This is a genomic window from Pseudonocardia sp. (assembly GCF_029263155.1).
Classification (GTDB): Bacteria; Actinomycetota; Actinomycetes; order Mycobacteriales; family Pseudonocardiaceae; genus Pseudonocardia.
In genome coordinates this window covers 1-56,357 of the sequence record NZ_JAJCYB010000130.1, presented here as the reverse complement: position 1 = coordinate 56,357, position 56,357 = coordinate 1, and the positions used below count along the sequence as shown (strand labels likewise).

At 73.5% G+C, this 56,357-nt stretch carries 52 protein-coding genes and 2 pseudogenes (1 of these 54 running past the window's edge); 20 read left to right on the top strand and 34 right to left on the bottom strand.

Annotated elements, in window-relative coordinates:
- Both Q1K26_RS27530 and Q1K26_RS27525 read left to right on the top strand, forming a co-directional pair.
- On the top strand, positions 1-591 hold the 3' portion of the coding sequence (locus tag Q1K26_RS27530) for a hypothetical protein (RefSeq protein ID WP_300019312.1). The gene continues 207 nt to the left of window position 1, outside the view; 591 of the gene's 798 nt are visible here — the last part of the coding sequence; its start codon lies beyond the left edge, outside the window; it ends in the stop codon at positions 589-591.
- Positions 592-803: 212 nt separating this feature from the next.
- Positions 804-1,826 (top strand): hypothetical protein, encoded by a 1,023-nt coding sequence (locus Q1K26_RS27525; protein ID WP_300019310.1) that lies wholly within the window; start codon positions 804-806, stop codon positions 1,824-1,826.
- 22 nt (positions 1,827-1,848) lie between these two features.
- Here the strand turns inward: Q1K26_RS27525 and Q1K26_RS27520 are convergent, their stop codons facing one another.
- Complete coding sequence (locus Q1K26_RS27520; protein ID WP_300019308.1) at positions 1,849-2,283, bottom strand: hypothetical protein; 435 nt, start codon at positions 2,281-2,283, stop codon at positions 1,849-1,851.
- A 112-nt stretch (positions 2,284-2,395) separates the two neighbouring features.
- Here Q1K26_RS27520 and Q1K26_RS27515 point away from each other — a divergent pair, with 112 nt between their 5' ends.
- A complete protein-coding gene (locus Q1K26_RS27515; RefSeq protein ID WP_300019329.1) occupies positions 2,396-3,421 on the top strand; it encodes a 6-phosphofructokinase in 1,026 nt (341 codons plus the stop codon).
- 3 nt (positions 3,422-3,424) lie between these two features.
- Here Q1K26_RS27515 and Q1K26_RS27510 read toward each other — a convergent pair whose 3' ends face one another.
- Positions 3,425-4,018: a DUF4126 domain-containing protein gene (locus tag Q1K26_RS27510; protein ID WP_300019306.1), complete on the bottom strand. Its 594-nt coding sequence runs from the start codon at positions 4,016-4,018 to the stop codon at positions 3,425-3,427.
- Positions 4,019-4,110: 92 nt separating this feature from the next.
- On the bottom strand, positions 4,111-4,875 hold the full coding sequence (locus tag Q1K26_RS27505) for a response regulator transcription factor (protein ID WP_300019304.1): 765 nt from the start codon (positions 4,873-4,875) through the stop codon (positions 4,111-4,113).
- Between the two features lie 227 nt (positions 4,876-5,102).
- Here Q1K26_RS27505 and Q1K26_RS27500 point away from each other — a divergent pair, with 227 nt between their 5' ends.
- On the top strand, positions 5,103-6,569 hold the full coding sequence (locus Q1K26_RS27500; RefSeq protein ID WP_363320557.1) for a GAF domain-containing protein: 1,467 nt from the start codon (positions 5,103-5,105) through the stop codon (positions 6,567-6,569).
- Here Q1K26_RS27500 and Q1K26_RS27495 read toward each other — a convergent pair.
- The 6 genes from Q1K26_RS27495 to Q1K26_RS27470 form a co-directional block, all read right to left on the bottom strand.
- Entirely contained in the window at positions 6,566-7,879 is a 1,314-nt protein-coding gene (locus Q1K26_RS27495) for a serine hydrolase domain-containing protein (protein WP_300019302.1), read from the bottom strand. The genes Q1K26_RS27500 and Q1K26_RS27495 overlap by 4 nt on opposite strands.
- Before the next feature lie 15 nt (positions 7,880-7,894).
- On the bottom strand, positions 7,895-9,721 hold the full coding sequence (gene glmS, locus Q1K26_RS27490; protein WP_300019300.1) for a glutamine--fructose-6-phosphate transaminase (isomerizing): 1,827 nt from the start codon (positions 9,719-9,721) through the stop codon (positions 7,895-7,897).
- 26 nt (positions 9,722-9,747) lie between these two features.
- Positions 9,748-10,008, bottom strand: coding sequence for a hypothetical protein (locus tag Q1K26_RS27485; protein ID WP_300019298.1), 261 nt, complete (start codon positions 10,006-10,008; stop codon positions 9,748-9,750).
- An 82-nt stretch (positions 10,009-10,090) separates the two neighbouring features.
- Positions 10,091-10,495: a PIN domain-containing protein gene (locus Q1K26_RS27480; RefSeq protein ID WP_300019296.1), complete on the bottom strand. Its 405-nt coding sequence runs from the start codon at positions 10,493-10,495 to the stop codon at positions 10,091-10,093.
- Positions 10,480-10,707 (bottom strand): type II toxin-antitoxin system prevent-host-death family antitoxin, encoded by a 228-nt coding sequence (locus tag Q1K26_RS27475; RefSeq protein ID WP_300019294.1) that lies wholly within the window; start codon positions 10,705-10,707, stop codon positions 10,480-10,482. The genes Q1K26_RS27480 and Q1K26_RS27475 overlap by 16 nt, the downstream gene beginning before the upstream one ends.
- A gap of 19 nt (positions 10,708-10,726) precedes the next feature.
- Positions 10,727-14,389 (bottom strand): ABC transporter ATP-binding protein, encoded by a 3,663-nt coding sequence (locus Q1K26_RS27470; RefSeq protein ID WP_300019325.1) that lies wholly within the window; start codon positions 14,387-14,389, stop codon positions 10,727-10,729.
- 115 nt (positions 14,390-14,504) lie between these two features.
- On the opposite strand from Q1K26_RS27470, the gene Q1K26_RS27465 reads away from it, so the two are divergent.
- Positions 14,505-15,335 carry an aldo/keto reductase gene (locus Q1K26_RS27465; protein ID WP_300019292.1) on the top strand — a complete coding sequence of 277 codons (831 nt, stop codon included), beginning with the start codon at positions 14,505-14,507 and terminating at the stop codon, positions 15,333-15,335.
- 111 nt (positions 15,336-15,446) lie between these two features.
- Here Q1K26_RS27465 and Q1K26_RS27460 read toward each other — a convergent pair whose 3' ends face one another.
- Together Q1K26_RS27460 and Q1K26_RS27455 are read right to left on the bottom strand one after the other, a co-directional pair.
- Positions 15,447-16,277 carry a hypothetical protein gene (locus tag Q1K26_RS27460; RefSeq protein WP_300019290.1) on the bottom strand — a complete coding sequence of 277 codons (831 nt, stop codon included), beginning with the start codon at positions 16,275-16,277 and terminating at the stop codon, positions 15,447-15,449.
- Positions 16,274-17,188, bottom strand: coding sequence for an ATP-binding cassette domain-containing protein (locus tag Q1K26_RS27455; protein WP_300019288.1), 915 nt, complete (start codon positions 17,186-17,188; stop codon positions 16,274-16,276). Before Q1K26_RS27455 ends, Q1K26_RS27460 begins: the two co-directional genes overlap by 4 nt.
- Before the next feature lie 245 nt (positions 17,189-17,433).
- Here Q1K26_RS27455 and Q1K26_RS27450 point away from each other — a divergent pair, with 245 nt between their 5' ends.
- A complete protein-coding gene (locus tag Q1K26_RS27450; RefSeq protein WP_300019286.1) occupies positions 17,434-18,999 on the top strand; it encodes a long-chain-fatty-acid--CoA ligase in 1,566 nt (521 codons plus the stop codon).
- Between the two features lie 12 nt (positions 19,000-19,011).
- On the opposite strand, the gene Q1K26_RS27445 is transcribed toward Q1K26_RS27450, so the two are convergent.
- From Q1K26_RS27445 to Q1K26_RS27425, 5 genes are all read right to left on the bottom strand, one after another.
- Positions 19,012-20,064, bottom strand: coding sequence for a hemolysin family protein (locus Q1K26_RS27445; RefSeq protein WP_300019284.1), 1,053 nt, complete (start codon positions 20,062-20,064; stop codon positions 19,012-19,014).
- Positions 20,057-21,385, bottom strand: coding sequence for a hemolysin family protein (locus Q1K26_RS27440; RefSeq protein ID WP_300019282.1), 1,329 nt, complete (start codon positions 21,383-21,385; stop codon positions 20,057-20,059). Before Q1K26_RS27440 ends, Q1K26_RS27445 begins: the two co-directional genes overlap by 8 nt.
- Positions 21,386-21,472: 87 nt before the next feature.
- Complete coding sequence (locus Q1K26_RS27435; RefSeq protein ID WP_300019281.1) at positions 21,473-21,925, bottom strand: NUDIX domain-containing protein; 453 nt, start codon at positions 21,923-21,925, stop codon at positions 21,473-21,475.
- Between the two features lie 160 nt (positions 21,926-22,085).
- Entirely contained in the window at positions 22,086-22,265 is a 180-nt protein-coding gene (locus Q1K26_RS27430) for a hypothetical protein (RefSeq protein ID WP_300019279.1), read from the bottom strand.
- 13 nt (positions 22,266-22,278) lie between these two features.
- Entirely contained in the window at positions 22,279-22,848 is a 570-nt protein-coding gene (locus tag Q1K26_RS27425; RefSeq protein ID WP_300019277.1) for a winged helix-turn-helix domain-containing protein, read from the bottom strand.
- 112 nt (positions 22,849-22,960) lie between these two features.
- Between Q1K26_RS27425 and Q1K26_RS27420 the strand changes: the two genes are divergently transcribed.
- Both Q1K26_RS27420 and Q1K26_RS27415 read left to right on the top strand, forming a co-directional pair.
- Positions 22,961-23,992: an LLM class F420-dependent oxidoreductase gene (locus Q1K26_RS27420; RefSeq protein ID WP_300019275.1), complete on the top strand. Its 1,032-nt coding sequence runs from the start codon at positions 22,961-22,963 to the stop codon at positions 23,990-23,992.
- 88 nt (positions 23,993-24,080) lie between these two features.
- Positions 24,081-24,872, top strand: a complete 792-nt coding sequence (locus Q1K26_RS27415; protein WP_300019274.1) for a hypothetical protein — start codon at positions 24,081-24,083, stop codon at positions 24,870-24,872.
- An 84-nt stretch (positions 24,873-24,956) separates the two neighbouring features.
- Here Q1K26_RS27415 and Q1K26_RS27410 read toward each other — a convergent pair whose 3' ends face one another.
- Complete coding sequence (locus tag Q1K26_RS27410) at positions 24,957-25,418, bottom strand: nuclear transport factor 2 family protein (RefSeq protein WP_300019272.1); 462 nt, start codon at positions 25,416-25,418, stop codon at positions 24,957-24,959.
- Positions 25,419-25,506: 88 nt separating this feature from the next.
- On the opposite strand from Q1K26_RS27410, the gene Q1K26_RS27405 reads away from it, so the two are divergent.
- The 4 genes and pseudogenes from Q1K26_RS27405 to Q1K26_RS27390 form a co-directional block, all read left to right on the top strand.
- The gene (locus Q1K26_RS27405) at positions 25,507-26,067 is read left to right on the top strand and encodes a TetR/AcrR family transcriptional regulator (protein WP_300019270.1); all 561 of its coding nucleotides are present in this window, start codon (positions 25,507-25,509) and stop codon (positions 26,065-26,067) included.
- A 121-nt stretch (positions 26,068-26,188) separates the two neighbouring features.
- The gene (locus tag Q1K26_RS27400; RefSeq protein ID WP_300019268.1) at positions 26,189-29,980 is read left to right on the top strand and encodes a multifunctional oxoglutarate decarboxylase/oxoglutarate dehydrogenase thiamine pyrophosphate-binding subunit/dihydrolipoyllysine-residue succinyltransferase subunit; all 3,792 of its coding nucleotides are present in this window, start codon (positions 26,189-26,191) and stop codon (positions 29,978-29,980) included.
- A 3-nt stretch (positions 29,981-29,983) separates the two neighbouring features.
- Positions 29,984-30,172, top strand: a complete 189-nt coding sequence (locus Q1K26_RS27395) for a DUF6104 family protein (protein WP_300019266.1) — start codon at positions 29,984-29,986, stop codon at positions 30,170-30,172.
- Positions 30,173-30,642: 470 nt separating this feature from the next.
- Positions 30,643-30,972 (top strand): annotated as a pseudogene (locus tag Q1K26_RS27390) (C40 family peptidase); the annotation flags it as partial.
- Between the two features lie 46 nt (positions 30,973-31,018).
- On the opposite strand, the gene istB reads toward Q1K26_RS27390, so the two are convergent.
- Positions 31,019-31,807 carry an IS21-like element helper ATPase IstB gene (istB, locus tag Q1K26_RS27385; protein ID WP_300019264.1) on the bottom strand — a complete coding sequence of 263 codons (789 nt, stop codon included), beginning with the start codon at positions 31,805-31,807 and terminating at the stop codon, positions 31,019-31,021.
- On the bottom strand, positions 31,808-33,100 hold the full coding sequence (istA, locus tag Q1K26_RS27380) for an IS21 family transposase (RefSeq protein WP_300019262.1): 1,293 nt from the start codon (positions 33,098-33,100) through the stop codon (positions 31,808-31,810).
- A gap of 91 nt (positions 33,101-33,191) precedes the next feature.
- Here istA and Q1K26_RS27375 point away from each other — a divergent pair, with 91 nt between their 5' ends.
- Positions 33,192-34,130, top strand: a complete 939-nt coding sequence (locus Q1K26_RS27375) for a hypothetical protein (RefSeq protein ID WP_300019260.1) — start codon at positions 33,192-33,194, stop codon at positions 34,128-34,130.
- A gap of 177 nt (positions 34,131-34,307) precedes the next feature.
- On the opposite strand, the gene Q1K26_RS27370 is transcribed toward Q1K26_RS27375, so the two are convergent.
- From Q1K26_RS27370 to Q1K26_RS27360, 3 genes are read right to left on the bottom strand one after another with little or no spacing between them, the layout of a single operon-like run.
- On the bottom strand, positions 34,308-34,685 hold the full coding sequence (locus Q1K26_RS27370; RefSeq protein WP_300019258.1) for a hypothetical protein: 378 nt from the start codon (positions 34,683-34,685) through the stop codon (positions 34,308-34,310).
- Complete coding sequence (locus Q1K26_RS27365; protein WP_300019256.1) at positions 34,682-37,450, bottom strand: FtsK/SpoIIIE domain-containing protein; 2,769 nt, start codon at positions 37,448-37,450, stop codon at positions 34,682-34,684. The genes Q1K26_RS27370 and Q1K26_RS27365 overlap by 4 nt, the downstream gene beginning before the upstream one ends.
- A gap of 26 nt (positions 37,451-37,476) precedes the next feature.
- Positions 37,477-37,758, bottom strand: coding sequence for a hypothetical protein (locus Q1K26_RS27360; protein ID WP_300019254.1), 282 nt, complete (start codon positions 37,756-37,758; stop codon positions 37,477-37,479).
- 131 nt (positions 37,759-37,889) lie between these two features.
- Between Q1K26_RS27360 and Q1K26_RS27355 the strand changes: the two genes are divergently transcribed.
- The gene (locus Q1K26_RS27355; protein ID WP_300019252.1) at positions 37,890-39,182 is read left to right on the top strand and encodes an Nramp family divalent metal transporter; all 1,293 of its coding nucleotides are present in this window, start codon (positions 37,890-37,892) and stop codon (positions 39,180-39,182) included.
- Positions 39,183-39,194: 12 nt separating this feature from the next.
- Here the strand turns inward: Q1K26_RS27355 and Q1K26_RS27350 are convergent, their stop codons facing one another.
- Entirely contained in the window at positions 39,195-39,581 is a 387-nt protein-coding gene (locus Q1K26_RS27350; RefSeq protein ID WP_300019250.1) for a hypothetical protein, read from the bottom strand.
- 178 nt (positions 39,582-39,759) lie between these two features.
- Between Q1K26_RS27350 and Q1K26_RS27345 the strand changes: the two are divergent.
- Positions 39,760-40,373: pseudogene (locus tag Q1K26_RS27345) on the top strand (SDR family NAD(P)-dependent oxidoreductase).
- Here the strand turns inward: Q1K26_RS27345 and Q1K26_RS27340 are convergent.
- The 7 genes from Q1K26_RS27340 to Q1K26_RS27310 form a co-directional block, all read right to left on the bottom strand.
- Positions 40,374-41,168, bottom strand: a complete 795-nt coding sequence (locus Q1K26_RS27340) for an MOSC N-terminal beta barrel domain-containing protein (RefSeq protein ID WP_300019323.1) — start codon at positions 41,166-41,168, stop codon at positions 40,374-40,376.
- Between the two features lie 64 nt (positions 41,169-41,232).
- The gene (locus Q1K26_RS27335; protein ID WP_300019248.1) at positions 41,233-42,156 is read right to left on the bottom strand and encodes an ABC transporter substrate-binding protein; all 924 of its coding nucleotides are present in this window, start codon (positions 42,154-42,156) and stop codon (positions 41,233-41,235) included.
- 22 nt (positions 42,157-42,178) lie between these two features.
- Positions 42,179-42,871 (bottom strand): ABC transporter permease, encoded by a 693-nt coding sequence (locus Q1K26_RS27330; RefSeq protein ID WP_300019246.1) that lies wholly within the window; start codon positions 42,869-42,871, stop codon positions 42,179-42,181.
- Positions 42,868-43,524, bottom strand: coding sequence for an ABC transporter permease subunit (locus tag Q1K26_RS27325; protein ID WP_300019244.1), 657 nt, complete (start codon positions 43,522-43,524; stop codon positions 42,868-42,870). The genes Q1K26_RS27330 and Q1K26_RS27325 overlap by 4 nt, the downstream gene beginning before the upstream one ends.
- A complete protein-coding gene (locus Q1K26_RS27320; protein WP_300019242.1) occupies positions 43,521-44,603 on the bottom strand; it encodes an ATP-binding cassette domain-containing protein in 1,083 nt (360 codons plus the stop codon). Before Q1K26_RS27320 ends, Q1K26_RS27325 begins: the two co-directional genes overlap by 4 nt.
- 120 nt (positions 44,604-44,723) lie before the next feature.
- Entirely contained in the window at positions 44,724-47,657 is a 2,934-nt protein-coding gene (locus Q1K26_RS27315; protein WP_300019240.1) for a GGDEF domain-containing phosphodiesterase, read from the bottom strand.
- Positions 47,658-47,862: 205 nt separating this feature from the next.
- Positions 47,863-49,032, bottom strand: a complete 1,170-nt coding sequence (locus Q1K26_RS27310; protein ID WP_300019238.1) for an NADP-dependent malic enzyme — start codon at positions 49,030-49,032, stop codon at positions 47,863-47,865.
- A 212-nt stretch (positions 49,033-49,244) separates the two neighbouring features.
- Between Q1K26_RS27310 and Q1K26_RS27305 the strand changes: the two genes are divergently transcribed.
- Both Q1K26_RS27305 and Q1K26_RS27300 read left to right on the top strand, forming a co-directional pair.
- On the top strand, positions 49,245-49,838 hold the full coding sequence (locus Q1K26_RS27305; RefSeq protein ID WP_300019236.1) for an acid phosphatase: 594 nt from the start codon (positions 49,245-49,247) through the stop codon (positions 49,836-49,838).
- Positions 49,839-50,318: a GNAT family N-acetyltransferase gene (locus Q1K26_RS27300; protein WP_300019234.1), complete on the top strand. Its 480-nt coding sequence runs from the start codon at positions 49,839-49,841 to the stop codon at positions 50,316-50,318.
- A 221-nt stretch (positions 50,319-50,539) separates the two neighbouring features.
- Here Q1K26_RS27300 and Q1K26_RS27295 read toward each other — a convergent pair whose 3' ends face one another.
- Complete coding sequence (locus Q1K26_RS27295; protein WP_300019232.1) at positions 50,540-50,944, bottom strand: hypothetical protein; 405 nt, start codon at positions 50,942-50,944, stop codon at positions 50,540-50,542.
- A 35-nt stretch (positions 50,945-50,979) separates the two neighbouring features.
- Between Q1K26_RS27295 and Q1K26_RS27290 the strand changes: the two genes are divergently transcribed.
- Both Q1K26_RS27290 and Q1K26_RS27285 read left to right on the top strand, forming a co-directional pair.
- On the top strand, positions 50,980-51,930 hold the full coding sequence (locus tag Q1K26_RS27290) for a diacylglycerol kinase family protein (RefSeq protein WP_300019230.1): 951 nt from the start codon (positions 50,980-50,982) through the stop codon (positions 51,928-51,930).
- A gap of 410 nt (positions 51,931-52,340) precedes the next feature.
- Positions 52,341-52,592 carry a WhiB family transcriptional regulator gene (locus Q1K26_RS27285; protein ID WP_075950692.1) on the top strand — a complete coding sequence of 84 codons (252 nt, stop codon included), beginning with the start codon at positions 52,341-52,343 and terminating at the stop codon, positions 52,590-52,592.
- Positions 52,593-52,762: 170 nt separating this feature from the next.
- Here Q1K26_RS27285 and Q1K26_RS27280 read toward each other — a convergent pair whose 3' ends face one another.
- The 3 genes from Q1K26_RS27280 to Q1K26_RS27270 all read right to left on the bottom strand — a co-directional run bounded on the left by Q1K26_RS27280 (position 52,763) and on the right by Q1K26_RS27270 (position 55,469).
- Positions 52,763-54,232 carry a PAS domain-containing sensor histidine kinase gene (locus Q1K26_RS27280; RefSeq protein WP_300019228.1) on the bottom strand — a complete coding sequence of 490 codons (1,470 nt, stop codon included), beginning with the start codon at positions 54,230-54,232 and terminating at the stop codon, positions 52,763-52,765.
- 233 nt (positions 54,233-54,465) lie between these two features.
- The gene (gene rsrA / locus Q1K26_RS27275) at positions 54,466-54,807 is read right to left on the bottom strand and encodes a mycothiol system anti-sigma-R factor (RefSeq protein WP_300019226.1); all 342 of its coding nucleotides are present in this window, start codon (positions 54,805-54,807) and stop codon (positions 54,466-54,468) included.
- Complete coding sequence (locus Q1K26_RS27270; protein ID WP_300019224.1) at positions 54,804-55,469, bottom strand: sigma-70 family RNA polymerase sigma factor; 666 nt, start codon at positions 55,467-55,469, stop codon at positions 54,804-54,806. The genes rsrA and Q1K26_RS27270 overlap by 4 nt, the downstream gene beginning before the upstream one ends.
- Before the next feature lie 197 nt (positions 55,470-55,666).
- On the opposite strand from Q1K26_RS27270, the gene ybaK reads away from it, so the two are divergent.
- Positions 55,667-56,140 carry a Cys-tRNA(Pro) deacylase gene (ybaK, locus tag Q1K26_RS27265; protein WP_300019222.1) on the top strand — a complete coding sequence of 158 codons (474 nt, stop codon included), beginning with the start codon at positions 55,667-55,669 and terminating at the stop codon, positions 56,138-56,140.
- Positions 56,141-56,357 lie beyond the last annotated feature (217 nt).

Below are 56,357 nucleotides of genomic sequence, written 5' to 3'. Positions count from 1 at the left end.
CAGCTGCTGCCCGCGGTCAGCCCCGTCCCGCCCGACCCGGACGTCCTCGACGACCCGGCGGAGCTGGTCAAGGCCGTGCAGCTGGTCGAACAGCAGCTCGCGCAGGCCGAGGCCGACCGCGTGGCCGCCGAGGAGCGGGCCCGCGAGGAGGCCGCCCGCGCCGAGCGGGAGGCCGCCGCGGCGGCGGAGGAGGCCGAACGGCGCGCATCGGTCAGCGGCGGTGACTGCGGGATCAGCACCTCGCAGCTGGGCGCGGTCAAGGGATTCGTGCGCGAGGCGGCCCAGTTCCTGGGCTGCACGTTCGGCGAGCCGACCATGCTCGGCGTCGCCGGTCGTGCGGGCACCTCCGACCACCCGTCGGGCCGCGCCGTCGACTTCATGGTCGACCGCTCCACCGGCGACGCGCTGGCCGCCTGCGCGCTGGAGAACCAGGACGCCATGGGCATCTCCTACGTCATCTGGGAGCAGCGCATCAACCACGGCAGCGGCTGGGAACCGATGGAGGACCGCGGCGGCGTCACGGCCAACCACTTCGACCACGTGCACGTCTCGTTCGACTCGGCCGGAAGCGGCGATCTGAGCGGATGCTGACGGGAGTGGGGCTCCTCGCCATCGACGTCGCCGTTCGGCGCGCACAGCGACACGCCCATCTCACCTGGAGTGACAGTCGACTCCGAAACGTGACCGATTCGCTATGGTCGGCCCCGAACCCGAGAAGGAACCGGAGTCCCCGCTCCGCCGGCACCCCCCGAACCCGACATCCCGCCGGACCCCCCGACCGGGCGAGACCGAAGAGGTAGTACGTGTCCCGGCACCGCTCCCCAGCTCGCCGGCGCGCGCATCCGTGGCCTGCTCCACCGGCCACGATCCCCGATGCGCCGCCGCGCCGCCGCGCCACCGCGCCGCCCAGCAGCGGCGCGGCCGTCGCTCTGCTCGAACGCCCGGACACCGCCATCGCGTGGGACTGCCCACCCACGTCACCCACCGCGCAGACCGGCACGACGGCTCCCGCCGTCGCACCGACACGCCCGGTCCCGCCCCTTCCCCCGCCACCCCGGCCGGGCGCGCGACACACCGCGCCCGCCACACGCAACGGGCTGGTCGCGGCCGTCGCCACCGCGGGCGTGCTGTCCTCGGTCGGCCCGGTGGCCGCGCTGCTGCCCGCCGCGCCGGTGACGCCCGACGCCACCGCGTCGCTGACGCTGGCCGCCGAGGCCGCCCCGGTCGAGCCCGCCGCCGCGGCGCAGACCCCGGCGGGGCAGACCCCGACGGGGCAGACCCCGACGGGGCTCACCCCCCGGCTCGCGGGGGCGCTCCGGCCGGTGGCGACCCCGGCCGCCACGCTTCCCCCGGAGATGGACGCGGCCGGGCTGCTCAAGGCCGTCGGCCTGGAGGACGTCGCCCGGAAGGCCGAGGAGGCCCGGCTCGCCCGCGAGGCCGCGGCCCGCTGCGACGCCGATCTCGACGGCCTCGGCCGGGTGAAGCCGTGGGTGCGCGACGCCGCGCAGTTCCTGTCCTGCCTCTACGAGCGCCCCGATGTGCTCGGTGTCGGCCAGCGGGCCCGCGCGTCGGACCATCCCCGTGGCCTGGCGGTCGATCTCATGGTGCGCGGTGAGCGCGGCGACCGGATCGCCGAGTGCGCGCTCGCCAACCAGGAGGCGTTCGGCGTCTCGTACGTGATCTGGGAGCAGCGCGTCAACTACGGCGACGGCTGGGAACGCATGTCCGACCGCGGTGGGGACACCGCCAACCACATGGACCACGTGCACGTCTCGTTCGAGCGCGACGGCGGCTCGGGCGACGCGGTCGCCGCCCGCTGCACGTAGGCCGTCCCGGTCGCGCCCGGGGTCACCCGGCGGGCGTCGCCTCGTGGCCCGCGCGACCCGTCGACCGCCGCCGCTGCTTGAGCTCCGCCTCGAACACGTGGCGCCGCCCGCCCATCGTCTCGTCGCGCACGACCCGCTCCAGCTCCCGGAACGTCGCGTAGTAGCCGTCGTCGAACTCCTCGACGATCTGGAACGTCCAGCGTCCCTCGATCGCGTTCAGACCGACCAGCTCCTCGCGCACGCGGTCGGCGAGGGCGCCGTGCCCGGTGGCCCGCAGCCCGTCGACCACCTCGTCGAGCATCGCGTCCGCTCCGCCGGTGAGCTGGTGGAACTCGTAGAGCGCCCCGCGGGCACGCTCAATGCGTTCGAGGGCCTCCGAGAGCTTTCCGGTGGCGGCGACGAGTTCGTCGGACGCGCCGTGGGGGCGGGCGTGGGCGGCGTCGAGTGGCGCTGGCACGGGACCGGTTGCCCCGCGCGGCCGGGCGACAAACGTCGGAGCCGCCGTCGCCCCGCGACGGGCGCGCCGATACCGTGAGACCTTCCCAGCTTCTGCATCGATGGAGAACTCCATGCGCGTCGGCGTGCTCACCGGTGGCGGCGACTGCCCCGGCCTCAACGCGGTCATCCGGGCGATCGTCCGCAAGGGCGTCCCCGAGTACGGCTACCAGTTCCTCGGCTTCCGGGACGGCTGGCGCGGCCCGCTGGAGGCGCTCACCAAGCCCCTCGACATCCCCGCCGTGCGCGGCCTGCTGCCCCGCGGCGGTACGATCCTCGGCTCGTCGCGGACCAATCCGTTCGGGATCGAGGACGGGGTCCAGAAGATCCGTACCAACCTGCAGAACCTCGGTGTCGACGCGCTCATCGCGATCGGCGGCGAGGACACCCTCGGGGTCGCGACGAAGCTGCACGAGATCGGCGTCAACGTGGTCGGGGTGCCCAAGACGATCGACAACGACCTGTCGGGCACCGACTACACCTTCGGCTTCGACACCGCGGTGAACATCGCGATGGAGGCCATCGACCGGCTGCACACCACCGCGGAGAGCCACCAGCGCGCGCTGATCGTCGAGGTCATGGGCCGGCACGCGGGCTGGATCGCGCTGCACGCGGGTCTCGCGGGCGGGGCGAACATCATCCTCATCCCCGAGGTGCGGTTCGACATCGACCAGGTGTGCAAGTGGGTGGAGGCCCGGTTCCAGCTGGACTACGCACCGATCATCGTGGTGTCCGAGGGCGCCAAGCCCAAGGACCGCGACGAGACCCTGCTCACCGGGGAGAAGGATGCGTTCGGGCACGTACGGCTGGGCGGGATCGGCGACTGGCTGGCCGGCGAGATCGAGAACCGCACGGGCAAGGAGGCCCGCACCACGGTGCTCGGGCACGTGCAGCGCGGAGGCACGCCGACGGCACGCGACCGCTGGCTCGCCACCCGCTTCGGCCTGCACGCCATCGACGCGGTCCACGCCGGCAACTGGGGGCAGATGACCGCGCTGCGCGGCACCGACATCACGATGATCCCGCTGTCCGAGGCCACCAGGGAGCTCAAGGTGGTGGACCCGTCGCTGTACTCGGAGGCGGAGGTCTTCTTCGGGTAGGGCTCAGGTCGCGACGGTGCGGCGCTCGCGCCAGGCCCGGAAGCGGCGGTAGCCACGGCGTACCCGGGTCCACAGCAGCACCAGCGCGATGATCCCCAGCACCAGCAGCACCGCGGCGATCGCGAACGCCACCTGCGGGGCGAGGACGGTCAACGTGGCCACGCCGGCGACCGCGACGTCCTCGCCCAGGCTCACGCCGACGTTGGTGACCGGCTCGGGCGAGGTGTTGACCACCAGCCGCAGACCGCCCTTGACCAGATGGCTGACCAGCGCCGCCGCGCCGCCGCTCGCCGCGAGCACCGCCTGCTCCAGCGACGACGCGTCCCCCGCGATGAGCAGGCCGAGCACCACCCCCACCGTCGGCCGGACGGCCGTGGAGATCGCGTCCCACGCGGAGTCGACGTAGGGGATCTTGTCGGCCACGAACTCCACCACGCACAGGATCCCGGCGACCACCAGCACGTCGGTCCTGGTCAGGGCCTCGGGAACCTCCTCGACCCCGCCGAAGCGGCCCAGCACGCCGAGCACCACCACGCAGAGGTAGGCGTTGACGCCGCTCGCCCACCCGCTCGCCAGCACCGCCGGCACCAGCTCCATCACGCCAGGCTACGACCGTGCCGGTGTCGGCCGAGCCACGGCCGGGCAACGATCCGGCGCGGTGGCGAGCACCCGGGAGTCCCGGAGTCGGGTCAGACGATGCCCTGCCGTGTGGCCGTGTAGACGATCTCCGTGCGGCGCCGCACCTCCAGCTTGTCGCGCAGGTTGCGCACGTGGAACTTGACCGTCGCCTCGCTGATCAGCAGCCGGCTCCCGATCTCCCGGTTGGACATGCCGACGGCGAGCAGCCGCAGCACCTGGTTCTCGCGATCGGTGAGCATCGCGCCGCCCAGCTGGCGGACCGCGGGCCGGTCCTCCTCGCGCAGCACGTCGGTGACGACGCCGGCGCTGCGGGTGTCGAACACGCTCTCCCCGCGCAGCAGGGCGTGCACCGCCCGGGCGATGTCGGCGGTCTCGGCACCCTTGCGCAGGTACCCGTGCACGCCCAGGCGCACCGTCCGCATCATGACCTCGCGGTCCCGGGAGCCGGTGAGCACGAGCACGCGCACGCCCCGGTGGCGCTCCAGCAGCATGCGGGCGAGCTCGACCCCGGCCGAGTCGCCGCGACCCAGTTCCACGTCGAGGATCACCAGGTCCGGGGGGCACCGGTCGGCGATCACCAGCGCGTCACGGGGGGACGCCGCCTCGCCGATGACCGCGACGTCCGGATCGGGGGTGAACAGCTGCCGCAGCCCGAAACGCACGATCGCCTCGCCGTCGACGATCAGCAGGCGCGCCGTGCGACGCGCGGTGGGGCACTCGGTGGTGGTGGACCGCGCGGTCCCGGTTGTGGCCGCCCGGGTCAACGCACGGTCGAGCACGGCCACGTCGGGATCGAGCACTGCATCGGTCGTCATGGGAAACCTCCCTGGGGCCGTTCCGTCCGTCGTCGATGACGGAGTGCCACGCGTCACTGCGGCGTGTGGCGGAACGTTAGGTCCACCGACGTTGCCTCCACGTTGCACCGGCAACGACGGCGAACTTGCCCCGGTCGGAGGCCTGGGCGATGATGTCTCGTGGGGCTTGTCCTGGGGCGATGACGCTCGGAGTACAGATGGCGACGCGTGAGACGCACGGTGAGCCCGTGCGGGACCCGGTGGAGCACGCCCGGATGCTGCACGGGGTCTTCGAGGCCGTCCTGAGCGACGACAGGAACGCGGCGGCCTCCCCCCGCTCACTGGTGTCGGCGAGCTGGCAGCGCAGCCTGGCAGCACACGTGGACCCGGACAAGCGCACGCCGCCCGTCGTCGTCCACGACGCCGAGTTGCCCGACCTGCGCGCGCAGCACCCGCTCAACGAGGTGATGCCGCTGCTGCGCAGCACGCTCGTCAGCATCGCCGACGAGGCCATGCACGTCATGCTCGTCACCGACGCCGACGGCACCATCCTGTGGCGCGACGGCGCCTCCAAACTGCTGGGCGCCGCCGACCACGTGGGGCTGCAGCCGGGCACCCGCTTCAGCGAGGACGCGATCGGTACCAACGCGATGGGCACCACCCTCGCCCTCGACGCCCCGGTGCAGATCCACTCCGCCGAGCACCTCGTGCGCGCCTTCCACGCGTGGACCTGCGCGGCGGCACCCGTGCACGACCCCGACACCGGCGCCATCCTCGGGGCCATCGACATCTCCGGCCCCCTGCACACGGTGCACCCCGCGATGATGCAGCTCGTGTCGGCCACCGCGCAGCTCGCCGAGAACCAGCTGCGGGTGCGGCTGGCCATCGCCGACGAGCGGTTGCGCGTGCGCAACATGCCGCACCTGCAGAGCCTGCGCGGCAAGGCGGGCGCACTGGTCACCGCGAGCGGCCGCATCATCGCGGGCGAGCCCTACGGCAGCTGGCCCGCCCGGGTCGCGCTCCCGGCCGGTACCGACCGCCTGCGCCTCGACGACGGCCGCGAGATGGTCGTCGAGCCCCTCGCCGAGGGCTACCTGCTGCACACCCCGCGCAGCTCGCGCGCGTCCACCCGGCGCAGCGCGCTGTCGCTGCGGTTCATGGGCGACGCGGGTCCGAAGGTGGTGCTCAACGGCAAGGCGCTGCACGTCACGCTGCGGCCCGCGGAGATCCTCACCGCGCTCGCGCTGCATCCCGGAGGGCTCACGGCCGAGCGGCTCGCCCTGCTGCTCTACGGCGACGACGGCAACCCCACCACCGTCCGCGGCGAGATCCTGCGGCTGCGCGGGCTGATCGGCGCCGACGTGCTGCGCACCCGCCCGTACCGCCTCGACGCCGCCGTGGACACCGACTTCGACGCCGTCCGTACCGCCCTGCGGGCCGGGCAGGCCGCCGAGGCGCTGCGGGTGTGCTCGGGCCCGCTGCTGCCCCGCTCCGACGCCCCGGAGATCCGCGACCTGCGCGCGCAGCTCGAGGCCGGGCTGCGCCGGGCCGTCCTGGACTCCGGCGACATCGAACTGCTGGCCACGTTCGCCGCCCACCCGCTCGGGCGCGACGATCTCGAGGTCCACGACCGCCTGACCGAGCGCATGCCCGCCGGGGACCGCCGGCTGCCCGAGATCGTGGCCCGTCGCGAACAGCTGCTGGCCGAGGGCTAGGGGCACCACCCCGACCCGTCCACCCCGCCCGGCACGGGGGCGGCCGGGTCGTAGGGGGTCCGGGTGAACACGAACGTGGCCAGGTTCAGCGCGAGTGGGTCCAGGCGCAGCGTCTCCCCGGCGAAGTAGCCGTCGAGGCCGATCCAGGTGCCGTCGGGGCCGGGACGGAACCGGCTGGAGCGACCGGGCCTGCCCAGCCCGCCCAGGTGCAGCAACCCGCCCGGCACCGCGCGCAGCACGTACGGGGACGGGCCCCAGTACCAGGGGCCGAGCAGCTCCAGCGGCACCGGCGACGGCGCGGGCGTCCAGGGGGCGACGATCCGCGGCTCGGCGGCACGCAGGTCCGCCAGCAGGCCCGCCGGGAGCGCGCCGTCCAGACCGGAGGTGACGTTGGCCAGCGCGAGCGCGCCGGTGCCCTCGTCCCGGTCCACCCAGAGCCCGGCCAGGAAGCCGGGCATCGATCCGCCGTGCCCGACCAGCACGGTCGCGTCCTGGCGCTGGACCTGGACACCGAGGCCGTAGGCCGACCACCCCGGCACCGACGGGTCGACGCCGGCGGGCATCGCCATCTCCTCGACCGTGTCGGGCGAGAGGACGTCACCGGTGTCGCCCAACAGGAACACCGCGAGCCGGGCGAGATCGGTGGCGGTGGCCCACAGCTGCCCGGCGGGCGCCATCGCGACCGCGTCGTGCTCCGGCTCGACCTGCACGACGTCGGCCCACGGGTGCACCGCGTAGCCCTGCGCCGCCCGGCCGTCCGGGCGCGGGGTCGTGCGGGTCATGCCCAGCGGCAGGAGCACCTCGTCGCGCGCGACCTCCACCCAGGGCCGCCCGCGGATCCCGGCGACGACTTCGCCGAGCAGCCCGAAGCCGAGGTTCGAGTAGTGGAATCGGCGCGCCGCGGGCGCCACCACGTCGGCGTCGGACAGGCCGAGGCCCTCCAGCGTGGTGCCGGGCGCGCGCTCCCACCAGGTGCCCGGGCTCTCCGAGCCCGCTCCGGCCAGGTGCGACAGCAGCTGACCGACCGTCCGGTCCCCGAGCGGCGTGCCGGGCAGGTGCTGCTCCAACGCGTCGTCGAGGTCGAGCAGACCCTCGTCGCGCAGCCGCAGCACGGTGATCGCCGTGACCGTCTTGCTGATCGACCCCAGCCGGTACTGCACGTCCCGGTGGGGCTCGTCGACGGCACCGCGCGCGGCCGACCACACCAGCCCGCCGTCCCGCACCACCCCGGCGACCAGCGACGGCACGCGGCCGTCGCGCTGCGCGCGGGCGGTCCGGGCGAGCAGGGTGGCGGCGGTACCGGGGAGCATGCCGGAGATCCTCGCCTACTCGACCGTGACGCTCTTCGCGAGGTTGCGGGGCTTGTCGACGTCGCGTTCCAGCGCCACCGCGGCGTGGTAGGCGAGCAGCTGCAGCGGGACCGAGAGCAGGATCGGGTCCAGCTCCGGCTCGTTGCGGGGGATCACCAGGGTGCGGTCGGCGAGCTCGGCGGGCAGCTGCCGGTGGGCCAGGGCGACCACCCGCCCGCTGCGCGCCTTGATCTCCGAGAGCGTGGAGGTGTTCTTCTCCAGCAGCTCGTCGTCGGGCACGACGGCGACGGTGGGCATCTCCGGGCTGATCAGTGCCAGCGGTCCGTGCTTGAGCTCGGCCGACGGGTAGGCCTCGGCGTGGATGTAGGAGATCTCCTTGAGCTTCTGCGCGCCTTCCCGCGCCACCGGCCAGCCGCGGCGGCGCCCCACGAACATCATGCTGGGGCTGGGCGCGAGCTCGCGGGCCACCTCGGCGATCTCGTCGGAGAGCGTGAGGATCTCCTCGACCTGCTCGGGCAGCCGCTGCAGCCCGGCGATGATCCGGGCGCCGTCGGTGGGCGAGAGGTCGCGGATCCGGCCCAGGTGCAGGGCGAGCAGCGCGAACGCGGTGACCGTGGACGTGAACGACTTCGTGGCCGCCACCGACATCTCCGCGCCGGCGTGCAGGTAGATGCCGCCGTCGACCTGCCGCGCGATCGTCGACCCCACGACGTTGATGATGCCGATCACGCGCCCGCCCTTGCGCTGCAGCTCCTGCACGGCGGCGAGGGTGTCGACGGTCTCGCCGGACTGGCTCACCGCGACGTAGAGGGTGTCCGGCTCGACGACGGGATTGCGGTAGCGGAACTCGCTGGCCGGCTCGCTGGAGGCGGGCAGCCGGGCGAGGTCCTCGATGAGCTGCGCGCCGAGGTCGCCCGCGTAGCAGGCGCTGCCGCAGCCGAGGATCTTCACGCGGCGGAACTCCCGCGCCTCGCGCACCGACAGGTTGAGCCCGCCCAGGTGCGCGGTGGAGAAGCGCTCGTCCAGTCGCCCGGCCAGTGCGCGGGTCAGTGTCAGCGGCTGCTCGCCGATCTCCTTGATGAGGAAGTGGGCGTGGTCGCCGATCTCCGCGCCGACGACGTCCCAGTCGATCGTGGACGGGCTCTTGGCCGTGGACGTGTCGTCGAGGGTGAACGTGCGGTACCCGGTGGCGGTGAGCGTGGCCAGCTCGCCGTCGTCGAGGTAGACGACCTGGCGGGTGTAGCCCACGAGCGCCGCGACGTCGGAGGCGACGAACATCTCCTTCTCGCCGACGCCGAGCAGCACCGGGCTGCCGTTGCGGGCCACGACGATGCGGTCGGGGTGCTCGGCGTCGATCACCGCGAGACCGTAGGCGCCGACCACCTGCCGCAGTGCCCAGCGCACGGCCTGCTCAAGGTCGTCGGCCCCCGCCGCGAACGCCGACGCGATCAGGTGCGCCACGCACTCGGTGTCGGTCTGGCTGGCGAACTCGACTCCGTCGGCGGTGAGCTTGGCGCGCAGCTCCTCGGCGTTCTCGATGATGCCGTTGTGGACCACGGCGATGCGGCCGGCGGTGTCGGTGTGCGGGTGCGCGTTCTCCGGGGTCGGGCCGCCGTGGGTGGCCCAGCGCGTGTGCCCGATACCCGGGGCACCCTTGAACCGCGCGGGCAGGTCCGCGGCCAGCGCCGCCACCCTCCCGCTGACCTTGCGCACCTTGAGCCCGGACTTCGTGGTGACCGCCAGGCCGGCGGAGTCGTAGCCGCGGTACTCCAGCCGGCCCAGACCCTCGACGAGGATCGGGGCGGCGTCCTGCGGGCCGACGTAGCCGACGATTCCGCACATGGTGGGGTTCTCCTAGGGGGGCGGGTCTATCCGTAGACGATGCGACGCAGCTGCCGGGCCGAGAGCGCGGGCGGGGCCACCCGTCGCGTCGCCAGCTCGGCCGCGAGCACGGCGAAGATCTGGTCGTTGTGCTGCCCACGCGTCTGCAGCTCGCGATGCCGGCGGCGGACGAACTCCTCCACCGGCTCGGCGAAGTAGCCCAGCACCTCGGCCACGACCCGCGCCGCCTCGCTCGCGCTCAGTGGGGTGCTGCGCACGAGATGCGCGACGAGATCGCCGTGGGGCACGGGCAAGATACTGCAGCCTGACACCTCGGAATGCCAACTTCCTGCCCGAAATCGGGCAGGGAAGCGCATCATCTGCCGGACATCACCAGTAGGCGACCTGTCTGGGCGACTGATGAGCTCGCAGTCGACGGTCCTTCGTCACCAGCGGCCAGCCGTGCTCGACCGCCGTGGCGTAGATGATGCGGTCGGCGGGGTCGCCGGGGAAGCCGGACGGCAGCGTCGCCGCACCGTGTGCGATCGCCGGGGTGAGACCGACCGTCCGGATCTCCGCGGAGAGCCGGCGCAGCCACGAGCCGATCGGGATCGTCACGAGAATCCGCTCGTTGTGGGCGAGCCACGCCAGCTCGTACCAGGTGATGCCGGCGACGGCGAGTTCGCCTGCGGATCGGATCAGCTCGGTGGCGCCGTGACTGAGTCGCTCCGGCTCGGCCGACCACCACTGCAGGACATGGGTGTCGAGCTGGACCGTGCTCAGGAGTGCTCCCACGACTCGCCGGTCGAGAACAGCTCGTCGTCCTCGGCCACCGTGCGGGCCACGCCGACCAGACTTCCGGCCGAGGCGGCCGGCCCACCCGCCGGCACCAGGCGGGCGACCACCCGACCGTGTTTGGTGATCTCCACCTCGGCCCCCTCGGCGACCTCGTCCAGCACGGCGAGGATCCGGGCCTTGACGTCCGAGGCGGTCATGGTTCTGGTCATGTGGTCATATTAGCAGTCATCAGGCCGCCGGTTCCAGCTCACCGGCGCGCCACAGCCGGGCGTAGGCGCCCCCGGCGGCGAGCAGCGCGGCGTGCGGGCCCTGCTCGACGATCCGGCCGCCGTCGAGCACGACGATGCGGTCGGCGCGGGCGGCGGTGGCGAGGCGGTGCGCCACGACGAACGCGGTACGCCGCGAGGTGAGCCGGTCGCCCGCCGCGAGCACCGCAGCCTCGGTGGCGGGGTCCAGGGCGGCGGTGGCCTCGTCGAACAGCAACAGGTCCGGGTCCACCAGCTCGGCCCTGGCGAGCGCGACGAGCTGGCGCTGCCCCGCGGACAGGCCCTGGCCGCGCTCGCCGACGGGATGGCGGAACCCCAGCGGGAGGCCGCGGACCAGCTCGATCGCGCCGACGGCCCGGGCCGCCGCCTCGATCTGCTCCGGGGTGGCGTCGGGCCGCCCGTAGGCGATGTTCGCCGCGATGTCGCCGCTGAACAGGTGCGGCTCCTGCGGCACCACCCCCAACCGCCTGCGGTACGCCTCGAGCGGGTAGCGGCGCACGTCGACCCCGTCGACGAGCACCGCACCCGTGCCGGCCTCGTAGAACCGGGCGAGCAGCTTGACCAGCGTGGACTTGCCCGCGCCGGTGGCCCCGACCAGCGCCACCGTCTCCCCGGGGGCCACGCGCAGCGACACCGCGTCCAGCGCGGGGGTCGCCGCCCCTGCGTAGGAGAAGCCGAGGTCGCGCAGCTCGATCTCCCCGCGCAGCCGGTCGGGCACCGCGACGGGGTCGACGGCCGGGGCCGCCGACGTGGGCGTGCGCAGCAGCTCCGAGATCCGGGTCAGCCCGATGCGGGCCTGCTGGTAGGCGTCGAACACCTGGGAGAGCTGCTGGACCGGTGCGAAGAACAGCCCGAGGTAGAGCAGGAACGCCGTCAGCACGCCGGGGGTGAGGTCGCCCGCCGCCACCCGGGCGGCGCCGACGCCGAGCACCGCGACCTGGGCGACGTCGGAGAGCAATGCCACGAACGGGAAGTAGGTGGCGATGTAGCGCTGGGCCCGCAGGCGGCTGCGGCGGTAGGCGTCGCTGCGGCCGGCGAACGCGGCGGCGCTGCGCTCCTCGCGGACGTAGGCCTGGGCGATCCGCACGCCGGAGACGTTCTCCTGCATGTCGGCGTTGACGGCGCTGACCTTCTCCCGGGCCTCGGCGTAGGCCCGAGACGACAGGCGCCGGAAGACCACGGTGGCCGCGATCAGCACCGGCAGCACCGCGAGCGCCACCGCGGCCAGCTCGGGGTCGGTGAGCAGCAGCGCCACCGCCACCCCGACCACGGTGAGCAGGCTGACCACGGCCTGGGCCAGCCCGGTCTGCAGGAACGCCGAGAGCGCGTCGACGTCGGTGGTCATCCGCGTCATGATCCGCCCCGACAGCTCGCGCTCGTAGAAGTCCAGCCCGAGGCGCTGCAGGTGGGCGTAGCTGCGCACGCGCAGCAGGTAGAGCAGGCTCTCCCCGGCCCGCGCCGTGGTGACGGTCTGCAGCGCCACCACCAGCCAGCTCACCGCGACCACCCCGAGCCCCAGCAGCGTGGCCGTGAGCAGCACCGACGTCGAGCCGGCGGTGATGCCGCCGTCGACGGCCAGGCGCGCCACGGTGGGGAAGGCGAGCGTGCTCAGGGCGTCCAGCGACACGAGCACGACGGTGAGCGCGATCAGGCCGCGCACCGGGCGCAGCAGCGTCGCCAGGTGGAAACCGGGGTCGGGCGCGGTGGGATCCTCGCCGCCCAGGCGGGGTGTCTCGCGAGCGGGCGGCAGGGCGTCGACGGCGGCGAGCAGGGTCTCGCTGACGGGTATCGCGCCCACCATCGCCGAGGGGCCACCGCCGCCCGACCCCCGGCCGGTACCCGCCGAGGCCGCCGCGGTCCGCAGCGCGCCGGAGCCGGTGGCCACGGGTTCCGGCGCGGGCCAGAGCTCCGGTGTGACCCCGCCGGGCCCCGCGTCCGTGGCGGGGACGGGCTCGTCCACGGCCAGCAGCTCGCGGAACAGCGCGCAGCGCGCCGTCAGCTCGGCCTCGGTGCCGACGTCGACGACGTGCCCGCCGTCGAGCACGGCGACCCGGTCGGCCAGCGCGAGCGTGGAGCGGCGGTGGGCCACGAGCAGCGTGGTCCGCCCGCTGGTCAGCGTGCGCAGGGTGTCGTGGATGGCGGCCTCGGTGGCGCTGTCGACGGCCGAGGTGGCGTCGTCGAGCACGAGCACGCGGGGGTCGGTGAGCACCGCGCGGGCCAGCGCGATGCGCTGGCGCTGCCCGCCCGACAGCGTCAGGCCGCGCTCGCCGACCAGCGTGTCGTAGCCGTCGGGGAGGCGGTCGACGAACTCGTGCACCTGCGCGGCCCGCGCGGCCGCGAGCACCTCGGCCTCCGAGGCGTCGGGGCAGCCGTAGGCGATGTTGGCGCGGATGGTGTCGGAGAACAGGAACGCCTCCTCGAACACCACCCCCAGCTCGCGGCGCAGGTCGGCCAGGCGCAGGTCGGGCAGCGGCACCCCGCCGAGGCGCAGCTCGCCGGCCTGCGGGTCGTAGAAGCGCGGCAGCAGCAGCGCCACCGTCGACTTGCCCGATCCCGCCGTGCCGACCAGGGCCAGCGTCTCGCCCGGCTCGACGCGCAGCGAGACCCCGTCGAGGACGGGCTCGCGGCGCGAGTAGCCGAAGCGCACGCCGTCCAGCTCGACCGACAGCGGGCCCTCCGGCAGCTGCGAGGGCACCTCCGGGTCGACGACGTCGGGCTGGGAGTCCACCAGGTCGTACACCCGCTCGACGCCCGCCCGCGCGAGCTGCGCGCTCACGACCAGCGACCCCAGCAGCCGCGCGGGCCCGACCAGACCGGCCACGTAGGTGGTGAAGGCGAGGAACGTGCCCAGCGTGATCGAGCCGGTCAGCGCGAGGTACCCGCCCAAGCCGATGACCCCCACCTGCCCGAGCGTGGGCAGCGCCAGCAGCGTGGGGTTGAGCCGGGCGGTGAGCCGCGCGGCGCGCATCCGCTCCGCGAACAGCGTGGCGGCGCGCCGCTCCAGCGTCCCGACCTCGCGGGCCTCCTGCCCGAACCCCTTGACGACGCGCACGCCGGTGACCGTCTCCTCCACCTGCTGCGCGACGTCGGCGGCCCGCTGCTGCGCCGACCAGGTGGCGGGGAACAGCGACGCCCGCGCCCGGGCCGTGACGTAGGCGGCGAGCGGCAGCAGGACCAGCGCGACGAGCGTGAGCAGCGGGGAGAGCCACAGCATCGCCCCGACCGAGGCCACGACCAGCACCACCGACCCCAGCGCCAGCGGCACCATCGACAGCAGCGACTGCACGAGCTGCAGATCGGTGATCGAGCGCGACACCACCTGGCCGGTGCGCAGCGCGTCCTGGCGCTGACCGTCGAGGCGCTGGACCGATGCGAACACCTGCCGGCGCAGGTCGTGCTGGACGTCCAGGGCCAGGCGCCCGGCCAGGAAGCGACGCAGGAACGAGGCCGCGAAGCGGACCAGCGCCAGCGCGGCGATCGCCACGACGACCGTGCCGAGGGAGGCGGTGGAACCCGCGACGGCCTCGTCGACGGCCACGCGGGTGAGCAGCGGCCCGACCGCCTCCAGGCTGACGCCCAGCGCGGACGCCACCAGCGCGGCGATCGCCACGCGGCGGTGGCGCATGCAGGCACCGGTCAGCCGGCGGATCCAGCCGGTGGCCGGGGTCCCGGTGGGATGAATCACCGATCAACCCTACGTCGCGGGGAAGGACCCCGACCGGTGGCTCGTTGCCATGGCTATGAGTTCCGTACCGACCATCGACCTGAACAACGGAGTCTCCGTCCCGCAGCTCGGCTTCGGGGTCTTCCTGGTGCCCCCCGGCGAGACCGAGCCCGCCGTCACGTCGGCGCTGGCGGCCGGCTACCGGCACATCGACACGGCGCGGATCTACGACAACGAGCGCGAGGTCGGCGCCGCGATCGCGACCTCCGGCATCCCGCGCGACGAGCTGTTCGTCACCACGAAGCTCTGGAACGCCGACCAGGGCCGCGACGCGACCCTCGCGGCGATCGACGGGAGCCTCGAGCGCCTGGGCCTCGACCACGTCGACCTGTACCTGATCCACTGGCCGGTGCCGAGCGCCGACCGCTACGTCCAGACCTGGCGGGCGCTCGAGGAGATCGCCGCGGACGGTCGCGCCCGCGCCATCGGCGTCTCCAACTTCCAGGTACCGCACCTGCGGCGCCTGCTCGACGAGACCGGCACGGTGCCCGCGGTCAACCAGGTGGAGCTGCACCCCAACCTGGTCCAGCGCGAGCTGCGCGCCTTCCACGCCGAGCACGGCATCGCCACCGAGGCCTGGAGCCCGCTCGCTCGCGGCGGGCTGCTCGACGACCCGGCCGTCGGCAAGATCGCGGCCGCGCACGGCCGCACTCCCGCCCAGGTGATCCTGCGCTGGCACCTGCAGCTCGGGAACGTCGTCATCCCCAAGTCGGTGACACCGGCCCGCATCGCGGAGAACCTCGACGTCCTCGGCTTCGAGCTCGCGGCCGACGACATGGCGGCGATCGAGGCGCTGGACTCGGGCACCCGCATCGGCCCGGACCCGGACGACTTCACCGGCTCCTGACCCCGCCCCGCGTTGCAGCAAGGCCACCTTCATGCAGTGAGATTGCGTGAAGGTGGCCTTCCTGCAATCCGGGGCCGCGATCCCTGGGGGGCCGCGATCCCGGAGGCGGCGTCAGGTGATGTCGCGGCGGGCGGTGGCCCACCAGGCCACCGCCGCCGCGGCGACGGCCCACGCCGCGAGGACCAGCAGCGAGATCCACCACGGGAGCGGGCCGGTCACGCCGGCCACCGCCCCGGCCACGTCGCGGCCGACCGGCGGACCGGCGATGGCGATGGCCGGGAGCTCGTAGAGCGCCACCTCCCCGGCGTTCACCGGCAGGTAGGCGGTGATCTGCTGCACGGGCCCGGACTCGCTCGCGCCCAGCAGCAGCGACAGCAGCAGCTCGCCGAGCAGCACGTAGACCAGCAGCGTGACGAGCACGCCGACCTGGTTGGCCAGCGCCGACGCCAGCGCCACCCCGATCGCCGACCACAGCGCGCACACCGCCACCCCGATCCCGACCACGGAGAGCAGCGACCCGATCGCGGGGAACGGGCTGTCGCCCTGCCCCACCAGCCCGCCGATCAAGCCGAACGCCGTGGCGCCCAGCGCGTACACCACGCCCACGGCACCGGCCGTCAGCATCTTCGCCACGAGCACGGGGCCCCGGCCCGGCGCCGTGAGGTAGGTGGTGGTGATCGTGCCGTGCCGGAACTCCCCCGCCGCGCCGACGGCGCCGCTCACGGCCGCGAACGACGCCGTCAGCGCGAGCGTGTAGGCCAGCGACGCCAGCAGCAGCGGCAGCGCCACCTCCCCGCCGGAGGCGGCGTCGGCGAAGCTCCCGATCAGCCCGCCGAACGCGTTGATCAGCAGCGACAGCAGGACGACCGGGATCAGCAGGCCCCACCACCCCCGCGTCGAGACGATCTTGCGGTACTCCGACCGGACCAGCGCGGCGATCATCGGTACCCCCCGGTGAGCTGCAGGAACATCTGCTCCAGATCGACCTTCTCGACCTCCAGGCCGTGCACCGCGATCCCGGCCTCGAACGCGGTGTCCCCCACCCGTCCCGGGTCGGCGCCGGTGACCGCCAGCCGCCCGTCCGGCAGCCGCTGCACGTCGACCATCCCGGCCCGGACGAGCGCGTCGGCCAGCCGCGCGGGATCGGGGCAGGCCACCAGCACCCGGGGCCGCCCGCGCAGGTGCGCGAGCGGGCCCTGGTGCACGCACCGTCCGCGGTTGATCACCACGACGTGGTCGACGGTCTGCTCGACCTCGGCGAGCAGGTGGCTCGACACCAGCACCGTGCGCCCCTGCGCGGCGAACCCCCGCAGGAACGCCCGCAACCACGCGATGCCCTCCGGGTCGAGGCCGTTGGCCGGCTCGTCGAGCAGCAGCACCTGCGGGTCGCCGAGCAGCGCGGTGGCCAGCGCGAGGCGCTGCTTCATCCCCAGCGAGTAGCCGCCGACGCCCCGGTCGGCCACGCCCTCCATGCCGACCGCGGCCAGCACGTGCTCGACCGCGACGTCGGGCACCCGCACCGCCGCCGCGACCGCCAGCAGGTGCCGGCGGGCCGAGCGCGCGGGGTGGAACCCCTGCGCCTCCAGCACCGCCCCCACCACCCGCGCAGGGTAGGGCAGGTCGGTGTAGCGCACCCCGTTGATCCGCGCGTCGCCCGCGGTCGGCGTGACCAGGCCGAGCAGCATCCGCAGCGTGGTGGTCTTGCCCGACCCGTTGGGACCGAGGAACCCCGTGACGGTGCCGCGCTCCACGGAGAAGGTCAGGTCCTCCACCGCGCTCACCGGCCCGAACCGTTTCGTCAGCGCCGAGGCGGTGACCCGCCCGCTCCCGTCGTCCCCGCCACCGGTCGTCACGACGACGATCCTGCCGCACCGCGCGGGGCGGCTCGACGCCGCCGATCCCCGATCGCGCGCCGGATGGTGTCTCGCGCGCCCTGCCGGCAGCGCGCGAGGCGCTGGTCAGCGCGCGAAGACCCCGCTGGGCCACCCGCCCGATGCCGCGCCACGAGCAACCGCGTCGTGCACGGCCTTTTCGGTGGGCGGGCGGCTGGCTACGATCCGCTGCGCCGCGGGTGTGCCGCGGGCCACAGGAGGAACGCATGACCGGATCGGCCACCGCGACGGACTTCACCGCGATCATCGCCGGGTGGGAGGCGAGCCGCCCCGACGCGCCGGCCATCAGCTTCGGGGGCACCACCCGCACCTGGAGCGAGTTCGCGCGCCGGATCCGGCGCAACGCCGCGGCCCAGCGGGCGGCCGGGCTCGTCCCCGGCGACCGGGTGGCCGTGCTCGACCTCAACCACCCCTCGTGCCTGGAGCTGACGCTGGCGTGCGCGCAGGTCGGCACCGCGAACGCGGTGGTCAACTTCCGGCTCGCGCCGCCGGAGATCGTCTACGTCATCAACGACGCGCAGGCCCGGGTGCTGTTCGTCGGCCCGGAGTTCGCGGGCGCCGTGGCGCAGATGCGCGACAAGCTGCCCACCGTCGAGCAGGTGATCCACGTCGGCGGCGACGGCGACGAGTACGAGGCGTGGATCGCCGCGCACGAGCCGGACGACGAGGTCCACCCGGCGGCCCCCGGGGACTGCTTCGTGCAGCTCTACACCTCGGGCACCACCGGATTCCCGAAGGGCGCGATGCTCACCCACAGCGGGATGCTCGCCCACTCCGCGAACGTGATGGCCGACTTCGACGTGGACGCGGACTCCCGCGTGCAGGTCGCGATGCCGCTGTTCCACGTCGGCGGCACCAGCTACGCGCTGCTGGCGATCACCGCGGGCGCGCACATCCACATGATGCGGCTGCCCGACCCCGCGGCCGCGCTGGAGATGGTGGAGCGCGAGCGGATCACGCACACCTTCTACGTGCCGGCGCTGATGGCGGCGATGCTGCAGGTGCCCGGCGCGGCCGAGCGCGACTACTCGTCGATCAGGGCGCTGTCCTACGGCGCGTCGCCGATGCCGCTGCCCGTCATGCGCGGCTGCCTGGCGCTGTTCCCCGGCGTCATGCACCAGGTGTACGGCATGACCGAGCAGTGCGGCGTGGTCAGCTCGCTGGGCCCGGAGGACCACGCCGACCCGGCACGGGAGCACCTGCTGATCTCGGCGGGCACGCCGATCCACGGCGTCGAGATCGAGATCCGCGACCCCGCCACCGGCGAGGCCGTGCCCACCGGTGAGCCCGGCGAGATCTGGGTGCGCTCCCAGCAGCTGATGGGCGGGTACTGGGGCAAGCCCGAGGCCACCGCGGCCGCTGTCACCGCCGACGGCTGGCTGCGGTCGGGCGACGGCGGGCACATCGACGCCGAGGGCTACGTCTACGTCACCGACCGCATCAAGGACATGATCATCTCGGGCGGCGAGAACATCTACCCGGCGGAGATCGAGCGCGTGCTGGCCGAGCACCCCTCCGTCGGTGACGTCGCGGTGATCGGGGTGCCCGACGAGCGCTGGGGAGAGGTGCCCAAGGCGGTGGTCGTCGCCGCGCCGGGCGCGTCGGTCGACGAGGCCGAGCTGCTCACCTTCTGCCGCGAGCAGCTCGCGGCGTTCAAGTGCCCGAAGTCGGTCGACGTGCTCGAGGAGCTGCCCCGCAACCCCACCGGCAAGGTCCTCAAGAAGGACCTGCGCAAGCCGTACTGGGAGGGCAAGGACCGCCAGGTGGTCTGAACGGGCCCTGCACTATCCCGCGCCCCGGCCTGCCGGCCGCGCGGCACCGTCGCTGATGTGCCCGACCAGCCGCTCCAGCACGTCCTCCAGTGCGACCACGCCGCTGAGGCGACCGTCGGTGCCGCGCACCGCCGCGAGGTGCGCACCGGCGTCGCGCATGACGCCGAGCGCGTCGCGCAGCGCGTCGTCGACGGCCAGGGTGGGCAGCGCACGGGCCAGTTCGCCCGCGGTGCGGGAGTCGCCGTTCCGGCGCCCCAGTGCGTCCTTGACGTGCAGGTAGCCCACCGGGTCGCCGGTGTCGTCGACCACCGGGAAGCGGGAGAACCCGCTGCGGGCCGTGGCCTGCTGCACCTGCTCGACGGTGGCGTCGGCCTCCAGCACCACCAGCCGGTCACGCGGCAGCACCACGTCGGCGACGGTCAGCTCCTCGAACTGCAGCGCCCCGGTGAGCAGCTCCTCCTCCTCCTCGTCGAGCAGGCCCTCCTGCCGGGACTCGGCGATCAGGCCCCCCACCTCGTCGAGGGTGAAGGTGGTGGCCACCTCGTCGCGCGGGGTGACCCTCATCAGGTGCAGCACCCCGTTGGAGACGGCGTTGAGCGCGAGGACGACCGGCTTGAGGACGACCACGATCGCCGCCAGCGGCGGCCCCAGCGCCAGCGCGGAGCGCTCCGGCCCGGCGATGGCGATGTTCTTGGGCACCATCTCACCGAGCACCATGTGCAGGAACACCACGACCGACAGCGCGATCGCGAACGAGACCGGGTAGACCAGCGGCTCCGGCAGCCCGATCGCCGCGAACGGCACCTCCAGCAGGTGCGCCACCGCGGGCTCGGCGACGGCGCCCAGACCCAACGAGCACGCGGTGATGCCGAGCTGGGCGCACGCCATGTGCTGCGACACGTTCTCCATCGCGCGCAGGGTGATCCGCGCCGCGCGTGAGCCCTGCTCGGCGCGCGGCTCGATCTGGGTGCGCCGTGCGGAGATCAACGCGAACTCCGCCCCGACGAAGAACGCGTTGCCGGCCAGCAGGACCAGCCCGAGCAGGACCCCGCCCCAGTCACCCATCGACGTGCTCCGGCTGCTCGACCCGCATCCCGACCCGGTCCACCCGCCACCCGTCCATCCGGTCCACCCGCAGGTGGACCGGGTGGCCGTCCACGTCCTCGGTCACCGCGTCGCCCTCCCGCGGCACCCGGCCCAGCCGGTCGACGACCAGACCGGCGAGGCTGTCGAAGTCCTCGCCCTCGGGCAGCGCCACGCCGGTGAGCTCGGCGACCTCGTCGGGGCGCAACAGCCCCGACAGCGTCCAGCTGCCGTCCTGCTCGTGTCGCGCGCGGTCGCCGTGCGGGTCGTGCTCGTCGGCGATGTCGCCCACGATCTCCTCGATCAGGTCCTCCAGGGTCACCACGCCCGCCGTGCCGCCGTACTCGTCGACGACCACCGCCAGCTGCAGCCCCTGCTCGCGCAGCAGCGGCAGCAGCGGGTCGAGCTCCTGGCTCCCGGGCACCGGAAGCGGGTCGACCATCAGCTCGCCGACGGTGCGCCCGGACCGCTCGTCCTCCGGCACCGCCAGCGCGTGCTTGACGTGCACGATCCCGACCACGCTGTCCACCCCGCCGCGCAGCACCGGGAACCGCGAGTACCCGGTGCGGTCAACGGCGTCGAGCACGGCGTCGGCGGAGTCGGTGGTGGCCAGGAACGTCACCTGGAACCGCGGGGTCATCACGTCCGCCGCGGTGCGGTCGCCGAAGGCCAGGGAGCGGGTGACCAGCTCCGCGGTGGGCTCGGCGAGCACACCTTCCTCCGCGGAGCGCCGGACCAGCGAGCCCAGCTCCTGCGGCGAGCGGGCCGACCGGAGCTCCTCCTGCGGCTCGATGCCCAGCAGCAGCAGGATGCGGTTGGCGGTGCCGTTGAGGAACCGCAGCAGCGGGCCGGAGATCCGGGTGAAGGTGCGCTGGGCCCCGGCGACGGCCTTCGCGACCGGGAACGGCCTCGCGATGGCCAGGTTCTTGGGCACCAGCTCGCCGAACACCATCTGCACGAACGTCGCCAGCAGCAGCGCCAGCGTGATCGCGACGGCGACCGAGGTGCCCTCGGGCAGCCCGAGGCCCGACAGCACCGGTCCCAGCAGCGCGGCCAGCGACGGCTCGGCGAGGAACCCGACGACCAGGCTGGTCACGGTGATGCCCAGTTGCGCACCGGAGAGCTGGGTGGACAGCGAGCGCAGCGCGCTCAGCACGCTCGCGGCCCCGGTGTCCCCGGCCTCGGCCGCGCGCTCCACGGTGGACCGGTCGACGGTCACCAGGCTGAACTCCGCCGCCACGAACAGCGCGTTGCCCAGCACGAGCAGCAGCGCCACGGCCAGCAGCACCCACTCGATCAGCACGCGGGTCTGCCGGGAGGACGCGGCACGGTCGGGGTCATGGCGCCATCCAAGCCGACCGCCGGGGATTCCGCCCGGGCAGGTGGTCGGTCAGAACCCGAAGCTGACGATCCCCGCCAGCGTGCCCGCGCGCATCCCGTCGAGCACGTGCCGCTCGTGCGGGACCACCGGGTACGGGAGGTCGTCGAGCGCGCACCAGCGCAGCGCGGCACTCTTCTCGGGCTCCCGGCGCTCCGCCTCGCCCGACCACCGCGTGCAGGCGAAGAAGAAGTCGACCCGCTCGTCGATCTCCCGGCCGTTGCCGTGGGTGCGGTGCATGGTGGTGAGCGGGACGAGGTCGGCGAGGTCGATCGTGATCCCCAGCTCCTCCGCGGCCTCGCGGCACGCCGCGGCCTGGACCGGCTCGCCCGCCTCGACGTGCCCGGCCGCGGCGGCCGCCCAGTGCCCGTCCCGGTAGCCGGTGTTCTGCCGCAGCTGCAGCAGCACCCGCCCCTCGGCGTCGGTCAGCAGCACGTACGCGGCGGGGACCACCCGGAAGCTCACCACCCCATGATCCACGGTCGGGGAACCCGCGGACCCGCCCGGTCGCGTACAGGCTGCGGCTCGCGCACAGGTTGCGGGCTCGCGCACGGGCTGCGACGTGTGCGCGAGTCCGTCAGGTGTGCGCCACCGCCCGCGGGTCGACTCGGCGCGGCCCGCGAGGTCAGGTGTCGAGCAGCATGCGCGGCCAGGTCCCGACCCGGGGTCGGCTCGCCCACCAGAGCCGGACGTAGAGACGCACGAGCAGCGGGGCACGGGGCCGGCGGCAGGTCCGGGCCAGCCGGTGCTCGGCGGCCGCCGCGAGCAGTTCCTCGTGTCGCAGGTGTCCGTGGTGCGGGTCCATGGTCTCCTCGCCGTCAGGTGCGCAGCAGGCGGCCGCTGATCAGCAACCGGACCAGCCGGGCGCCGTCGGGGCGGGCGGCCGGATCGTCGTCACGGTCGCGGAAGGGGGCCAGCAGTTCGTCGAGACCCGCCTGCAGCGCCACCAGCTCGTCGGGGGTGCAGTAGAGGGCGCGCCCGGAGATCCCGGCCGCCTTCTGCCACTCGACGGGCTCCCGGGATGCGCGGCGCACCCAGTCCTTGATCTGGCCGACCTCGTGGTCGAGGAACACCTCGCTGAGCGTCTCCGCCGCCAACGCCGCGTCGGGCCCCAGGTCCGAGGCATGCCAGCTCTGGTCGTCGCTGGTGAGCCGCCATGGCTTCTCCCGGCCGGACGCGTCCGGGGCGTGCTCGACGAACCCGTACTTGGCCAGCATCCCCAGGTGGTAGGAGCAGCTCGCGACGCTCTCGCCGGAGTACTCCGCGCACCGCGTGGCGGTGGCCGTCCGCTCCGCCCCGAGCAGCTCGATGATCGTCCAGCGGGTCGGGTGCGACAGCGCCCGCAGTGTCTTGGGGTCCGTGATGTAGCTGCGCGCGTCCTCGGTCACAGTTGCGCTGCATATCTTGCGCAAGACTCCTTGCGCAAGACTCCTTGATAGTTGCGCTGGATGCGGCCCGCGTCACCGTCGTCGCCGGTTGACCCGCCGGTAACCTCCTCCCATGCTGCTGTCGACTCAACTCCAGTACGGCGACGACCCCATCAACAACGCCGAGGCGGTGGTCGGCCTGGAGAAGGCCGGCCTCGACGTCGTGTGGGTCGCCGAGGCCTACAGCTACGACGCCGTGTCGCTGATGGGCTACCTCGCCGCCCGCACCGAGCGGGTCCAGATCGGCTCCGGCATCCTGCCGATCTACAGCCGCACCCCCACGCTGACGGCGATGACGGCGGCGGGCCTCGACGCCCTGTCCGACGGACGCATGATCCTCGGCCTCGGGGCGTCGGGCCCGCAGGTGATCGAGGGCTTCCACGGTGTCGTCTACGACAAGCCGATCGCCCGCACCCGCGAGATCATCGAGATCTGCCGGAAGGTGTGGCGCCGCGAACGGCTCACCAACGACGGCCTCTACCCGATCCCGCTCCCGGAGGGGCAGGGCACCGGGCTCGGCAAGCCGCTCAAGCTCATCAACCACCCGAAGCGGGCCGACATCCCGATCTGGATCGCCGCGCTCGGCGACAGGAACGTCGAGCTGACCGCCGAGCTGGCCCAGGGCTGGCTGCCGCACGTGCTGCTGCCCGAGAAGCTGCGCGAGGTGTTCGGCCCCGCGATCGACGCCGGACTCGCCAAGCGCGCCCCCGAGCTCGGCCCGCTGCAGATCACCGGCGGGGGCATCCTCGCCATCGAGGACGACATGATCGAGCCGGCCCGGCAGCTCGCCCGCGGCATGAACGCCCTCTACATCGGCGGCATGGGCGCGCGCGGCAAGAACTTCTACAACACCGTGTTCGAGCGCCAGGGCTACGCCGACGAGGCGCGGACCGTGCAGGACCTCTACCTGGACGGCAGGAAGGACGCCGCCGCCGCGGCCCTGCCCGACGAGTTCATCGCCAACACCTCGCTGATCGGCCCGCCGTCGTTCGTCAAAGAGCGGATCGCCGCGCTGCGTGCAGCCGGGGTCACGCACCTGCACGTCAACCCGATCAGCGCGGACCCGCAGAAGGTGTTGTCGCAGGTGAAGGAGTGGCTCCAGTAGCGACCGGGGGGCCCGTGTCGGTGACGTCGGGTGACCGCCTCACACTCTGTGGTGACCCCGGAAACCGCCACGACCTCGGGAGCGTGCGTTGCTCGACTCCGTCATCGCCACGTCCGACGAACCGATGGGCCCGGACCAGTACCGGTTCGTCGCGACGGACGCGTGGTGGCTGGGCAGCTTCGGCGCCCATCAGCACCTCACCGAGCACCGGCTGCGGATCTGGATCCCGGCCCGCCCGGAGCGCGACTGGATGCTCGACCGTGAGCTGACCGGCCGCCAGCGCTGGCTCACCGGCTCGGCGGAGCGGGCCCGCGACGACGGCTTCGAGCTCCACGACGTGGCCCCGACCGGGGTGTTCCGGGCGCCGTACGGGGAGTTCCACGCGGCGCGCGACGCCGGCATCGACGAGGCGGACGGGTGTGTCGAGCCCGTCCGGCGCCGCCGCGGCAGCTGGCAGGCGCCGACGGCCGAGTTCCTGGCCCGGCTGCCCCGCGATCCCGTCGCACTGCTCGCCCGGCTGGAGGCCGACCACCCCGGGCGCTGGACGAGCCCGTTCAGCTCCGCCGTCGACGCCCTGCGCACCTGCCTCGTCCCCGCGGAGCTGCGCGGCGTCCTGTACCGGGCTCTCACCGGTCTGCACGGCGTGCACCTGGAGCCCGAGCCGGTCGAGGTCGGCGACCGCGCGTGCCTCGTGCTCGTCCACGACGCCGGCCGCACCCGCACCGAGCTGCGGATCGACAAGGCCGACGGGCAGTTCGCGGGCGAGCGCGACACCCTGCGCACCGACTCCCGCTGCGGCCTGCCCGCCCACACTCTGATCGGCGAGACGGCCGTGCACACCGCGGTGGTCGACGAGCTGGGCGTGCACCCGCCGGGCTGAGGGTCGCCGGGGGTCCGGTTCACGCAACGGTCGGCCGCCCGCACACGCCCGGCGGTGCGCAGATCGGCGGGGTGCGCGAACCGGTCAGCGCAGCGGCTGCTCCGCCGCCCCGCGCTCGGCGTCGGGACGACGGCCGTGGATGCGCCGCTCCGACTCCTCGATCGCCACGTCGTTGATGCTGGCCTCGCGGCGGCGCATGTAGCCCTCGTCGTCGAACTCCCACAGCTCGTTGCCGTAGGACCGCCACCACCGGCCGTCGACGTCTCTGCACTCGTACTGGAACCGCACCGCGATCCGGTTCTCACGATGAGCCCAGAGGTCCTTGCGCAGCGCGTAGTCGAGCTCGCGGTCCCACTTGTCCTTCAGGAACGCGGCGATCTCGGCACGGCCGGTGAGGAACCGGTCGCGGTTGCGCCACACGGAGTCCTCGGAGTACGCGGCGGCGACCTTCTCCGGGTCGCGCGTGTTCCACGCGTCCTCGGCGGCCTGCACCTTCGTGGCTGCGCTCTCGGCGTCGAACGGGGGAAGGGGCGGGCGAGGTGTCACGTCAGATCCTCTCGGCGCAGAACGATCGTTCTCCGGTGCGCTGCTACGCTAGAGAACGTTGGTTCTCCGCGTCAAGAAGGACTCGCCCGTGGATCAGGACAGCGCCCGCACCCGGCTGCTCGACGCCGCCGAGTCGCTGTTCTACGGCCGCGGCATCCAGGCGGTGGGCATGGACGACATCCGCGCCGCGTCGGGCGTGTCGCTCAAGCGGCTCTACCAGCTCTACCCGGCCAAGGAGCGGCTCGTGGTGGCCTACCTGGAGCGCCGGGACACGCGCTGGCGCGCGCGACTGGCCGCCCACGTCGAGCGCCACGACCGGCCCGACGATCGGCTGCTCGCGGTGTTCGACTGGCTGGGCGCCTGGTTCGCGGAGCCCGACTTCCGCGGCTGCGCCTGGATCAACTCCTACGGCGAGCTGGGGGCGAGCTCGGCCACCGTCGCCGAGCAGGTCCGCCACCACAAGCGCGAGTTCCACCGCTACCTGCAGGAACTCGTGGCCGCCGCCGTGCGGCCGGACCGTCTCGCGGACGACATGCTGCTGCTCGCCGAGGGCGCGATGGTCACTGCCGGGATCTTCGGCGACACGGCGCCCGCCGCCCGGGCGAGGTCCGCCGTCGAGCGGCTGATGGGCGAGTCGCACACCGGCTGACCGGTGGTCCACGACCGGTCGCGGTGCCGCACCCGGCGTCCGGTACCAGGCCAGGAGACCGAGGACTAATCTGACGTGCAGTCCTCGGCGAAGACGCGATCCGATCAAGGCGGTCCTCAGCGTGTCCAGCAGCAGTACCTCGAACCCAGCCAGTGATTTCGGTCCCAACGAGTGGCTGGTCGAGGAGATGTACCAGCGCTTCCTCGACGACCCCGAGACGGTCGACCCGGCCTGGCACGAGTTCTTCGCCGACTACCGTCCGGCCACCGAGGACATCGCCGACAACGGCGCGACGCCCGTACCGTCCACCCCGTCCGAGCCGCCCGGACCCGCTCCCACGCCGAAGGCCGAGGCCCCGGAGCCCACCGAGCGTCGCCGGGTGGCCGACCGGGCCGCGATGTCGCCGCCCGCCGCCAACGGCGCCGCACCCGCGCCGGAGGAGGCCCCGGACAGGCGTCCGGAGAAGTCCGCGTCCCAGCCGCAGGCCACGTCGCGGTCCAAGCCGGCCGCCGGCAGCTCGTCGCAGGCGGCCAAGCCGGCCCCGCCGGTCAGTGGCGACGGCGAGGTCACGCCGATCCGGGGCGCCGCCAACGCCGTGGTCAAGAACATGAACGCCTCGCTGTCGGTGCCCACCGCCACGAGCGTGCGCGCGGTGCCGGCCAAGCTGCTGGCCGACAACCGGGTCGTGATCAACAACCAGCTCAAGCGCACCCGCGGCGGCAAGATCAGCTTCACCCACCTCATCGGGTTCGCGGTGGTGAAGGCGCTCACCACGCTGCCGGTGATGAACCGGCACTTCGCCGAGACCGACGGCAAGCCCACCGTCGTGCAGCCCGACCACGTCAACCTCGGGCTCGCGATCGACCTGCCGGGCAAGAACGGGCAACGGTCGCTGGTCGTGGTGTCGATCAAGGGCTGCGAGGCGATGAACTTCGCCCAGTTCTGGTCGGCCTACGAGGACATCGTGCGCAAGGCGCGCAGCGGCGCGCTGTCCGCCGAGGACTTCGCCGGCACCACGATCTCGCTGACCAACCCGGGCACGCTGGGCACCAACCACTCGGTGCCGCGCCTGATGTCGGGCCAGGGCGCGATCATCGGCGTCGGCGCGATGGAGTACCCGGCCGAGTTCCAGGGCGCCAGCGACGAGCGGCTCGCCCACATCGGCATCAGCAAGATCATCACGCTGACGTCCACGTACGACCACCGCATCATCCAGGGCGCGGAGTCCGGTGACTTCCTGCGCCGCGTGCACCAGCTGCTCCTCGGCGAGGACGGCTTCTACGACGACATCTTCCGCTCGCTGCGCGTGCCCTACGAGCCCGTGCGCTGGGTGCAGGACATCCCCGAGGGCGCCGTCGACAAGACCGCGCGCGTCATCGAGCTGATCGACGCCTACCGCACCCGTGGGCACCTGATGGCCGACACCGACCCGCTGAACTACCGGCAGCGCCGCCACCCCGACCTCGACGTGCTCTCGCACAGCCTCACGCTGTGGGACCTCGACCGCGAGTTCGCGTGCGGCGGATTCGGCGGCCAGGAGCGGATGAAGCTGCGCGACGTGCTCGGCCTGCTGCGCGACTCCTACTGCCGCACCGTCGGCACCGAGTACATGCACATCGCCGACCCCGAGCAGCGCACCTGGCTGCAGGACCGCATCGAGGTGCCGCACCAGAAGCCGCACGCCGCCGAGCAGAAGTACATCCTGTCCAAGCTCAACGCGGCCGAGGCCTTCGAGACGTTCCTGCAGACCAAGTACGTCGGGCAGAAGCGGTTCTCCCTCGAGGGCGGGGAGACCGTCATCCCGCTGCTCGACGCGGTGCTCGACAAGGCCGCCGAGCACGAGATGGACGAGGTCGTCATCGGCATGCCGCACCGCGGCCGGCTCAACGTGCTCGCCAACATCGTCGGCAAGCCGATCAGCCAGATCTTCCGCGAGTTCGAGGGCAACCTCGACCCGGGCCAGGCCCACGGCTCCGGCGACGTCAAGTACCACCTGGGCGCCGAGGGCAAGTACTTCCGGATGTTCGGCGACGGCGAGACCGTGGTGTCGCTGGCGTCCAACCCGTCGCACCTCGAGGCCGTCGACCCGGTGCTCGAGGGGCTGGTGCGCGCCAAGCAGGACATCCTCGACAAGGGCGAGGGCGGCTTCACCGTGCTCCCCCTGATGATGCACGGCGACGCGGCGTTCGCCGGGCAGGGCGTCGTGGCCGAGACGCTCAACCTGGCCAAGCTGCGCGGCTACCGCACCGGCGGCACCGTGCACGTCGTCGTCAACAACCAGGTCGGGTTCACCACGGCCCCGGAGCACTCGCGCAGCTCGCAGTACTGCACCGACGTCGCGAAGATGATCGACGCCCCGGTCTTCCACGTGAACGGCGACGATCCCGAGGCCTGCGTCTGGGTGGCGAAGCTGGCGGTGGAGTACCGGCAGCGGTGGAACAACGACGTCGTGATCGACATGATCTGCTACCGCCGCCGCGGCCACAACGAGGGCGACGACCCGTCGATGACGCAGCCCTCGATGTACGACGTGATCGACGCCAAGCGCAGCGTCCGCAAGATCTACACCGAGTCGCTGATCGGGCGCGGCGACATCTCCATGGAGGAGGCCGAGCACGCGCTGCGCGACTTCTCCAGCCAGCTCGAGCACGTGTTCAACGAGGTGCGCGAGCTCGAGCGGACCCCGGCCGTGGCGTCGCCGTCGGTGGAGCAGGAGCAGTCGATCCCCACCGACCTCGACACCTCGGTGCCGCTGGAGGTGCTGCACCGCATCGGTGACGCCCACGTCGAGCTGCCCGAGGGCTTCACCGTGCACCCGCGGGTCAGGCCGGTGCTGGACAAGCGGCTGAAGATGTCGCGCGAGGGCGACATCGACTGGGCCTTCGCCGAGCTGATCGCGATGGGCGCGCTGGCCATGGACGGCAAGCTGGTACGGCTCTCGGGCCAGGACTCGCGGCGCGGCACGTTCGTGCAACGGCACTCGGTGATCATCGACCGGAAGACCGGTGAGGAGTACTTCCCGCTGCGCAACCTCTCGGCCGACCAGGAGCGGTTCCTCGCCTACGACTCGGCGCTCTCGGAGTTCGCGGCCGTCGGGTTCGAGTACGGGTACTCGGTGGCCAACCCGGCGGCGTTCGTGGCCTGGGAGGCGCAGTTCGGCGACTTCGTCAACGGTGCACAGTCGATCATCGACGAGTTCATCTCCTCGGGCGAGGCCAAGTGGGGCCAGACCTCCGACGTCGCGCTGCTGCTGCCGCACGGTCTGGAGGGCCAAGGTCCCGACCACAGCTCGGGCCGCATCGAGCGGTTCCTCACGCTGTGCGCGGAGGGCTCGATGACGGTCGCCGTGCCGTCCGAGCCCGCGAACTACTTCCACCTGCTGCGCCGCCACGCGATGGACGGGATGCAGCGGCCGCTGATCTGCTTCACGCCCAAGTCGATGCTGCGCAACCGCGCCGTGGTGAGCCCGGTGAGCGACTTCACCGGCGGCCGCTTCCGGTCGGTCATCGACGACCCGCGCTACCGCGGCAACGACGGCCCGGCCGGCGACGTGCGCCGCGTGCTGCTGTGCAGCGGCAAGATCTACTGGGAGCTGGCCGCGCAGCGCGACAAGCGGGAGGTCACCGACATCGCGATCGTGCGGGTCGAGCAGCTCTACCCCGTCGCCGACCGGCAGCTGGCCGCGGTGCTGGAGCGCTACCCCAACGCCGAGGACGTGCGCTGGGTCCAGGAGGAGCCGGCGAACCAGGGCGCATGGCCCTTCCTGGGCCTGACGCTGCCCGAGAAGCTGCCGCGGCTCGTCGGGATCACGCGGGTGTCGCGGCGCCGCATGGCCGCGCCGGCGGCCGGCTCGTCCAAGGTGCACGAGGTGGAGCAGGGCGCGCTGATGGACGAGGCGCTCGGGGACGGGTGAGCCGTGTACTTCACCGACCGGGGCATCGAGGAGCTCGCGGCGCGGCGCGGCGAGGAACAGGTCAGCGTCGAGTGGCTGGCCGACCGGCTGCGGGTGTTCGTCGACCTCAACCCGTCGTTCGAGGACGCCGTGGAACGGCTCGCCACGTTCCTGGCCCGGGACGAGGACGAGGTGCTCGACGCCGAGGAGTGACCGGGCGGTAGCAGCTGAACCACGGCCCAACACGGGCCCAACACCGGGCAGCGATCGCGGATGTTCTGTGCCTTCTCCTGGCGCACCGGTACGGACGCAGGCACGATCGATCGGGTGATCGCACCGAACCCGGGAGACACGCCGTGAGGCCGGGCCGGCGCGACCGCACCGCTCGACGGCCCTCCATCGTGGCCGTCGCGCTCGGGGCGGCGGCGCTCGCCGCGATCCCGTCGTCGGCCGTGGTCGCCCACGCACCCGCCGCCGGGGGCGGGGAACGGGTCGCGGGGCCGCTCGGCACGGCCGCCGCGCTCACCCCCGCCGAGCGGGCCCGTCGCGATCCCGGCTCCGAGCCGCTGCGGTTCAACCCGGTGGCCTTCCGGCTCCCGGACGTGCCCGCCGGCGCGGCGGTCCCGGCGAGCCGCGCCCCGGTGCTGCCCCGGATCACCACCACCGCGCGGCCCGGCACCGCCGCGGCGGCGGCCATCGAGTTCGCGCTGGCCCAGCGCGGGCTGCCCTACGTGTGGGGCGGCAACGGCCCGCAGCGTGGTGATGCGGGCTTCGACTGCTCGGGCCTCACCACGGCTGCCTACGGCTACGCCGGTATCGACCTCCCCCGCACCGCGCACACCCAGTACTACGCCGGTCCGCACGTGCCCACCGGGGCCGAGCTGGAGCCCGGCGACCTGGTGTTCTACGGCGTGCCCGAGCGGGTGCACCACGTCGGGCTGTACCTGGGCGAGGGCCGGATGGTCAACGCGCCGTCGTTCGGCAAGCCGGTGTCAACGGCGCGTTGGAGTTGACCCTCTGGCGACGGATCGGAACTGACCCCCGGCTTGTTCGGTCGTCCTATTTGTCGCGGTCCTTGGCGAGGAGTTCGCGGCGGGCGCGGGTGCGGTAGGAGTCGCCGGAGAGGGTGAGGACCTCGGCGTGGTGGACGAGTCTGTCGATCATCGCGGCGGCGACGATCTCGTCGCCGAAGACCTCGCCCCAGCGGCCGAAGGGCAGGTTGGAGGTGACCATGACCGAGCCCTGTTCGTAGCGGGAAGCGATGAGCTGGAAGAACAGGTTCGCGGCGTCGTGGTCGAAGGGGATGTAGCCGACCTCGTCGATGATGATCAGCTTGTAGCGGCGGATCTTGCGTAGCTCGGTCTCGAGGTGTCCGGACTGGTGGGCGGTGGCGAGGCGGGTGATCCAGTTGCTGGCGGTGGCGAACAGCACCGAGTAGCCGGCCTGGGTGGCTTTGACCCCGAGCCCGATCGCGAGGTGGGTCTTCCCGATCCCGGGTGGTCCGAGCAGGATCACGTTCTCGGCCTTCGCGACGAAGGTGCCGGTCGCGAGGTGGGCGAGCAGGTCGCGGCGCAGCGAGGGCAGATGGTCGAGGTTGAACTGGTCGAGGGTCTTCACGGCCGGGAAGTGCGCGGTGCGGATGCGCATGGTGGTGCCGGCGGACTCGCGGTCGGCCACCTGGCGTTCCAGGACCGCGGTCAGGTATTCCTCGTGCGACCAGTTCAGGTCCCGGGCCTGGGCGGCGAGGTCTTCCCAGACGCGGGTGATCGTGGGCGTTTTCAGCGCCCGGGTCAGGTAGGCCAGTTTCGAGCCGAGCTCGGTCGTGGCGGTCGTCTTGGTGGTGGTCATCTACTGCCTTTCTGCGGTGGTCGCGGGGGTGTCGTGGGTGACGGGGGCGGGGTCGAAGGCCACTCCGAACAGGGCGTCGTAGTCGGGCAGCGCGCGCAGGGCCACGACGTGTCCGTCGGAGTGGGAACGGGTGTCGCGCCGCGCGCGGGTGGCTCGGTCACGGGTGGCGGCGAACTCGGTGCGCAGAGCCCGGGCGATGGACCGGTGCTCGGGATCGGTGATCGTGGCGCCGCTGGCCCATACCCGCTGGTGGGTGGCCACGATCTGCCCGGCGCAGGTGATCGCGACCAGGGCGGGGGTGGCGATCCAGTCGACGAACCGGCCGATCGAGGCCGGGTTGACCGAGTAGTCGTTGCCGTCGATGCGCACGTAGTAGTCGCGTGAGAGCCGGATCCGCCCGGTCAGCCCGACCTGCGGCGCCACCGGCGGCAGCTCGACCATCCCGGCCCGATCCGCGGTCCAACGCGTGGCGGGGGTGGTGCCGATCGAGCGCAGGTGTCGGGCGTTGGCCACCCCGGACAGCCAGACCTTGATCTGGGCGTTGAAGTCCAACGGCGAGACGAAGGAGCGGCCGGGCAGGAACGACGTCTCGAAGTAGCCGTTGCGCCGCTCGACCAGCCCTTTTGACTCCGGGTCCCGCGCCGGGGTCAGCTTGATCCGGACGCCGAGGGTCCCGGCGAACGAGGCCGCCGGGGCGCTGAGCCGCCCGGTGCCGCCGATCGCGGCCTCGCGGTCCCAGACCAGTGTCCGGGGACAGCGGCCCCACCCGCCGATGATCTCCCACATCCCGGCCAGGATGTCCCCGCCCTTGCGCGAGGGGATCATCACCGCGTCGGTCACCCGGGAGTATCCGCACGTCATCGCCAGAACCGGCAGCACCCGCGTTGCGCTGGCGCCGACCGGGATCGGGACCGGCGGGAACCACAGGTCACACTGCGCGAGCTCGCCGGGGGCGTACTCGATCCGATCCGCCGGATCGGGCGGCAGGAACAACGGGCGCAGCTCACGCACCCGGTCCTTCAAGATGGTCAGCGAGTGCGTCCAGCCGATCCGCTCGGCGATCACCGTCGCCGGCATCTTCGGATGCTCGGCCAGCAGCACTCGGACCTGCGGCTCCACCTTGTCCACGAGCGAACCCCGCGGACCTCGCTCACGTGAGGGCGGCGCGTCGGCCCGCAGCGCCGCCCGCACCGTGTTGCGCGCCAACCCCAACCGGCGCGCGATCTCCTTGATCGACACGTTCTCGGCGCGGTGCAGACGACGGGCCTCAGCCCACTGTTCCAACGTGATCACCCCTCCAGCCTCAACGGAGGGGGGTCAATCCCAACCCGTCGCTAAGGGGTCAGTCTCAGCACGTCGTCGACAGCCGGTACGGCTGGCCTACGTGCGCTATCCGGGTGACGACTACCTCGGGGCCACCCGCCCGGCGGCCGGGCGCGACGCCGGACCGCTCGACCCCGGCCTGCTCGCCACCCCGGACCTTCCCGTCGAGGTGCCGCCGGTGCCCGCGCCGGAGGTCCCGCCCGCGCCCGAGGAGTTCGCCGCGCCGGAGGTCCCGGCCGCCGACATCCCCGCCGACATCCCCACCGCCGACATCCCCACCGGGGCCGCGACACCCGCGGGGGAACCGGCGGGCGACGCGGCCGGCTCCCCCGGGGCGGCCGACGGGGGCGACGAGCCGCCCGCCACCCCGCGGACGCCGACCCCCACGACGGAGCCGCCCGGGGCGCGAACCCCGGAGTCCCGCCCACCGGGTCCCGGCGCGCCGGGTACCGGCCCGCCAGAGGTGACGGCTCGGTCGGCACCCTCCGGCCCCGGCACTCCGGAGCCGACGCCGGAACCGGGCGCACCCGAGCCTGCGGCGCCGGACCCGACCCCTCCCACCACCGCCCCGGAGGCGGCCGCGCCGCAGGCCGCAGCCGGGCCGGACGCGCCGGACCCGGGCCCGCCGGTGGCCGTGAAGCTGCCCGACGGCACCGAGCTGGCCCTGGCCCGGACCGAGCGGGGCGAGGAGGGCCTGCCCGTCGCACCGGCCGAACCGGGCGCCGGCGGGTTGCGCTTCGGCCCCGCCGAGAACGGGCGCGCGGCGCGGTCGCAGGTCGCCCTGAACCCCGGCACACCGACCGCGTCGCTCGAACCCGGAGCGGTGATCGTCGTGCGATCCCGGGACGGCGCCGTCGCGGAGCTGACCGTGCGGTCCCGCGTCACCGTCGACCGGGGCGCCGCCGCCGACCTGGCGTCCGGACGCGGCGAGTCGCTCCGCGTCGTCCTCCTGCGCACCGAGCCGGACACCGGGGACGTACTGGTCGTCATCGCCGAGTGAGGCACCGCACCGACGCCCCGACTCGCGCACACCGAGACCCCGACTCGCGCGCACCGAGACCCCGACTCGCGGGGTGAGAGCCCCCGTCCGCGAGTCGGGGCCTGCGTGCGCGCGAGTCGGGGCCTGCGTGCGCGCGAGTCGGGGCCTGCGTGCGCGCGAGTCGGGGTCCGGCCCCTCTCAGCGTCCCGGGAGGCCGAACCGGCGCCTGCGCAGTGCGGCGAGCAGTTCGGCCGCGGCGGCCTGCACCGCCTCGTCGAGCGCGGCGAGATCGGCGGGCGGGCGGGCGTCGGGCGGCGGGTCGGGACGGGGCCGCAACTGCAGCCACGACTCGGTCCACAGCGCCTCGAGCGCGTCCTCCCAGGCCAGGTCGACCCCGAGGCGGGTCAGCGCGGCGCGCTCGGCCGCGCGGGCCGTGGCGTCCTGGAGCCCGACCAGCTCGGTGGCGAGCTCCGCGGCGCGGGCCCGGTCCGCATCGCGCAGTTCGGCGGCAGCGAGGTCGAGCCCGGCCATGACCTCCCGGTAGGCGCGTGCCGCGTTCGGCTCCCCCGAGGTCACGACTCCTCCAGCGACGGCACGATGACGACCTCCGGGCGCGCGTGCTGCGCCCGGTCGTAGAACAACCCGCGGCCCGGTCGAGGCGACCAGTGCAGCAGCATCGCGGGGGTGAGACTGGACAGCTCGCTGCCCTGCACGTCCAGCGCCACCCAGCAGCCGACGTCGTCGGGGGCCGCGGTGACGCTGAGCGTGGCCCGCAGCCGGGCGACGCTGCGCCACCAGCCCAGCACGTGCACGCCGGTCTCGGGGCCCGACCGGAGGATCCGGCGCAACGCGTCGGTGCCCTCGCGGTCGAGCAGGGTGTCGGCGGCGTCGGCGGCGTAGAGGACCAGCAGCACCGGACGCCGTTCGGTACCCGCGAGCCGGGCGGTGACCTCCGCGGCCAGCGCCTCGATGCGGGTCCGGACGCCGTCGAGGGCCACCGTCTCGGGGGCGTGGCCCGCCGCGGCGAACCGGTCCACCAGCCCGGCCGCGGGCCCGGCGGCCTCGGCCACCAGCGGCGCCACCACGACGTCGACGTCGCCCGGGGCGTACTGCCCGGCCAGCGACCCGGCCGCGGCGCCGAGCACCCGCACGGCGTCCGCGGGCCCCGCCGCGAGCACGCCGATGTTGCGGCCCGGAGCGTCCGGGAGCCGCACGGCTGCGGCCCGCCCCTCGACGTCGATGCACTGGCCCAACAGCGCCCGCGGCACCCCGTCACCGGGGGGCAGCGCCGCGACCAGGTCGGGCAGGCGCGGTGAGCGGCTGCCGTCGAACAGCCGCGGCTCGGGTCGGCCCTCGTGCTCGTGGTCGGCATGCAGGCGCCGCTGCACCTCGTCGGTGGTGCCCTTCGCCGTGGCGTCGGGGATGCGCACGATCTCGTTGCCGTGCCGGATCCCGGACTCGTGGTTGACCACCGCGTGCCAGCGCGGGAGGTCGAGCGTGGCCTCGTTGAGGTCGTTCAGCACGCGCCGCGCGCGGGGGAGCGCGATGCGCAGCACGAACTGCTCGAAGATCGCCGGCCGCCCCCAGAACGCCTCGATCCCCGAGGTGTCCTGGCTGGCCAGCACCAGGTGGATGCCCTGGCTGCGGCCACGGCGCGCGACGTCCTCCAGCAGTGTGGTGGCCTGCTTGGTGACGGCGTCGCGCTCGGCGAACAGGTACTGGAACTCGTCGACGACCGCCACGATCCGCGGCCAGCGCCCCGCCGGGTCGGCGGCGCGCAGCTCCTCGAGCTTGGTCACCTCGTGCGCCTTCGCCGCCTCCGCGCGGCGGCGCATCTCGTCGGCGAGGAACTGCAGCAGCGCGAGCCCGAACTCCCGGTCGGTGTTGATGTTGACGCCGACGAGCCGGGCGTGCGGCAGCCACGAGCGGTCGCGCCGCCCGGGGGCGAACTGCGCGAAGGACACGCCCTCCTTGAAGTCCAGCAGGTAGAACTCCAGCTCGTCCGGGCCGTAGCGGGAGGCCAGCGAACTGATCATCGTGAGCAGCAGGTTGGTCTTGCCCGACCCGCTCGGACCGCCGACGAGCGCGTGCGGCGACGCGTCGGCCAACGCCATCTCCACCGGCATGCCGTCGGCGAAACCGATCGGGGCGTGCAGCCCGGCCGCCGAGCGCAGCAGTCCGCGCCGCTCCGGCAGCAGGTCGGCGAAGGTCCCGATGCGGCTGCGCCAGCCCTCGTGGGCCTCGGCGATGGCGTGCCCCGCCCGGGTCAGTTCCTCGCGCGAGGGCGCCGGGTCCGGGGTGACGGTGACGTACCCGCCGGTCATCGACGTGGTGGCCGTGCCGCCGTCGCCCACCCGCACGGTCTCGACCGCCGCGCTGACCGAGACCGGCACGTCGAGCAGCACCAGCTGGACCCCGCACGCCAACCCGTCGCGGGCGACGCGCTGGAGCTGGCGCTGGTCGTCGGCCGGGAGCCCGGCACGGTTGCCCACCAGCACCGCGACCACCCAGGGCTCGGTGCGCGTGCCACCGGCCTCGCTCTGGGCGCGCAGCGACGGGTGCCCGTCGACGAGGATCCGGGTGTGCACGCGCCGGATGCGGTCGGACAGCTCGTCGAGCAGCTGCGGCAGCAGGGTCGGGTCGTGCACCGTGAGCAGCCCGGTGCGGGTCAGCGGGTACAGCCCGGGAAGGGCCCCGGTGAACCGCCCGACGTCCCACACGTGCACCTGGACCAGCCCGGGCCGGAAGTAGCTCAGCACGCGCATCACCAGCATCTCGACCAGCGCCTCGGCGGCGTCGCGGCCGTCGGGGGTGGAGGTCACCTGGACGTGCGACTCGTCGAGCAGCGGCACCCCGACCGGGAACGGGGTCGGCCCGGAGAGCCCGCCGACCGTGCCGGTCCCGATGCGCCAGAGCCCGGGCACCGGCCCGGTGGCCTCGACCTTGCCCGGCTGCCCGAGCCAGCCCTGCGGATCGAGGCCCGCGGAGTCGGGCGCGGCCACCGTCATCAGCTTCGTGAGCTCGGCCGGGCCGGTTCCCAGCCAGGAGGTCAGGGCGGCGTCCCGGTCGGCCGTGACCCGTGCGATCGGCCCGGCCAGCCGCGGGTTGGCGAGCACCCCGGCCATGGTCGGGTCGTTGCGGGCGGCGTCGATCCCGTCGGTGCGCAGCCACATCTCGACCATCGCCTCGGCGTGCGCGCGCGCGGCCGCGTCGCGCAGGCCGCCGGCCGCGCCCAGCGCGGCGGTGACCGCGCCGCAGAACTCCTCGAACGCGTCCGCGACGTGCTGCCTGCGGCCGCCCCGGTTCGCGCCGCCCCGATTCGGGCCGCCCCAGCGCACCACGCCCTACTCCCCCGTGCCGGTGCTGCTCACAGGTTGGTCGCGACCCCTTCCGAGGTCTGCACCGCCGCCGACACGGTCTGCTGCACGCCGACGATCTCCTCCATCGCGCGGGAGAGCAGCGCCAGCGCGTCGTGGGCGGCGGCCTGCGCGCTGGTCTCGGTGATCCCCAGCAGGGCGGCACGGGCCTCCTCCACCGCCGAGTGCGCCTGCTGCAGCGGGCCCATCGCCTGCATCGCCTTGTCGTGGGCCATGGCCATCGCGGCCCGGTCCTCGTCGAAACCCGCCATCTCGCGCTTCTCCTCGCTCACTCGTCGCGCGCGGAATCTAGCGTCCAGTCCACAACACTGCGTGCCCGACCGCCACCTCTCCGCCAGCAGTGGCCGGGGTCACGTACCCGGGCTACCGTCCCCCGGATCGGACGACCGGGCGGGGGCCGCGAGTGACGACATCCGACGCGACGACGATCGCACCTCCCACGGGTGCCCGGGCGAAGCTGCGACAGGTCGGACCGGGGCTGCTGGCCGCGGCCACCGGCGTCGGCGCGGGCGACCTGGTGGCCACGATGGTGGCCGGTGCGCGGTTCGGCACCGTGCTGTTGTGGGCGGCCGTGCTCGGCACCGTGCTCAAACTCGCGCTCGCCGAGGGTGTCGGGCGCTGGCACCTCGCGTCGGGCACCACCTTGCTCGACGGCTGGCGCCGGCTCGGGTACTGGGCCACCGGGTTCTTCGGCGTCTACATCGTGATCTGGGGTTTCGTGTACGGCGCCACCGCGATGTCCGCGGTCGGGCTCCCGCTCAACGCGCTGTTCGGCGGGTTGGACGTGCGCTACTGGGCGATGATCGCCGGCGTCGTCGGCCTGGTGCTGGTCTGGGCGCAGCGCTACGCGGCGTTCGAGAAGCTGATGGTGGTCCTCGTCGGCGTCATGTTCGTCACCGTGATCATCACCGCAGTGCTGGTGGCGCCGGACCTCGGGGCCACCGTGTCCGGGCTCGTCCCCCGGCTGCCCGACGGGTCGCTGATCTACGTGCTCGGGCTGGTCGGTGGCGTCGGCGGCACCATCACCCTCGGCGCGTACGGCTACTGGATGCTCGGCAAGGGATGGCGCGGCACCGGCTGGCTGTCGATGATGCGCCTGGACAACGCCGTCGGCTACGTCATGACCGGCGTGTTCGTGGTGGCGCTGCTGCTCGTCGGTGCCGACGTCCTCGCCGGCCAGGACATCGCGTCGGGCGACACGGGCCTGCTGATCCTCGGTGACGAGCTCGGCGCCCGCTACGGGCAGTGGTCCCGGATCACGTTCCTCATCGGGTTCCTCGCCGTCAGCGCCACCTCGCTGCTGGGGGTCTGGAACGGGGTCAGCCTGCTGTTCGCCGACTGGACCCGCGTCATCCGGCTGCCGCACGGGCGCGCCGCCGCCGGAGAGTCCGACAACCGCTACGAGCCGCGGGCGATGGAGCGCAGCCTGCCGTTCCGCGGGTACCTGCTGTGGCTCACGATCCCGCCCATGGGGCTGCTGTTCCTGGACTCCCCGTTCGCGCTGACGCTGGTGTACGGCGTGCTGGGCGCGGCGTTCATGCCGTTCCTCGGGGGCACGCTGCTGGTCCTCCTCAACGCGAAGCGGTTCCTCGGCGAGGGCCGCTCGGGCCGACTGTCCAACCTGCTGATCGGCGCGGCGGCAGCCCTGTTCCTCACGCTCCTCGCGATCGACCTCGTGACCCGCATCAGCTGGTGATCGCCACCGCGGTCAGGACGGTCGGTCGGCCCCCCAGCCCAGCAGCTCCGAACCGGGAGGGGGCAGGTCCGGCCGGTCCACGTCGGCGTAGAACTCCACCCGCCCGCCGGGCACGAATCGGAAGCCGACGGCTGTGGTGGCGTTCCGCCCGTCCCCGTGGTCGGTGGTGAGCGTCTCGACGACGTGCAGAGCAGCCATCTCCACCCCGGAGGTGTGGTCGGGCTCACCGAGTTGGCGCACGAACTCCTCGAGTTCGGCGGGCGGCAGGGTGAGCACCGGGCGGTGGACGAACCGGGCGCGAGCCCCTGCTCCGGGCCCGTAGTCGTCGCCCTCGCCCAGGCGGTCGAACGTCAACCCCTCTTGTCGCAGCCCGTCGAGGACCGCCTCCACAGCGTCCATCTGCCCCCGATCACGACGTCGCGTCCCTGCGGGATGCACGGTAGCGATGTTGCCGTCCCGGTTCCGGACATGCATTCGGACGATCTGCTGACCTGTGACCGGGTTGGTGCGTCCCGGACCGCTGACGGGCCGGAAAGCCTGACGCGGGTTGTCAGCGTTGCCCGGCAGGGTCGCGGGAATGACGAACCCACTCGCCGGCACCGTCGCCCTGGTCGCGGGCGCCACGCGTGGCGCCGGGCGCGGTATCGCGGTGGAACTGGGTGCGGCCGGGGCCACCGTGTACTGCACCGGCCGTTCCACCCGCGCGCGACGCTCGGAGTACGGCCGCCCGGAGACCATCGAGGACACCGCCGACCTGGTCACGGCGGCGGGCGGCGTCGGCGTCGCCGTCCCGACCGACCATCTCGCGCCCGAGCAGGTGGCCCGTCTCGTCGAGCGCATCGACGCCGACCACGGCCGTCTCGACGTGCTCGTCCACGACATTTTCGGGGGCGACCTACTCGTGAGGTGGGACACCCCGGTCTGGGAGCACGACCTCGGCGACGGGCTGCACCTGCTGCGGCTGGCGATCGACACCCATCTCGTGACGGCCCGGCACGCCTTCGGCCTGCTGATCCGGCGGCCGGGCGGGCTGGTCGTGGAGATCACCGACGGCACCTGAGCACGAGCAGCGGAGCCCTGGCCCGCGAGTACGGCCTCACCGACCTCGACGGCTCGTCCCCCGACGCCTGGCGCTACGTCGTGGAGGTGCAGGACGCCGGGAAGCCCGCGGACACGACCGGCTACCGCTGATCAGGCCAGCGTGACCGCGTCTCCCGTGCGCACGGTCCCGCCGGCGAGCACCTCGGCGTAGACCCCCGCGCACGGCAGCACCCCGAACCCGGTGACCTCCACCCGGTTCTGCGCCAGCGGGCCGCGCACGGCGTGCGGAGCGCGGGGCAGGTCACCGTGCTCGAGCGTGGGCACCGAGCAGCGCGGCGTCGGCAGGGTGATCCGCAGCCGCACCTCACCGATCGTCAGCTCCCGGTCCAGCCAGTCGTTCTCGACGAACGGCTCGGCCCCCGGCTCGGTGGCCAGGATCAGGTTGGGCCGGTAGCGCAGCGCCTCCACCCCGAGGTGCACGAGCGTGGCGGTGGTGATCAGGTGCAGCGGCGAGTGATCGACGAACGTGTCGCCCGGGCTGCCCTGGGCGATCTCCAGGGTCGGGGCCTCGACTTCCGCCTCCACGCCCTGGGCCAGCACGTCCTCCGGGTCGGGCCGCTCGACCTCCGCGCCCGCCGGGCGCTCGCCTGCGAGCCGCACGCGTCGCCCGAGAAGGTCCGACAGCGGACCGTCGGCGTCCTCGGCCGGCACGCTCCGGCCGTCGGGCAGGGTGATCGTCACCCCGGAACCGACCCGGGTGGCCGAGCACTGCAGCAGCGTGCGCCACAGCCGCGGGTGCTTGGCCGTGGCCACCCGCCCGGTCTCGATGTCGATCAGGGCGAGGGCGCGGTCACCTCCGGCACCACCGGACCCGACCAGCAGCTCGTCGACCTCGGCACCCAGCATCGACTTCACCGGATAGCACCGGAGCTCCAGGACCTTCATCACCCTCCGATCGTCACGACGCGGGACCGGGGCCCGCCGGCAGGCGGCGGGCCCCGGCCGTCGGTCAGAGCAGGCCCTGCTCGGTCAGCCAGTCCTGCGCGACCGTGTCCGGGTTGGGCCGGTCGTCAGCGGCGAGCCGGCCGTTGAGGTCGATGAGCACCTCGGTGGTCAGCCGCGAGGAGACGTCGTTGAGCACCTGCTGCACCTGGTCGGTGGCCTTGGCCGTGTTCACCAACGGCACGACGTTCTGGGCGGCGAAGTTGTCGAGCGGGTCCTCCAGCGCCACGAACCCGTTCGACTCGATGGTCGGGTCGGTGGTGAACAGGTCGGCGGCCTGCACCGTGCCGTCGCGCAGCGCGGTGACGGTCAGCGGCCCGCCGACGTCGAGCGAGCTGTACCCGGCGAAGGTGCAGTCGTAGGTCGCCTCGAGGCCGGGGATGCCGTCGGGACGCTCCTGGAACTCCGGGGGACCACCGAAGGTGATCTGCGGACAGAGCGGCGCGAGATCCTCGATGGTCGTCAGGCCGTTCTGCGCGGCGAACTCCTGGGTCACGACGACGGCGTCCTTGTTCTCCGCCTCCGATCGCTCCAGCAGCGTCAGACCCTCGGGGATCACGCCCTGCAGCGCGGCGTAGACCTCGTCGGCCGACTTCTCCGTGGCCGAGGGCTCCAGGTACTGCAGCAGCACCCCGGTGTACTCCGGGACGAGGTCGATCGAGCCGTCGCGCAGGCCCGGGAAGTAGGCCTCGCGGCTCGCGATCGGCTGCAGGATCTCCACCGACACGCCCTGGGCCTCCAGCGCCTGCCCGTAGATCTCACCGAGCAGCTGGTTCTCCGGGAACGCGGCGGACCCGATCAGGATCGGCGCGCCCGCGTCGCCGGTCTCACCGGTGCCGCCACCGGCCAGCGGGTCGCCCCCGCCACCGCACGCGGTGAGGGCCAGGGACAGCGCGGCGACGGCACCGGCCAGCCGCATGAGCTTCTTCATCGTCGTGCTCCTTCTCGGGGGGTCAGACCGCACGCAGGCGGGGACGGGGTCGGGAGGTCGGGACGGACCGCAGGCCCGGCGAGACCACGGTGCGCTGGACCGCGGCCAGCACCAGGTCGATGCTGATCGCCAACAGCGCGAGCAGGATCGACCCGGCGGCCATCTCGGCGAAGTCGCGCAGCGCGAGACCGTCGATGATGTAGCGGCCCAGCCCGCCCAGGGCCACGTAGGCGGCGATCGTGGCGGTGGCGATGATCTGCAGCGTGGCGCTGCGGACGCCGCCGAGGATCAGCGGCAGCGCGTTGGGGAGCTCGACGCGCAGCAGCACCTCGCGCTCGTCCATCCCCATCCCGCGGGCCGCGTCGACGATGGCGCGGTCGACGGCCTGCACGCCGGCGTAGGTGCCCGCCAGCATCGGCGGTATCGCCAGGATCACCAGCGCGACGATCGGCGGGGTCAGCGCGATCCCGAACGCGTTGGCCAGCAGCACGAGCAACCCGAACGTGGGCAGGGCTCGCAGCGCGTTGGCGGAACCGACGACGAGGAACCCGCCCCGGCCGGTGTGCCCGATCCACAGCCCGATCGGGATGGCGATCACGCCGGCGATGACCACGGCGAGCAGGGTGTACTGCAGATGCTCCAGCAGCCGGACGGGGACGCCGTCGGGGCCGCTCCAGTTCGCCGGGTCGGCGAACCAGTCCACGACGCCGGTCATCCTCCTGCCCCCGCACCGACCCGCGTCCAGGGAGTGGCGGCCCGGCCGAGTGCGAGCAGTGCGACGTCGACCAGCAGGGCCAGCACCAGCACCAGCACGATGCCGGTGATGATCTCGGCCGGGATGTCGCGCTGGAAGCCGTCGGTGAACAGCGCGCCCAGCCCGCCGAGGCCGACGATCGCCCCGACCGTCACCAGGCTCATGTTCGACACCGCCGCGACCCGCAGCCCGGCCACCGTCACCGGCACGGCCAGCGGCAGCTCGACGGCGACGAACCGGCGCAGCGGCGTGTAGCCCATCGCGGTGGCCGCGGCGACCACGGCCTGCGGCACGGCGTCGAGCGCGTCGGCGATCGAGCGGACCAGCAGCGCCACGGTGTAGATCGTCAGCGCGACGACGACGTTGAGCGGGTTGAGGATCCCGATGCCCAGTACCAGGGGCAGCATGACGATCAGCGCGAGGGACGGCACGGTGTACAGCAGTCCGGTCGCCGTGATCAGGATGGTCCGCATGGCCCGCGCCCGCGTCGCGATCCATGCCAGTGGCACCGCGACGACCAGCCCCAGCAGCACCGGGAGCAGGGCAAGCCACAGGTGCTGCACCGTCAGCTCACCGATGAGGTCGAGGTTGCGCGGGATCCACGACCAGTTCACGCGGCCGCCCGCGCCGTGGCGAGCGCGGCGAGCACGTCGTCGGCACTGACCGAGCCCACCACCCGTCCCTCCGCGTCGACCGCGACCCCCTGGCCCGACGGCGAGGACAGCGCGGCGTCGAGCGCGCTGCGCAGCGACCCGGACGCCACGTCGTAGAGCGAGCCACCGGGGACGAGGTGCTCGGCCGTGACCGCGGCCCCGTCGACGCGGTGGCGGTCGGCGAGCCAGCCCTGCGGCCGGTCGGCGTGGTCGACGACGAGCGTCCAGGCCCCGGCCGGCGCGGCCGACCCGAGCCGGGTCGTGGCGAGCCTGCCCAGCGGCAGCTCGTCGGAGAGGAAACCCAGGCCGCGGTAGCCGCGGTCGCGTCCCACGAAGCCGTCGACGAAGCCGTCGGCAGGGCGGGTGAGCAGGACGCCGGGCTCGTCGTACTGGGCGAGGATGCCGCCGGTGCGGAACACCGCGACCTTGTCGCCGAGCTTCACGGCCTCGTCGATGTCGTGGGTGACGAACACGATCGTCTTGCCCAGCTCGCCCTGCAGCCGCAGCAGCTCGTCCTGCAGGCTCTCCCGGACGACCGGGTCGACGGCGCTGAACGGCTCGTCCATCAGCAGGATCGGCGGATCGGCCGCGAGTGCGCGGGCCACCCCGACCCGCTGCTGCTGCCCGCCGGAGAGCTGGCTGGGATAGCGCCGGGCCATCTCCGACTCGAGCCCGACGATCTCCATCAGCTCGGCCGCGCGGGCGCGGGCCTTCGCCTTCGACCAGCCCAGCAGCATCGGCACGGTGGCGATGTTGTCGATGATGGTGCGGTGCGGGAACAGACCCGCCTGCTGGATGACGTAACCGATCCCTCGGCGCAGCGTGGCCGCGTCGCCGGCGAGGATGTCCTCGCCGTCGATCAGGATCGTGCCGCCCGTCGGTTCGACCATCCGGTTGATCATCCGCAGCGACGTGGTCTTGCCGCATCCGGACGGCCCCACGAACACCGTGATGCCGCCGTCCTCGACCGCGAGGTCGAGCGCGTCGACCGCCACCGTGCCGTCGGGGAATCGCTTGGTCACGCCCCGGAACTCGATCATGGGCGGGACCCCCCTGTAGGTGAACCACACAGCGTGAACGACCCCTTGCCGGTCGCCTCAGTCGCAGAAGGCTAACCCGATCGCCCCACCCCCGCGACAGTTGTGACCGCGCCGAGATCCCTACCCGGCGAGCATCGCCGCGATCGCCGGGGTCGCCACCCGCCCACCGGCGAACAGCTCGCGCAGCGGGCCGGCGGCGAGCGGTCGGGCGAACAGCCACCCCTGGTAGGCATCGACCCCGATGCCGCGCAGCACGTGGAACTGCTCGGCGGTCTCCACGCCCTCGGCCACCGTGGTGCGACCCATCGCCCGCGCCATGTCGACGACGGCGCGCGCCACCGCGAACGCGGCCGGGTCGTCGGCCACGCCGGTGACGAACGCGCGGTCCACCTTCACCGTCTGCGCGGGGAGGTCCTTGAGCCGCGCCAGCGACGAGTAGCCGGTGCCGAAGTCGTCCACGGCGAACCGCACGCCGCGCGACACCAGCTCGGCCATCGCGGCCAGCGCGTGCGACGGCAGGGCCACGAGGCTGGTCTCCACCAGCTCCAGCACCAGGTGCTCCCAGTCCAGCCCGCTGTCCTGCACGATCGCGGTGACGACGGACAGGAAGTCGGCGTCGCCGGGCAGCAGGCCCGCCAGGTTCACCGCCACCGCGGGACGGCGCCCCCGGTGGCTCGGCCACGTGGCGGCCTCGGCCGTGGCGGTGCGCAGGACCCACAGGTCGAGATCGCGCAGCAGGCCGCTGCGCTGCGCGACCGGCAGGAAGTCACCGGGCGGGATCATCCCGCGCTCGGGGTGGCGCCAGCGCACGAGCGCCTCCGCGGAGAGCACCGTGCCGTCCGGGCCGATCACGGGCTGGTACTCCAGCACGAGCCCGGTGCCGGTGATCGCGGCGCGCAGCTCCGCCTCCATCGCGAGCGCCCCGGTCGCGGTGCTGACGACGCCGTCGGTGGCCATGCCGATCCCTCCACGGCACTGCCGCCGCTTGGCGTCCTGCATCGCGACCTCGGCGAAGCGCAGCAGGTCCGCGGCGCGCACCTCGCCGGTCGGCACCGGGGTGGCCAGCCCGACCGTCGCGGTCATCTGCACCGGCTGGCCGTGCACGGTGATGGTCGTGCGCAGCAGGTCGGCCACCATGCGCGCGAGCTGGTCGGGCCCGCCCACCTCGGCGTGGTCGGCGCAGATCACCACGAACTCGTCGCCGGAGAGCCGGGCCGCCGTGCACCCGACGGGCAGTTCGCGCTGCAACCGGCCCGCGAGACTCACCAGAAGGTCGTCGCCCGCCTCGTGGCCCAGGGAGGAGTTGACGCGGGCGAAGTCGTCGAGATCGCCGCAGACCACGGCGACGCGGTCCCGGCCGGTACCGGCCAGCAGCCCGTCGACCAGCGTGAGCGAGGCGGCCCGGTTGGGCAGTCGGGTCAGCTCGTCGACGGTGGCGGCGCTGCGCAGCAGCTCCGCGGCCCGGCGACGCTCACCGACGTCGGTGCAGACGACGAGCCAGAACCAGCCGCCGTCATCGGCGCTGGTCACGGAGGCGGTGACCTCGCACCAGACGGTCGTGCCGTCGGCGCGCAGCAGTGGCGCGGCGTCGACGCGGTAGCCGTGCCGGGCGCCGGGCGCGACCGGTCGCAGCCAGCCGGGGAGCTCGGTGTGGTCGGGGCCCATCAGGTCCAGCGGCCCCTCGGCGGTGAACGCGGCGGCGGGCGTTCCCCGCAGCGTGTCCAGGCGCATGTCCAGCAGCTGGCACATGGCCTCGTTGGCGTCGACGACCAGGCCGTTCGGGTCGATCATGGCGACGCCCGAGGGCACGAGCTCCATCAGGTCGGCGAAGCGGCGGCCGGAGTGGCGCACGCGGTCCTGGGCGCGGCGCTGCTCGGTGAGGTCGCGGACGACCCCGACCAGGCGCACCGGCTTGCCGTCCTCGGCGGCCTCGACCTCGGCGCGGCAGCTGAGCAGCCGCTCCCCCGGCAGCCGCAGCTCGACGTGGTGGTCGGCGGGACCTCCCCGGTTCCCGCCGCCGGTCCGCAGGCCACGGCACAGCAGCTCCACCTGCTCGCCCTCGACGGGGCCGTCGGCGCCGTCCGGGTCGATGCCGGCGCTGCGGTAGAGCTCCACGAGCGACTCGCTGCGGCGCAGCGTCGCCGTGTCGAGCTCGAAGCTCCAGGTCCCGACACCCGCGAGGCGCTCCAGCTCGGCCACCCACTGCCGGTCCAGCCTGCTCTGCTCGATGGTGGCCGGGGCCGGCGGGACGGCGCCCAGCTCGACGACGACGACCGCGCGCAGCTCCCGTCCGGGCAGCTCCCACCGCACGATCCGGACCCGCACCAGGCCGCCGTCGGGGCGGACCAGCCTGGCGTCGGCGTCGGGCCCGACGACGAGCTGCGGCAGCCGCATGCCGATGAGGCCCTCCCCGGCCTCCCCCTCCTCGGCGGCCAGGGTCCCCGCGGCGTCCGCGGCCCGCCCGGATAGGCGCAGCAGGGCCGCGTTCACCCGGACGATCCGGTCCGCCCGGTCGCAGACGAGCGCGGGGGCGGCGGGCAGGGTCACGATCTCCGGGCCGCCGGCGGTGCTCGCGCCGGGCAGCGCCCCGCCGAGGTCGGTACCGCGGCCGGCCCCGAACACCGCTTCCCGCAGCAGCGGCAGCGCGGGCGTCCCGTCCGGCTCGGTGCGCTCGCCCACCGACCGGTCGTCGGTCAACAGGGCGTGGGCCCCGCGCTCCGGCCGCGTCGTCGCCGCCGGGACCGCCGCCGCCTGCGCCGCGATGCCGATCCCGGACTCCGGGGTGACGAGCAGCGGTTCGGGTACGGACTGGGTCCGGAGGACCTCGGTGACGGCCCGCGCCACCCGGCCGGCGAACAGCGCCTGGTCGGCGGGCACCTCTCCGCCCAGCACGGCGTGCCGCGAGCGGCGCAGGTCGGCCCGCGCGACCGCCTCGGAGAAGCCCTCGGACTCCGCGCTCCCGACATCGTCGGCAAACACGGCTTCCGCGCCGTCCGGATCGGTCGCCGGCTCGCCGGCGGCGTCTCCGCCGAGGCGGTACCCGTGCTCAGTCACCGGCTGCTCCCAAGGTCACTCAGAGTTGGTCACACCTCACAACGACGCATGGGCCCACCCGATCCGGGGTTTCTCCTCCATCGGCCTACGCCGACCCGAGTGAGTGAACGGCCTGACCGGCACGCTGAGTGACATCAAGAGGGCCGAATGCACGAACCCGCAGGCGAGGAGTCCAGCTGGAGGTCACTCCGGGTCAGCTTGCCGTTCACCCGTTCGTCGATGCGTCGGCGACCGCCTGCGACACGGCGGGGGCGACACGCGGGTCGAACGGGCTCGGCACGATCCGGTCGGGAGCCAGGTCGTCGGACGCGACGCTCGCGATCGCGTCCGCGGCGGCCAGTTTCATGGCCTCGGTGATCCGGCGCGCCCCCGCGTCGAGCGCCCCGCGGAACACGCCCGGGAAGGCGAGCACGTTGTTGATCTGGTTGGGGAAGTCGCTGCGTCCGGTGGCCACGATCGAGGCGTACCGGGCGGCGACGTGGGGGTGCACCTCGGGATCGGGGTTGGACAGCGCGAACACGATCGCCTCCGGCGCCATCGCGGCCAGGTACTCCTCGGGCAGCAGCGCGCTGGACAGCCCCACGAACACGTCGGCGCCCGCCAGCGCCTCGGCCGGCCCTCCGGAGATCCGCCGCGGGTTGGTGACGTCGGCGAGCGCGGCCTTCTCGCCGGTCACGCCCGCCCGCCCGGGCACGAGGGTGCCGCGCGAGTCGAGGACGACGACGTCGCGCGCCCCGGCCGCCCGCAGGATCCGCGCGCAGGCGACGCCGGCCGCCCCCGCGCCGGAGACGACGATGCGCAGGCTCTCCAGGTCCCGGCCCTGCACCGTGCAGGCCCCGCGCAGCGCTGCGAGCAGCACGATCGCCGTGCCGTGCTGGTCGTCGTGCATGACGGGGCAGTCCAGCGCCTCGATCAGCCTGCGCTCCAGTTCGAAGCAGCGGGGCGCGGAGACGTCCTCCAGGTTCACCGCGCCGAAGCTGGGGCGCAGCCGCACGAGCGTCTCGACGATCTCGTCGACGTCGGTCGTGTCGAGCACCAGCGGGATGGAGTCCAGCCCGCCGAACGCCTTGAACAGCGCCGACTTGCCCTCCATCACCGGTAGGGACGCGCGTGGGCCGATGTCGCCGAGTCCGAGCACGGCGGTGCCGTCGCTGACGACGGCGACCAGCCGGTTCGTCCACGTGTAGCGCGCGGCGAGGTGCGGCTCGGCGGCGATGGCGCGGCTGACCTCGGCGACGCCGGGGGTGTAGGCGATGGCGAGGTCGCGGGCGTCCGACAGCGGGGCGGTGAGCCCGGTGGAGAGCTTGCCGCCCTCGTGCGCGGCGAACACGTCCGCCCGGGTCGGGACAGGCGAGGACAGGGCGGGGACGGTCATCGGATTCGCTGCTTCCGGTTGCGGGGCGTGTCGTGCTCGCCGTGCACCGGAGGTCGCGGGGTGTCGCGCGGTGCCGGACGGCCTCTCGTGGATCGCGCCACCGGGATGGAGCGGCGCGGACCGACGGGATTCGGCTGTCGGGTACGCGGGAGATCCTAACCCGTGGGAAGCGGATCCGCGCGCGTCGACTGCGTCACCCCTAGGCTCCCCGTGTGACGACCGGCGGCCGCGTGTTCCTGCTCCGACACGGCGAGACGGAGTGGTCGGTGTCGGGCAGGCACACCGGACGCACCGACGTTCCACTCACCGAGCACGGCCGCGAACTGGCCGGTGCCGCGGGCAATCTCGGCGTCCGCCTCCGCGACGGCACCGCTCCCGCCCTGGTGCTGAGCAGCCCCCGCACCCGCGCGCTGGTCACTGCCGAGCTGGCCGGCCTCACCGTCGACCGCGTCGACGAGCGGCTCACCGAATGGGACTACGGCGACTGTGAGGGCCGCACCACTCCCGAGATCCGCGAGACGGTGCCCGGTTGGACGGTCTGGACGCACCCGTGCCCGAACGGTGAGACCCCCGACCAGGTGGGCGCCCGCGCCGATGCCGTCCTCGCCGACGCCCGCGACGCCCTGTCCGGGGGCGATGTCGTCCTGATCGGGCACGGCCACTTCAGTCGCGTGCTCATCGCCCGCTGGATCGGCCTGCCGGCCACCGAGGGCGTGCGCTTCACCATGGACCCGGCCGCCTGGTCGGTCCTCGGCGACGAGCGCGGCGTGCCCAGCCTCGCCCACGTCAACCTGCGGGTCCTGTAGATGATCCGGGTGGCCACCCCCGCGGACGTGCCGGCCGTCGTGGGCCTGGTGCACGAACTGGCCGACTACGAGCGCGAAGCGGAGTCCTGCCTGCTGACCGGTGACCAGTTGACCGCCGCGCTGTTCGGGCCCGCTCCCGCGCTGTTCGGTCACGTCGCCGAGGCCGACGGCGAGGTCGTCGGATGCGCGCTGTGGTTCCTCAACTTCTCCACCTGGCGCGGTGTGCACGGCATCTATCTGGAAGACCTCTACGTCCGCCCCGCACACCGGGGTGCCGGGCTGGGCAGAGCCCTGCTGGCCCGCCTGGCCGCGGTCTGCACGGAGCGCGGCTACGCGCGACTGGAGTGGTCGGTGCTGGACTGGAACGCCCCGTCGATCGAGTTCTACCGCTCCCTGGGGGCGCAGTCGATGGACGGCTGGACCACCTTCCGCCTCGACGGCGACGCGCTCGCCGCTCTCGCCGCGCCGTCCGGACGCTGAGGTGGGATGCGACCGGGTGCCGGGCACCTGCCGACCACAAGCTCCGGGCCCCGGCTCGCGCTCCGAACCGCGGCTCGCACGCCGCCGGCAGCGCGCAGAAGGCAAACCGGCGCGCGAACCTCCCCCACCCGGAGCGGTTCAGCTGAACCGCCGGGAGCTCGCCGAGCCCGAACCAGCGGCCCGAACCACCGCAGGCGCGTCAGCAGAGCCGACCACCTGCATCAATGCGGCGCGTCCGGCAGATCGAGCCCCATCGACCACACCCGCGACCGCTCGCTGATCAGCAGCATGAACGTGGCCACCACGAACAGCCCCGCCACGATCCCCAGCAGGAGCTGCCGAGACGGCCCGATGAGGGAGTAGACGACGGGCAGCAGCAGCAACTGCGCGACGATCGCGGGTGTGCGCGCCCAGCGGCGCCCGGCGACCAGCGCCGCGCCGGTCGCCGCCACCGCCCCGCCCAACACGACGAACAGGGCCGACTCGCCGAGCACCGAGCTCGCCGGCAGGGCGGCCGAGCCGGCCCGCAGCAGCAGCGCGACGGCGAAGCCCAGTCCGAGCAGGCCCTGCACCGCGACGAGGACGCCCGCCAGCCGCACCTGCGGGGGCGGGCGGTCGGTCGTCACGGGGCCCGACGATACCGCCCGGTAGCGTCCGGATCGTGCGAGCACTGCTGGTGATGAATCCCCACGCCACCACGACGACGGTCGCGGGCCGCGACGTGCTGGCCCACGCACTCGCCAGCGTGCTCAAGCTCGAGGTGCTGGAGACGACCCATCGCGACCACGCGTCGGCGGTCGCCGCCGACGCGGTGCGCGACGGCGTCGAACTGGTGGTCGTGCACGGCGGCGACGGCACCGTCAACGAGGTCGTCAACGGGATGATGGACGGCACCGGCGGCGGGCCGACGGACCCGCGATTCGGGCCCGCGCTCGCGGTGGTGCCGGGCGGGTCGGCCAACGTGTTCGCGCGCGCGATCGGTCTGCCGAGGGACCCGATGGCGGCCACCTCGGCGATCCTGGCGTCGCTGGAGGGCGGGCGCACCCGGACCGTCGGGCTGGGCCAGATGATCGACCGGGAGCGCCCAGGGGGTCGCTGGTTCACGTTCAACGCCGGCATGGGCTGGGACGCCGAGGTCATCGCCGAGATGGAGCGGCTGCGCGCGCGGGGCAGGCGGGCCACGCCGCTGCGCTACGCCGCCACCGCGTGGCAGCAGTACCTGCGCCAGCGGCGCGACCCGCGCTCGATCACCGTGGAGCTCCCCGACGCCGCACCCATGGACGTCCGGTTCGCCTTCGTCAGCAACACCGACACCTGGACCTACCTCGGCTCGCGCCCGGTCCGCACCAACCCGGGCGCGTCGTTCGCGACCGGACTCGGCCTGTTCGGCCTCCACGACCTGCGCACGGCGACGACCGTCACGGCGCTGCGCGAGATGCTCCGCCCCGGCGGCGACCCGCGCGGCCGGAATGTCCTGCGCCGCGACACCGTTCCCCTGCTGCGGGTGCGCAGCGCGGACCCGCAGGCCCTGCAACTGGACGGCGACCATGTCGGGCGCGGTCGTGACGTGGAGTTCCACGCCGTATCCGATGCGCTACGGGTCGTCGTGTGAGGGGCGCTGCTCGGCGCAGCCGGTGCGCCGCGCTCACCCGATCCGGTGACGAGTCGCGTCCATTCACCGACCGCGGCGGACCGCCGAGCCGATAAGGGCTCGCACCTGGGCAAACGAGGGCGCACTGTAGGGGCCGGACAAGCGGGAGCGGTTTTCCCGCATGGTCCATCGGGGATCGGGTAACCGCTTCCCGATGGGCGGGCAGGGATCGCACGCCCACCGTGGCGGCGACACGAAGCAGTAACCGATCGTGTCGTGTGTCGTTGCGGTGAGTAGGTGAGAACGCTCACCAGCGCGGATCTCCACCCTTGAAAGACGATCGCGCTCGTGAAAGAATTCACAAGCGCGGAAACACCGTGACGGACGATCGGCGCGACCCCGATCGCGCAAGTACGAGGAGCAGAGCAATCATGGACTGGCGCCACCGCGCAATCTGCCGCGACGAGGACCCCGAGCTGTTCTTCCCTGTGGGGACCAGCGGTCCTGCGCTGCTGCAGATCGCCGAGGCCAAGACCGTATGCCGGCGCTGCCCCGTGGTCACCGAGTGCCTCACGTGGGCACTGGAGAGCGGCCAGGACGCGGGCGTCTGGGGCGGCATGAGCGAGGACGAGCGTCGGGCGCTGAAGCGCCGCAACGCGCGCACCCGCGCTCGCACCGCCTGATCGGCACGGCCTCACGTAGTACAGAAGTCTCCCCCACCGCGGGCCCGAAACCGGACTGCACCCGGTTCCGGGCCCGCGGTCGTTCCACCGGGCGCACGCGGGGGCTGCTCCGGGTGGGGGATCGATGCCTCGCCAGCGCGACCTGCGGAGCACCGACCACAGCCCTCAGGTTAACGCCCCCGCAACGAGAGCCTGATGAGGGCCTCCGTTCCACCTCCCGAGCGGGCCCGGACCTGCAGCGCGGAGTCGAGTTCGGAGTCCAGCAGGGTGCGCACGATCTGCAGCCCGAGCCCGTCGGCAGTGTCGAGATCGAACCCGGGCGGTAGCCCGCGCCCGTCGTCGGCCACGGTCACGTCCAGCGTCGCGGCCGTCCGCCGGGCCGTCACCACCACCTCCCCCGCCCGACCCGGCTCGAACGCGTGGGCCAGCGCGTTGTGCACCAGCTCGGTCAGCACGAGCACCAGGGGCGTGGCCAGCTCCGCGGGCAGGGTGCCGAAGCTCCCGTCGCGGCGCACCTTCGCCCGGGACTCGGCGGTGGCCCCGTCCCCGATCGCCGGGAGCACCTTGTCCACCAGCTCGTCGAGGTCCACACGCTCGGCCACGGACACCGACAGCGTCTCGTGCACCAGCGCGATCGAGTTGACGCGGCGCACGCTCTCCGCCAGCGCCCGGCGGGCCTCCGGGATCGCCGTGCGGCGCGCCTGCAGCCGCAGCAGCGCGGCGACGGTCTGCAGGTTGTTCTTCACCCGGTGGTGGATCTCCCGGATCGTGGCGTCCTTGCTGAGCAGCGCCAGGTCGCGCCGGCGCAGGTCGGTGACGTCGCGCACCAGCACCAGCGCGCCCGCCGCGTCACCGCGGGGCCGCAGCGGCAGCGCACGCACCAGCATCACCGCGCCGCGCGCATGCACCTCCATCCGCAGCGAGTGGCGGCCGTGCAGCGCGGCGCCGATCCGCGCGGCCACCTCCGCCGCGTCGAACGGGTCGGCGGCCAGCGCCCGCGTGGCCTGGTCGAGCGGCAGCCCGACGAGGTCGCTGGCGTGCCCCATACGGTGATACGCCGACAGGGCGTTCGGCGAGGCGTAGGCCACCAGGCCGTGCGCGTCGAGCCGGATCAGGCCGTCGCCTGCACGGGGGCTCGTGTCGGCCCCCGCGACCGTGGCGCGCGGCGGGAATGTGCCGTCGGCGACCATCTGGCACAGGTCCGACGCGCTGCCCAGGTAGGCGATCTCGAGCGGGCTCGGCACGCGCGGCATCGCCAGGTTCGTGTCCCGTGAGAGCACGGCGACGACGACGCCCGCGTGGCGTACCGGGATCGTCTCGGTGCGGACGGGCACCTCCAGGTGCCAGCGCGGGTTCTCGTCGCGGCAGATCCGGCCCTCGACGACGGCGCGGCGCAGCTGCGGGTTCTCGCTCGCGACGGCCCGCACTCCGACCATGTCCTGGGCGTGGGCGGTGGGTGCGGTGGTGGGACGCGCCTGGGCCACGCACAGGAAGCCCGCCTCCAGCGGGATCCACAGCAGGAAGTCGGCGAACGACATGTCGGCGAGCAGTTGCCACTCGGCGACCAGGCGTTGCAGGTGCTCGACGGTGTCACCGGTGAGCTGGGTGTGCTCGGCGAGCAGCTCGGACAGGGTGGACATGACGGCGGTCCTCTCCCGGTGGCTGCTGGGCGCAGTCAATCACGTGCGATACGGGCGAGGTGCGGACGGGCGACGTCCGGGCACGGGCCACGTGGGAGACTGGCGACGACCACGACCGCGAGGGAGGGATCCATGTCGAAGCGTGCACGCAAGCGCCGCGACCGCAAGAAGGGCGGCGCCAACCACGGCAAGCGGCCCAACACGTGAGCCGCCGCGCCGGGGCGGCGAACCCGTCAGCCCCGGCGCTCCACGCGGCTGGAGCGCACCTCCACCGTGGTGGTCGTGCCGTCGGGACCCGACTCCACCGTGACCTGCGCCTGTTCCAGCACCGCGTACCGGATCTGGCTGCGCAGGCGGTCCTTGAGCCCCGCCGGGGCGTGCTCGCCGCCGCACTTCGTGGCCAGCAGCTTCTTCAGCTTCTCGTCCAGGCCGTACTCGGCCAGGCACGGCGCGCACTCGTCCAGGTGTTTGGTGAGCAGCGCCCGTCGGCCCTCGTCGCACTCCTGGTCCAGGAACAGCCACACCTCGGCCAGCACCTCGGAACAGTCGGTCTCGTGGTGGTCCCCACAACTCATGACGACGCCACCCCCTGCCCGTCCCGGATGAAACCGCGCTCACGGGCGGTGTCGGTGAGCATGTCGCGCAGCTGGCGGCGACCGCGGTGCAGCCGCGACATCACGGTGCCGATGGGAGTGCCCATGATCTCGGCGATCTCCTTGTAGGCGAAGCCCTCGACGTCGGCGTAGTACACCGCCATCCGGAAGTCCTCGGGCAGCCGCTGCAACGCGGCCTTCACCGCGTCGTCGGGCAGCCGGTCGAGCGCCTCCGCCTCCGCGGAGGGCAGGCCCTTGGACGTGTGCTCCCCGGCCTGCGAGATCTGCCAGTCGGTGATCTCGTCGGTGGGCGACTGCAACGGCTGGCGCTGCTTCTTGCGATAGCCGTTGATGTAGGTGTTGGTCAGGATGCGGTACAACCAGGCCTTGAGGTTGGTGCCGGCCCGGAACGTGCCGAAGGCCGAGTACGCCTTGAGGTAGGTCTCCTGCACCAGGTCCTCGGCGTCGGCCGGGTTGCGGGTCATCCGCAGGGCGGCGCCGTAGAGCTGGTCGATCAGGGGCATGGCGTCACGCTCGAAGCGCGCCATGCGCTCCTCGGCGGTCTCCGTCTCCTGGTCGACCGCGGGCTCCTGGTCGGGGGCCTCGGTGACCGGTGCGGTGCGGTCGGACGTGCTGCCGGGCACCGTGCTCCTCTCGCGCCGGGCCACGCGGGCCCCGGGGACGGCCACCGCTGCGGCGGCCGGACGACGCGTCGAGCCTACGCGCCCCGTCCCGGCTCGGCCCGGCGATACCGGGCGGGTCTCCATCACTGCGAGTGTCACGGCCCGTACAACGCCCGCGCCCCGGCGGGTGATTCCCCGCCTCGGTACCGTCACCGGCCATGGCTGGCAAGGGAACGCCCGCGACGGCGCTGCTCGCGCGACACGGCGTGCCGCACTCGGTGCACACCTACGAGCACGGGTCCGGGCAGGCGTACGGGCCCGAGGCCGCCGAGCTGCTGGGCCTGGATCCGGCGCGGGTGTTCAAGACGCTCGTGGCAAAGGTGGACGGCGCGCTGACCGTCGGGGTGGTGCCCGTCACCGGCTCGCTCGACCTCAAGGCGCTCGCCGCGGCGGTGGGCGGGAAGCGCGCCCGGATGGCCGACGTCGCCGCCGCGGAGCGGGCCACCGGCTACGTCGCGGGCGGGATCTCACCGCTGGGCCAGCGCAAGCGCCTGCCCACGGTCCTGGACGCCTCCGCGCAGGCACTGGAGACGCTGTTCTGCAGTGCGGGCCGCCGGGGCCTCGAGGTCGAGCTGGCTCCGGCCGACCTGGCCCGGCTGACCGGCGCGACCTTCGCCCCGATCTCCGGCTGACAACTGACGGCCCCGCCGCACGCCCGCCGCGTGGCGGTCGGGCGGACCCACGCGCCGCTCCTCGCGCGCTCACGGGGCCCTCGCGCGCTCACGGGGCCCTCGCGCGCTCACGGGGTCTTCGCGCGCTCACGGGGTCCTCGCGCGCTCACGGGGTCCTCGCGCGCTCACGGGGTCCTCGCGCGCTCACGGGGTCCTCGCGCGCTCACGGGGTCCTCGC

Bases quoted from the DNA above. Each gene is read 5' to 3' on its own strand.
- Q1K26_RS27515 (WP_300019329.1), top strand. From the start codon at position 2,396: ATGCGCGTCGGCGTGCTCACCGGTGGCGGCGACTGCCCCGGCCTCAAC.
- Q1K26_RS27510 (WP_300019306.1), bottom strand. From the start codon at position 4,018: ATGGAGCTGGTGCCGGCGGTGCTGGCGAGCGGGTGGGCGAGCGGCGTC.
- Q1K26_RS27505 (WP_300019304.1), bottom strand. From the start codon at position 4,875: ATGACGACCGATGCAGTGCTCGATCCCGACGTGGCCGTGCTCGACCGT.
- Q1K26_RS27495 (WP_300019302.1), bottom strand. From the start codon at position 7,879: ATGCTCCCCGGTACCGCCGCCACCCTGCTCGCCCGGACCGCCCGCGCG.
- glmS (WP_300019300.1), bottom strand. From the start codon at position 9,721: ATGTGCGGAATCGTCGGCTACGTCGGCCCGCAGGACGCCGCCCCGATC.
- Q1K26_RS27475 (WP_300019294.1), bottom strand. From the start codon at position 10,707: ATGACCAGAACCATGACCGCCTCGGACGTCAAGGCCCGGATCCTCGCC.
- Q1K26_RS27470 (WP_300019325.1), bottom strand. From the start codon at position 14,389: ATGCGCCACCGCCGCGTGGCGATCGCCGCGCTGGTGGCGTCCGCGCTG.
- Q1K26_RS27465 (WP_300019292.1), top strand. From the start codon at position 14,505: ATGAGTTCCGTACCGACCATCGACCTGAACAACGGAGTCTCCGTCCCG.
- Q1K26_RS27460 (WP_300019290.1), bottom strand. From the start codon at position 16,277: ATGATCGCCGCGCTGGTCCGGTCGGAGTACCGCAAGATCGTCTCGACG.
- Q1K26_RS27450 (WP_300019286.1), top strand. From the start codon at position 17,434: ATGACCGGATCGGCCACCGCGACGGACTTCACCGCGATCATCGCCGGG.
- Q1K26_RS27445 (WP_300019284.1), bottom strand. From the start codon at position 20,064: ATGGGTGACTGGGGCGGGGTCCTGCTCGGGCTGGTCCTGCTGGCCGGC.
- Q1K26_RS27430 (WP_300019279.1), bottom strand. From the start codon at position 22,265: ATGGACCCGCACCACGGACACCTGCGACACGAGGAACTGCTCGCGGCG.
- Q1K26_RS27420 (WP_300019275.1), top strand. From the start codon at position 22,961: ATGCTGCTGTCGACTCAACTCCAGTACGGCGACGACCCCATCAACAAC.
- istB (WP_300019264.1), bottom strand. From the start codon at position 31,807: ATGACCACCACCAAGACGACCGCCACGACCGAGCTCGGCTCGAAACTG.
- Q1K26_RS27350 (WP_300019250.1), bottom strand. From the start codon at position 39,581: ATGGACGCTGTGGAGGCGGTCCTCGACGGGCTGCGACAAGAGGGGTTG.
- Q1K26_RS27340 (WP_300019323.1), bottom strand. From the start codon at position 41,168: ATGAAGGTCCTGGAGCTCCGGTGCTATCCGGTGAAGTCGATGCTGGGT.
- Q1K26_RS27335 (WP_300019248.1), bottom strand. From the start codon at position 42,156: ATGAAGAAGCTCATGCGGCTGGCCGGTGCCGTCGCCGCGCTGTCCCTG.
- Q1K26_RS27330 (WP_300019246.1), bottom strand. From the start codon at position 42,871: ATGACCGGCGTCGTGGACTGGTTCGCCGACCCGGCGAACTGGAGCGGC.
- Q1K26_RS27320 (WP_300019242.1), bottom strand. From the start codon at position 44,603: ATGATCGAGTTCCGGGGCGTGACCAAGCGATTCCCCGACGGCACGGTG.
- Q1K26_RS27310 (WP_300019238.1), bottom strand. From the start codon at position 49,032: ATGACCGTCCCCGCCCTGTCCTCGCCTGTCCCGACCCGGGCGGACGTG.
- Q1K26_RS27300 (WP_300019234.1), top strand. From the start codon at position 49,839: ATGATCCGGGTGGCCACCCCCGCGGACGTGCCGGCCGTCGTGGGCCTG.
- Q1K26_RS27285 (WP_075950692.1), top strand. From the start codon at position 52,341: ATGGACTGGCGCCACCGCGCAATCTGCCGCGACGAGGACCCCGAGCTG.
- Q1K26_RS27280 (WP_300019228.1), bottom strand. From the start codon at position 54,232: ATGTCCACCCTGTCCGAGCTGCTCGCCGAGCACACCCAGCTCACCGGT.
- rsrA (WP_300019226.1), bottom strand. From the start codon at position 54,807: ATGAGTTGTGGGGACCACCACGAGACCGACTGTTCCGAGGTGCTGGCC.
- ybaK (WP_300019222.1), top strand. From the start codon at position 55,667: ATGGCTGGCAAGGGAACGCCCGCGACGGCGCTGCTCGCGCGACACGGC.